Below are 57,671 nucleotides of genomic sequence, written 5' to 3'. Positions count from 1 at the left end.
TTCATGTAGTGTCCTCTACCCCCAATTACGTATTCTGTCAAGCAATTCCTATTCCGATTCAGTGACTTATGTATCCGACATCAAGCTGGGGTAGGGTTTGTCTGTAAAGCAACTATATGTAGTTTCCACAGACGAAGCTCTACGTACTATTCGAGCAGTTCTGTACCAGCTTCGTGCAAAAAAAGCTCAATCCTCTCAAGAGGCTGTGTTATTCCTGCACTGGCGGAGGCTGGGGTTCGCCGCTGACTTCGTTGTCGGGTCGGCCAATGCCGAGTGTGTCCATTCGGTATTTTAGCATCCGGCGGCTAATTCCCAAGAGGTTGGCAGCATGGGTCTGTACATAGTTGGTTCGTTTAAGAGCGTCCAAGATAATCTCGCGCTCGAACTCCATCACGGCTTTTTCGAGGGAAAGTCGCCCCGCAAGCGTGTCGTCGCGGAGAGAAGACGAGCGGGTATCATTTCGGAGAATATTCGGAAGGTGTTCTGGTGTGACGGAGGCAGATCCTTTTGACCAAATAAACGCCTGTTCGATGATGTTCTCCATTTCTCTCACATTGCCTGGCCAGGGATAGCGACTCAAGAGCTCCATGGCCTCCTTGGTAAACTCTTGGTGAGGGCGACCGTCTTCTTCGACGCGTTTAGCGAGAAAGTGCTTGGCCAGGAGGGGAATGTCCTCGCCACGCTCGCGCAAGGGCGGTAGGTAGAGGGAAATGACGTTGATCCGGTAATACAAGTCTTCCCGGAATTGATTTTTCCTGACCAGTTCCTCAATGTTCTTGTTGGTCGCGGCGATGATACGCACGTCAACTTTAATGGCTTGGACGCCGCCAATTCTCGTAAATTCTCGTTCCTGCAACACGCGCAACAACTTTGCCTGCGTCATAGGGCTGAGGTCGCCGATCTCATCAAGAAACAGCGTCCCGTTGTTTGCAAGCTCAAACTGGCCGACGCGGCGGGCCGTTGCGTCCGTAAAGGAGCCCTTCTCGTGGCCGAATAACTCCGACTCGATGAGCGTTTCCGGAAGAGCGGCACAATTCAACGCCACGAATGGACGGTCGCGCCGTGAACTGTTGTAGTGGAGTGCCTTGGCGACTAATTCTTTCCCTGTTCCGCTATCGCCTGTGATGAGAACCGTGGTTCGGCTGTCTGCAACTTGCTCAATCTTGCCATAGATGTCCTGCATGGCAGGACTTTTACCGATCAGGTTGTGGAACGCGTATCGCTGGACGACCTGCGCACGAAGTTGCTTGACCTCCCGTTCCAGTTCTTGGGAATTGAGTGCCTTGTCAACGACAATCCGAAGCTCCTCGACCTCGAATGGCTTGGAGAGATAGTCAGCGGCGCCAAGCTTCATCGCGTCAACGGCAGTCTTCACAGACTTCGTTCCCGTCAGCATGATGACGGGCGTCGAGCGATCCTCGGTCCGCAGTGTTTGCAGGATTGCAAGACCATCCGTTCCCGGTAGGATAACGTCAAGGAGAACCAAATGAGGTGCCTCCTTACGGAACACTTCGAGACCTTCCTGTGCATCGCCTGCCTGGAACACCTCATACGTCGGCTCTAAGACCATTTTGAGTGAAGCCCTGATACGAGGTTCATCGTCGATGAGGAGTACGCGTTTCTTTATGGTGGGGTCGACGTCGTGTTTCATGGTTAGGCCGGCAAGGCGGGAAGGTTGACGAAAAAGGTAGTGCCTACGTCGACCGTACTCTTGACCTGAATTTCGCCCCGGTGTTCCTGAATAATTTGATGAACGATCGTCAAACCCAGTCCTGTGCCCTCGTGCTCACCACTTTCATGTTTTGTGGTAAAAAACGGATCAAAGATATGTTCAAGCGTGCCTTCCGGGATACCGTGGCCCGTGTCCTCTATCTCGATCTGAGCCCAGATCTTTCCTCCTGGTTTCATAAGCTTGTGTGTCCGAACATGCAACCGCCCTCCCCGCTCACCCATAGCATCCATGGCGTTCAGGAGCAGGTTTAACAGAACTTGCTTGACTTGCTGACGGTCCAGCATGACACGAGGTAAGTCAGACGCCAACTCTTTTTCAATCTTTATCCCCAGCCGTTCGGCCTTTACGTCGACGAAGTACAGGCAGGAGGAAACGATCTCATTGATGTCCTCATCCGTCAACTTCGGTTCCATATATCGGGCATAGTCCAGGATTTCTTGGATCAACCGCTCAATCCTGTACACATCGTCAATCACCACTTTGCTGAATTCCCTAATAAAATCAGCATCATCCTTTCGTTCAGGGGCCAGCTGGATAAACGTTTTGATAGAAGTTAAGGGGTTGCGGATTTCGTGGGCGAACCCGCCGGCAATGGTCTCGAGAGACTTCAGGCGGTCTGTTCGTTTCATCAAGGTTTGGGAGCGGTGGAGGTCTTCATAGAGCATGATGTTGTCCAGCGCATTTGCCGCAATCTGGGCGAGGGAGGTGAGCACAAGCTGGGATTCCTTGTCGACCATGTCGGACATATGACTTTTCCCCAGGATCGAATAGGCAATGAGGCGGCCTTTGTTGAAGTGTGGAATGGCGCAGGCGGCTTGAAACGATTCCATCATTGGTCGAATCGTCGAGTTGGAATCGCTGTAACGACGCTTCGTAGGAATATCTTTTTGGATGAAGATTCGGCGAATTTGAGTCAAATGATGGGGCAAGGGATGATCGGCTGGCAGGCTCGTGGGAAATGCCGAATTGGCTACGGGGCCAATCGTGCTCATCCGCCGATACCGGTCCCGTTCACGATCTAAAACGAACAGAGCACCATGCGAGCTGGATCCCGCGGTGCAAAGTGTCTGCAGAATCCGATCGCTCAAGGCACGAAGGTCTGTCATTGCCCCAAGATCGGAGGAAAACCGAGTGAGTAACTCGAGGATATTCAAGGAAACCGGAACCGGAGAACGATCGATGTTGGGTCGTCGTGCTGTCATAGGGCGGATGCGCATCGGGCTACCGACGTGTGGCTCCAGGTCCTGTGCCGTTAGCCGAAAGCCGCTCACTTGAAAGGGGAGTGTGCCAGGGGAGGAGTATACACCTCGAGGATTCTTTCAGCTAGAGGAATTCCCCCTTTTCAACGATCGCGAGCAAAGCCTGACCGTTAAAAACCGACGAAATACGGGGGGCTGCAATCCCTGACTGCTGCAGCAAGTGAGACAGAGTTATACGGTCAAACGTATGTAAGAGGCCGTGGCGAATTGCTTCTCGGAGCCGGCCTAGGTAATGCAGGACGATCTGACCTTCGGTCCCAAATTCGTCCTGGTGCACGCTCCGAAGATGGTGGCGGTAAAAGGTGCTCAAGTCTGTCTCAGGGTGGAACGCTGTGAGCACAAGCCGTCCTTGCGGATGAAGAACTCGATAAAGTTCCCGTAAGAAAGCGAGAGGAGAAGGAACAAATGGAAGTGCGAGATTGCAGACGATGCGTTGGAGCGTACCGTCTTGGAATGGAAGGGCGGAGGTCCACTCGGTCTGAATGGTTGCAGTGGTCAGCGGGGGGTACGCTCGTAGCCCACCATCCCAAGTGCGGTCCAGTTCATGAAAAAGCGCTTGAAAGGTCCGACGAGCGAGCAGGAGGGAGCCACGAGTACGTCCTAGTTCTACTAGTTTCGGCGGCGGTTCCTGAGTCCTTTCACGATACCGGGCTCGATAGGTTTGGTTAACCAACATGACTCGGACCAAGTCGGTGTTGCTGCCGTCGATGTCCACGATAACCGTAGATGGGTCAAGTGGTCCCAGAGATCGATACAGATCATCCATCAGTTTCCAATGTTCATGAAGGTTGGCCAGATGAGGAAGCTGTTGCAGATAAGCTAGCCATAGCGCTTCTCGAGTCACACCTGACACACCATGGCGCAGGCATGTTCGTTCCATCTCGATCCGGCGTTGACGGTTGAGCGACCGCTCAGCTTGTTCCTGAAGCTCGACCGGGTTTTCTGGAAGTGTCATGGCGGAAGCGATCTGGTCCAGGATCTGCCGAAATGCTGCAACAGCTGGGGATCCGAACGACAGGCACGATTCAGTTAGCACCGCGGGCACGCTGGTTACACGGTTTCGTGTTCCAAGCGCGGTTATGAACGTATGTGGAAGGTCGGATGGGGGAAGGGGACTCAGAGGACTGATGGGCGTCGTGACTACTGCAAGAGGGACTCGAGCCAGACGAAGATCGTCCAAAGTCGACGCAAGATCAGTGAAATTGCCTGCGATAGCATCACCAACAAAGTGATCAAGGTTGACGTTCAGACTTATGAGATTCGTGATGCCGCGACGGAACCCAAAGCGGTAATCAGTCAGGAGATCATGCGCGTGAGTGGTCTGGAACATCACTTGAAGGTCGACGGTCGGATTAACCAACACAATGAGTGCGATGGATGAGGACTGTCCCGCGGCTTTGAGTGCAACCCGGGCTGCGATGTCACTGGCGATAATTGCAATGGGTACCCCGGCCCACGTGTGATGGACGAACTCAATCACCTTGGTGAGGTCTGCTTGCATGCTTCGGAGCGACGTATGCTGCAGTTCGCCTTCGCTCAGACCCAGATGATTGGTGTGGTCATACCGTAGGACACGGATGCGATGATGGGCGAGAAAGTGTCCCAGGGCTGCATAGTCTGCAGCGGTCTGGCCATAGCCTGGCGCGATGATGACTACAGGAAGGTTCGACGTGAGCGGATGGCGGAGATGATCGTCTGTAATCGCAATGGTTTGCCCGCGCTGGTTCCGGCATTCTCTGGGGATGCTGATGACCGGTGTACGACGGAGAAGGGTATCGCCTGTTCCTTCGTCGGACGTCAACCGGCGGTACAGCACACGATTGATTTCCCGTTCGGCATACGGAGTCAGAGCGTGAAAGCAGAGGCCAAGGCGAAAGGCTGGTTCGAGCATCGTGGCAGGGACGGTCCGGTGGACAGGTGATATTCCGGTCGTCCAAACGATGCGGGCTGGAATCACTGCATCCGGCGCCGTTGGTCCGTCTGCAGGCGGGATGGTGGAAATGTGCGCCTCGACAAAATGCAAAGTGACTGAGCCAGACAGCGGACCTGGCGGAGCGTGGATTTCGAGACAAACACCGGTTCGACTCATATCGGTGACAAGAGCCGACAGTCGTCTGCTGGATCCAAATTGATCGGTAACATCGAGATGCGCTGGGAGGGAGAATTTCAGACGGACGGCCTCCCGTCGATCGGTTTCACCACCAGCACTCGGTACAATGGTGGTCTCAAGCGGCTGTGAGCGGGGGGTGGCCGAAAGCTGAGCTTCCAGGATAAACGCGAGCGAACGTTCACGTGCGGCCTCGACCAGAGAAGCGAGGACAGAGGCTTCTTGTGGCGGAGGAGCAGAAAATACCAGAACAAGATGGGACGAGGGTACATGGTGCTCTCGGGGGGCGGATGCTGCGGTTCGCCAGTAAGCGTTTCCACCAAGTTCAAGAATGCCGACCTCAGTTTTCAGAGCGACGATGACAGTTTGTATGTCCAACGACGGCATATCTGGCGGAAGGATGAGGCACGCCCCGCCCGTGCTCAGGTTCATCACAGTACCAACCCATGTGGCCGAGCCGAGGGTCACATGAGCGGGGAGGGTCGTCGAAATGCGAACACTGCGTCGACGCTCTAGCGCCGTAGGCTGAACAGCAGGACGCTCTCCCGTTGGGAGGCCCTGAGTGATGATCGGCGCGGCAGCAGGTGGTACTGAGGCTGGTGGTTTGGGTGAAGAAGGTTCCTGTCTTACCCGAGGAGAAACAGGAAGACGAACGACAATACGAAGCGGACCGTGAACCGGTGCAGCAAAATCCAAGGTGCCGCTCAAATCTCGGACGAGTTGATAAGCAGTGAGAAGATCAACGGATTCAATCTGCTCAAGTGTAACGGTGGCTTCTTGTCCGCGATCAGACTCACGGATTTCTACTTCTACCTCGGTCGGTGGCGAGAGGGGGAAGAGCGCCGGAGTTTCCGAGATCAACGATGGAACGCCGACACCATGTGTGATGACGGTCAGTCTAGGAATCCGGCCGACCGTGCGTAGATAGGCCTGGGCATACCGGATCAGGAGGCGAAAGAGCGCCAAAGATGTGTCCCGGTCATTCTCGTAAGGCGGAAGTGGCCGGGAGAATTGAGTCACAATCGCAGCCACCCCGTTCTCTGCAAGACTAATCGTGCCGATTACTTCGTCGAGGAGTTCATTCACGGTGCCTGCGCCAGGGAGGAGGACAGACTCGCGCAGGGTCTCAGTGACTTGTTGAGCGAGTGCCATTGCAGTTGTCGCATGACCGGTCAGGGAGTCGATGCGCTCCTCAAACCGCAAACCACGAAGCGCGTCTAGAAGATGGCGAGAATCATCAAGGACGGCGGTGAGCGGCGCTTGGAGATTGCGTGAGAATTCTGTGATGTGGTGAACGAGTGTGTGTAGTTGGTCAGAGTGCCGCACGCGCTGTTGAAACTGTTGGATCGTGTTTTCGTATTCTTTCCGCGAGGAAAGATCACGAATCAACCCGATCGTTCCCAAAAACCGGCGACGGGTGTCATAAAGCCCTTTGGCCGTGACCTCTGCGAACAGGCGATTAGTCGTCTCTTTCTGGCCCGGCTTGGGCCGGAGCAGCAGTTCGGTCCGTTTGGTTGCGCGTATGCCTGCTCGGCGTTCGTTAAATCGATGGTGAGCAAGCGCGTGCTGGTCCGATGGAAGGAGGATTGTATAGGACTGGCCGATCAGTTCCTCAACGGGATATCCCAATAGGGGCGTGATGCCGGGACCGATCGAGAGAAAGCGGCCTTCCGGGTCCAGTTCGTATAGGATGTCGGTGAGTAGTTCGAGCAGACGCAGACGACGTTCCTGTGTCCGCTCGAGCGTGACACGCATCTCGCGTCGATCAATCGCCTCTCGTATATAGAACATCAACTCGGCAAGGAAACCGGGGGATTTTCGGTACAAGTAAAAGTCGGCTCCCGCCTGGAGAGCCTGAAGGGCTGAGGCCGAATCGGCGTGATCACTTTCGACAAGGATGGTGGCGTACGGAGCGTGCTGTTTCAATGCGTCGATCACAGACGACCGACCGCCGGGTGGTACCCATTCGTCGTCGATCAGGATCACGTCCCAATCCTGCATGGGCGCCCATACCATAGCTTCCTCAGGGGCATAGACGATTTCTATTCGACAGCTCGGAAAGAATCCGCGAAGGCTGATGGTGATGAGTTTGATTTCTTCCGCTCTGGGGCTGGCGACCAAAACCGTGGGGGACTGACTCTGCGGCATTACGACATCCCTGGTGCCTCTGGGACATCAGAGCAAGATAATCCCAGAGCGATGAAAACACGGTCGCTTCGATCGGATGCAGGAACAGAGCAACTGCCTCTATTCCTTGTCCGAACAGTTCAGAATCGGCTGCGAGTATGAGCATGTGAATAACATAGGGGGAAGCGGGAAACCCAGTCTACGAGCGGAAAAACAGGCTCCTACTTTGGTAGGGTGAAAGCGGGTTCGCGGACAAAAATGAACGCGCTGACCCACTGAGACGGAGCGGGAGGAAGCTATAGGACGATGCTCTTGCAGGCAATGTCAACGGCGAGCGATATAGGTATCATGTCATCTTACTTGGCGAGTGCGGTATCGGTACCGGAACAGATTCCCGGAGTCATATAGAGAAGATAATTTCCCATTCCATGCTGCAGTTCTTCTTTTTGCAATGGATGATGGTGGACCATCACCATTTCATAGTCGTCTGCTGTGGTGACTGAAAACCCTCTGGCGTCCTTATACACTTGATGAGGTTGAAATTCGAGAAAGGCTCCATCACTCGCGACGTCTGGTACAGTCCGGAGAAGTGTCTGCTTCCTCGTCTTGTTTTCCAACGCGATCAGCAACAACTCATCGTGTCCATGCGGATAAGCAAATTTGACACAGCCATCCATTAAGAACTTCAGAGGAGCACTATGCACCTGGACCCCGTTCTTAATTTCAATGCCTTCATCGGTTTGATCGGGGCCGCGCTGAGCAAATTTGCTGTAGCACACGACGTTCACTCCGACCTGATAGACGTCCATTTCCTTAATCGGCTTTCCCTCCGGTGCCATGTACATGGTGAAGCTGGCCATGACATCCTTGGTGCGCGGGGCTTTGTGATAAAACGCCACGACGGACATTAAGTTTTGGCCCTTCGCCAGCTTGACGCCATACCCATCGGGAAAGCGCGCTTCGGTCATCTCAAGTCCGGCCCCGCTGAAGAAGAGTGGCTCTCCGGGGCATGAGACACTGGGTTTATCGTTATTCAACATGAGAATGTGGTGCAGGTAGTTTCTCGGCAGCGTTGTGCCGTCTTTGGTAAACACGGCTGATTTGTAGCCCACCATATACATGTCCTTAGGAAGCTGGAATACATGCTTCGGCATGGACGCAGCGAGGTCCCCGTCGTGCGCGGACGGGAGATCGACTGGTCCGAACGTGAGGGTCACGATATTCTCAGCGATGGTGACCTTCGTCGTGGTCTGGCCGTTCAATGTGGGAACCGCGTGATGCTGATGGCCGCCGTCAGCGAAGACGGGGGTCACGACGGACAGAAGAAAGCCTACTATAATTACATAGAAAAGCTGTGCCATTGGACCTCCCACATGTGAGACAGCATTGCACGGATATTCGATGAGCAGCACGGTTGCATTCGATGTGCCAGCGTAGAAGCTACAGCCGTCAGCGAAACGATGATTCGGTCGCTGTCCCCGGTTTCACGATCCTCTTCCACACATAGGTCCCTCCCCATTGGCGAGGAGGGATGTTGTTCTTGTCACCGACACGTGAATACCACCAAACTCCTTTCGCGCTGAGACCGTCCTCAGACAAGAGGATTTCGAATCCGCCTTCTCGATCGTTTCCGCTTTGATGCCACGTTCCTTGCCACAGGCCATCGTCAAATTTGGTGGTGACGAATCGCCCGCCTTGCTGAGTATAGGGACCGTTGCCGGACCTATCCAACGTGGCTTTGTAAGTTTTGTTGTCCTCGACTTCGAGAATATCCCACTCACTGCTTAGATCCGGAGTTGTCTCTTGATGAGTTAATGAGGTCCGCGCGGGAACAGCGGTCGTCCGTGCAGAACCCGCGAGAGGAACTGCGGCTCCCGAGTTTTGAAACGATTCGTGCCAGGATAAGAGCACCCATCGCCCGTCGCGGCGTTCCAACACGCCGGTTTCCCTGAGTGGCAACGTGGCACGCTGTTGTTCGGCGCCTCGGGTGACGGTGCGGATATAGTTCACCTCCATCGTGAACCAGGCGATGTCCCCTTTGGTCCAAACCTTGAGTTCGGTGATCGGAATGTCCAGCTTGGTAGCGGAGTCGAACTCTTCCTGCATGTCCCGTTCGAGGTCCGGCCATCCTATGTATTTCCGTCCGCCAACCGAATAACTGATGATATCGGCGTCATGCGCCATGAGGCGAGAAAGGGCCGGCATGTCCTTTTCTGCGTTCGCACGGACCAGAGCTCGAATTGTGTCCTCGGGAGTCTGGATGTCTGCTGCCTGTACCGTCATGGCGACGGCCCCACTGCCTGTGCAGAGGAGCGCACCCAGGATGAGACGACTCGCGACAAACATGGCACCGCTTTCCTTTAGCCCAAATCCTGAAGGGTGTGGAGAATGGCTGGTTGGAAGCTCAGGCTACATGGCCTATGAGTGGTTGTCAATGACTATGTGGGAGAGAGAACCGACGTGACCGGAGCACAAACGATGACAGTCACATTATCTTCCCCTCCCCGTTCCACTGCCCGTGTGATGAGCTCATATGACGCACGATCAGAGTCGCCGTAGCAGTCCGCTAGAACCACGGCGATGGCGGGATCATCGAGCATCTTATTCAGACCATCCGTGCATAACAACAGGATATCGTCGGGACGCAATGGACAGGACGTCAGCTCAGGTTTCACGCCGATTCCCATCCCGAGGGCTTTAGTCAGAACATGACGCTCCGGGTACGTGCGTGCGGATTCGACGTCAAGGAGCCCACGTTTCACAAGCTGCTCGACGAGCGTGTGGTCGCGCGTCAATTGGGTCAACGATCGATCACGATACAGATAAGCCCGGCTATCGCCGAGATGTGCCACGTGAGCAATAGGCGTAGGAGAGGGCGGAATCGCAAGCGCAGCGATGGTCGTGCCCATGCCCTTAAGGTGAGGCTCATGCCGGACTTTGTCGTGAATGGCTTGATTCGCGCGCGTGATAATGTCGGCCAGCATCGTCGAAGCCTGATCAGGTTGGTCGCGCAGTAGGGCGACGCGCTCTTTCGTTTCGGAGATTGCGACGGCCACGGCAATTTGAGCCGCAATGTCTCCTCCTGCGTGACCGCCCATCCCGTCAGCAACGAACCAGACTCCCTGATCGTTGAGCACGCCATAGGTGTCCTGGTTCGAAGAACGGACGCAGCCGATGTGTGTGCGTCCGATACCAATCCATCGAGTCGAGTGTGTCACGCAGGGGCCTCAGACGAGAAGTTGCGATAGCCCGATATGGCAGCAACAGACAACGGACCGAAGCGAGCGGCCAGTCGTTTGTAGAGGTGTTCAGCGAGAAGTGCGAGGTTGCGAGTGTCAGCGATGTTATAGCGGAGCAGGAGGTCCAGCGCCGCCTGATCGCCTCCTTTCCACTGATGCCAGAGACGAACCGCGTCCCATCCATCGAGTCCGATGACGTCTTGGTCACGGTCAATGCCCAGCTCTTGCTCGATGAGCTTAAGACCGCCGCGGAATCCGAGTCGGCGCGCAGCAAAGCAGAGATCGAAATGAGGCTTTCGGAAGTCCAATCGAGGAAACTTCGCTTGAAGATACGGGATGTCGAACCCGCTTCCAAAAAATGTCACGAGCAGATCAGTCTGCTCGAGTTCATCGTGCAAGCGATCTTCCGTTAATGTTTCGCCATGTACGAGACTGGTCATGCGGTCGTTGCGATAGAGCCCGACCACCGTGACGTGTCCATCACGAGCCGACATGCCGGTTGTTTCAATGTCCAGATAGAGAACGCGACGGCGAAAGGCGTCAAACAAGCGCCAGTGTTCACGCGGCTTGAGGCATGTCGCGAAATACTGCGCATGACCGGCATCCAGGTGGGATTGAGCAGCAACCAATTGCGCATCGTACCACGTTTTTCGGACAGACGAGATGCCGGAGAGTGCCGACGAACCCAGAAATGTCGCCCAGTTGAGGACGCCTGTGTCCCATAAGCGTCGCTCAGTGTGAGGACCAACTCTGTGAAGAAGAACAAAGGTTGAGGTGAGCATCGCGAAGCCGGATTGTAGCCTTGATTTCAGGGGGTAAACAAGTTAGATTCCGAACGAGACTCGAGCCGAAATTCTTCTGGTTGCAGGAGGACGACACCATTCCTTGAATGCGAGGGAAGGTGATGAAACGGGATGTTGGGCAACGCCAGGCGCATACGTGTGACTGTCGGCTCAGTGCAGCTCGTCGTGGAACTGAAGCCCAATAAAACCGCCGATGAAATCTATGCTGCCTTGCCCGTCGAAGCACCACTGAACACATGGGGCGAGGAATTGTATTTCAAACTCCCCGGCGTGAAAGATTATCGCGAGACGGCCACCTCACAGGTGAAGGTCGGTGATGTCGCCTTTTGGGGGGTAGGGCAAGTGGTGGCGATTTTCTTCGGTCGAACTCCGATGAGCATGGGCCCAGACCCGGTCCCCGCTGATCGTGTGAACATCGTCGGTAAGGTTATCGGCGATGCCACAGTTTTGCGACAGGTCATGACCATGCAGACGATCAAAGTGGAGAAGATCTAAAGCTGGGACGGAGTTCGGAGAGACAGGGGACAGATCGTGCGGCTCTCGAAAGAACGTGTTCATCACATGGCGGAAACATTGGCGACTCGTTTGCAGCAGGAAGGCCATGTGGAACTGACCGGTGATCGAAAGGCCTTTGTTCAGGTGCTCGATCAAACCATGACGGAGGAACTTTCCGTCGAGGACCGGCTCAACGCAGAAGTCCGGCAACTCATGAAGGTCTACGAACAAGATATCGAGCGGGGACAGGTCGATTATCAAAAAATGTTTACGATGATCAAAAACAAGTTGGTACGAGATCGTGGCATTATACTGTAACCTTCCGATTTCCCGCCGTGCACAGATTCGATATGTTGAGTGACGACAAGATCAGCCATCTCTCGCATGTCATTCTTAGGGCAGTCAAAAATAGTCCGTTGATTCACATGAAGAGTGAAGAAGGCAAGGTTCTCCGCGAAATCAAACGGGTGCTCGCTGCCGAATTAACACAGGAAGGTGAAATCGACCGGAAAGTGAGGTACAAGTTATCGTCTTATTCACGGACGATCGTGGAAGGTAGCCCGGAATGGGATGTGCTCTACCGGAAAACGTTTGAGGAAGAACTGCGGAAGCACGCGAAGGCATGAGTTGTGGAGATGTACGGAGGAGCTATGAAATACCTGTCTATTCTTGGAGCATTGCTCTTGACGATGGGACTCGTTGCCTGCGCGAAACCAAAAGCCAAGCCGTTGGTTCCGTTGACGTTGGATCCAGGAAACACACCTCAAGCCATCGCATTGACTGAACAGGGGACGCAGGCCTATCAGGCACGACAGTTCGAGGAAGCCAAGACGTATTTTTCGCAAGCGATGGCGCTCGCGCCTCAATCCGGGCAGGCTCATTATAACTATGCCCTTGCACTCAACGCTCTGGGTGATACGGAAACCGCGCGGCAGCAATTCATGGAAGCCGCGAATCTCGCGCCGGGAGATAAAACCATTTGGGATTCTCCCGCCTTGTCCCCGTATGGCAATGTGCAGGCGCCGAAAACGCAGAAGGAACGGCCCTACGCAACTGGAAGGCCGACCATGGGGCCTCGGTGAGGATTGCAAACGGAAGGACTGGGTAATGGCACGCGAACTTGTAATCGGAGACACAGCCCCTGATGTCTCCTTGCCCGATCAATCGGGAAAGACGGTCAGCCTGAAGGATTTCAAGGGCAAGCAGGTCGTCCTCTATTTCTATCCGAAGGATGACACTCCGGGCTGTACCAAAGAAGCCTGTAGTTTTCGTGACGGGGAGGCGACGTTGAAGAAAGCCGGAGCGGTGGTGCTCGGTGTGAGCATGGACGGGAAAGTCTCCCACCAGAAGTTCATCGCCAAGTTCAAGTTGCCGTTCACATTGTTGAGCGATGAAGAAGCCGCAGCCTCTAAAGCCTACGGCGTCTATAAGCTCAAGAATATGTATGGGCGAACCTATTGGGGCCTCGAACGCAGCACGTTTGTGATCGATGCATCGGGGCAGTTGAAGGCGATCTTCCGTAAGGTCAAAGTGGACGGCCACACGAAAGAAGTATTGGATGCGCTCAAAGCCTAGTTACGACAGGCCGTTTGCCAATCCAGTCAGTTGATTTCAATATTATATGAGTGCATGGGTGCGAGGAGCACGACCGACCATCCGAGCCTGGTGGGTGGTCGTGCTATTGTTGCTTGCTCCAGAGGGTGTTGTTGTCTGGTCAGCCGATAAGGTGGCCGGCACGTTGCTCGTCAAAGATGCGTTGACCGGCCTCAACCAACCGGTTGCCATCGAAGCCAAGCTCGCTCGAAAAGGCTTGTTGGGTGATGCAGGGTTGGGAGGAGAACCGCTCGAACTCTTGCAGAACGGGGAGATTGTCGCGAGAGCGATGACAGGAGGTGACGGACGTGCCGTGTTCCAGTTCACCCCCAAAACACGCGGCATGGCAACGATCACCGTGCGTGTTGCCGACAGTCCGAGAATCGGACCTGCGGAAGCAACGGCGAACGTTTCAGTCTGGGAACGTCGGAGGCCGATCCTCGCCGTGGAACTCGCGGCATTAATGGAAGAAGAGCCTGCGTCCTCCCCTGTACCGACCCTTCCGTTCGGGAAGAGAGCGGAAAGGGATCCGATACCGGATGCTGCCGACGAGCTGAGGAAGCTGACACAGTTCTATTATAATGTCATCTACATGGTGACAACGGAGGGCGATCACTCGGGTGGGTTCTCCACAAATGAGTTGGTTCGAGCATGGTTGAAAACGCACAAGTTTCCCCCTGGTCATATTCTTGCTCTGCCAGGCGATTCTGATGCAGTGGGCACCCGATTAGACGAACTCCACACCGCCGGCTGGAAAACGCTCAAAGTCGGTATCGGTCGATCGAAAGCCTTTGCGGAAGCGTTTCTTCAACGTCGCCTCGAGGCGGTGATTGTGCCAGAACCGTCCAAAGGCGAAGTGCCGCGCAAGGCGAAGGTGGCGAAAGATTGGAAGGAAGTACGCAAGAAATTATAGCGAGCGGCGGATTGCCCTTCGTGCTCGCGCAACGCGACACGCAAAGTGGATCGCATTTTTACATTAAGGGTAGTGCTCGTTGGACGCGCGCAGTGAAGGGCAATCCGGTCATCCGATTACCCGGGCCATTTGCGCACGACATGGTGGGGGAAAATGGGATATCCAGATATCCAATGGTGTGAACTTCATTGCGCATCCGTTCCATTGATGCTGATTTGCAAGGTAATTAGGGGGCTGCAGCAGGACTCATCTATTTGTGCCGTCTAATTTCTGAACGCATACAGAAAGACCACAACAAGTGCTAGGATAAAGGCGAGGGGAAAAATGATGCGAGCCGAAGGATCTAACGAACTTGTTTTGTTCAAGACCTTATGAACGGGTTTTCCTCTCATTCTTGCAAGGAGAAATAGTGTCATCAGTCACGTAGAGACTCCTCCAAGAATGATGGACAACCTAAGGACAAAGGCAGTGGCTTCTATAGATTCATTCATGAGGTAGGCCCTTTCCACATCGTTCCGCTTTCCTTTATTATAGAGCGTCATTCCCCTTGTCATCCCAAGGCATTCGGCTAATGAAGGCGAAGACGAGTTTTTCCTGCCAAACCTGCGGGTATCAATCGCCTCGGTGGCTCGGCCGCTGTCCTGATTGTGGCGGCTGGAATACGATGAAGGAGGAACGGCAGGCGGCGACTGGCAAGGGTCGTCCTGCATCCGTCAAGATCGCCCCTGCCATAGCCACGCCCATCGCCGACATTGAAATTGTCGGAGAGCCGAGGCGGCTCACCCAGATCGGCGAGTTCGACCGCGTACTCGGCGGTGGAGTGATCCCCGGCGCAGTCATTTTGATCGGCGGCGATCCCGGCATCGGAAAGACGACACTCCTCTTACAGGCCCTTCCTCGATTGGCGGGCAAGCGCGAGCAAGTTCTCTATGTCTCCGGTGAAGAGTCGCCGCGACAGATCAAGATGCGCGGGCAGCGACTCGGAATCGAGCATCCGAGTCTTCTGATTCTCGCTGAAACGTCGCTCGAACAGATCCTCAAAGCGGTGCAGGAGATTCAACCGGCGGCGCTCGTCGTCGACTCGATTCAAACCGTCTACACCGAACAGATGACGTCTGCCCCCGGCAGCATCAGCCAAGTGCAGGAAGTCGCGGGCCAGCTTATGTGGTTGGCCAAGCGTGCCGGTGTGCCGGTATTCATCATTGGCCATGTCACGAAGGAAGGAGCGATTGCCGGGCCTCGATTGCTCGAACATATCGTCGACACGGTCTTATACTTTGAAGGGGACAGGGGTCATAGCTACCGAATCCTTCGAGCCGTCAAGAACCGCTTCGGGTCGACCAACGAGATTGGCGTGTTCGAGATGAAGGATTCCGGGTTGGAGGAGGTGAGCAATCCCTCCGAGTTGTTCTTGGCTGAACGGTCACATCGCAGCACTGGGTCGGTCGTGGTGTCGAGCCTGGAGGGAACGCGGCCGATATTGGTGGAATTGCAGGCCCTGGTGTCGTCGACCAGCTATGCGATGCCGAAGCGTATGGCCAACGGGGTGGAGCTCAATCGTGTTTCGTTGCTTCTCGCGGTCATGGAAAAGCGGCTCGGACTGCATCTGTCGGGACAGGATGTCTACGTGAATGTCGTGGGCGGGATGCGGATCGATGAGCCGGCGATCGATCTCGGAATTGTCGCTGCCGTCACATCGAGTTTGCGGGAAGTCCCCATCGAGCCGAGTTTGCTGGTGCTGGGCGAAGTCGGACTGGGCGGAGAAGTCCGTGCCATCAGTCAAGCGGAGCTTAGGATCAAGGAGGCGGCGAAGATGGGATTCAAACGGTGTCTCTTGCCCGAGCGGAATCTGGCGAAACTGGATGCCATGGATGGAATCGAGCTGATCGGGATCCATGAAGTGGGTGAAGCACTGGAGGTCGCGCTTGTCTAAACAGTGGCTGACCGCCGTGGTCTTGCTTGCGGTCTCGACCACGTTTCTCTTCTCCGGCTGTGCCGAAGTCCGTCCTCCTGAGGGTGTTCAGCTCAAACAGGCGACGGTTGAGGAGTTGACTGCGTTGCTGCGACAGCGGGAAGCAGCGATCCAGACGATGAAGGGGCTCTTCAGCGCGAAAGTCCGCGGCGGGATTATTCCGATTGCCTCTCGTGTGGAAGGAACGGTGTATTACCAGCGGCCGGATGCGATGCGGCTGCGAGGCTTCACCCCGATCGGCGGCGAACTCTTTGAATTTGTCCAGGCTGATGATCAATATAAGCTGCGATTACCGACGATGGGGCGTGTTCTAACGGGCAGTCGGTCCGACATGAGCGAGATGGGCAAGCTGGCGCGGCCGTTTCAATTGAGTGTGTGGGCGATGGGCGGCGTGGTCGGGACTGGTGCGATTGCTCAAGGTGAGACCGTCACTCTCACAGAAGACGGAGATCGGTACCGACTCGATGTGTTGGTGCCGATCCATAACGGCTCACAGGAAGAACGGGCGGTGCAACGGCGGCTCTGGTTCGATCGACGCACGTTGCTGGTGGTACAGGAGGATCGACTCACTGCCTCAGGCGAGGTGGAGGCGACCATTCAGTATGATGACTTCCGTCCCATCGGTGGTGCGACAGGCACGCCCGCGGCTGATGATACGCGGTTGCTCAGACCCTTCAAGATTTCGTTGGAGGACGGAAAAGGGCGGGGGAGTGTCCAACTGACTTTTCACGAGATTGTCCCGAACCAGCCGCTGAAGGCCGGCGACTTGGGTCAGGTATAGCACAATGAAAATTCTTGCCGTTGACACGGCAACCCCGTGGCAAAGCGTCGCGATTCTGGATGATCAGCGGGTTGTGGCACGACGCGATCAGGATGCCGGCAGGTCCCACTCCAAGCTCTTGCTTCCTGCGATTGACGAACTGTTCGCCGAGTCCGGCCTGTCACTGAAGCAGCTTGAGGGCCTTGTTGTATCGATCGGCCCCGGGTCGTTCACAGGGTTACGGGTGGGATTGGCGACTATGCTGGGATTTCGTACGATCACCGGACTTCCCTTGGCGGTTGTACCAACATTGGAAGGACTGGCGTGGAATCTCCGCGGCGCCTCGACACCACTGTGTCCTGTCCTCAGCAGTCGTCGAGACGAAGTGTATTGGGCCGTGTTTCGATGGGTGACCGATAACCTGATCGAGCGGGTAATTCCGGAACAAGTGGGTCCGCCATCCACACTCGGGGGAATGCTGGCAGGGCCCACCGTGATGATGGGGCAAGGGTGGGAGGTTCAGGAGGCGGCTATCAGGAATAGCCTTGCAAGGTCGGTAAAACTAACGGCGGCACCGGCTCATGCGATGAAACCGTCAGCGGTGAGTGTCGGGTTGGCCGGGATGGCCCGCTTGCGAAGCGGGGATGTGGCGGGATTGGGGATAAGTCCTTTATATATCCAGCAATCCGAGGCTGAGCTGAAGTACGAGCAATCGGGAGGTGTATCCCCCGTTGCGCGCCGTCAGGAACGGGTGGCCAAGAAACTGGGGGCCAGAATGGCCAGAATACGTGTCGGCGAGTCTGAGCGGCGGATCAGGACCAGAGGGAACAAAACGTGAAAGGATCCTTTACGATTGAACCCGCGACCCTCGAAGCCTTATCTGATATCCTACATATCGAAGAGGCTTGCTTCTCAGCCCCCTGGACGCGCAAAATGCTGGAGGCGGAGTTAACCGGCAATCGGTTCGCCCATTTTCTCCTGGCGAAACAGAGCGACATGCCGGGCACCGATTCGACGGCGGTCGTCGGGTACCTGTGTTATTGGATCGTCTTCGAGGAAGTTCGCTTGATGAATCTGGCGGTGCTGAGTTCAGTGCGCCGGCAAGGCTTGGCGAGGACCTTGGTGATCCACGCCTTGCAAACGGGAGTCAATCAAGGTGCGGTCCGTGCCGTGCTTGAAGTTCGAGCTTCCAATATCGCGGCACAGACGCTCTACCAACGCCTCGGGTTTCACCGGATTGCCACTCGTCCTTCATATTACACTAATCCCAGCGAAGATGCGGTTTTGATGGAACTGGAACCCATTGTGGTGCAGCCCCAGTGGCTGCAAACATCCGGGAGTCAGGCAGACAGTCGTGTCAGGCATGCATAACTAACCTACACCAGGAGGTGCGATATGCTGACGGACGATGCGATTGCGGAACGGCTACGCCAGTCCAGCCACGAATTTCGTGCACTGGAAGAGTCCCACCATCGGCTGGACCACGAACTCAACGAGCTGCAAAGGCACCATGTCCTCACGCCCGCTGAAGAGCTGCAGAAGAAGCAGTTGCAGAAAGAAAAGCTGCTGAAAAAAGATAAAATGGCGGAGCTCATTCGAAGCTACCGCGATCACGATTTACACGCGACAGCCCACTAAGCCCTAGTATCATGGAGACGGGCATGGCGGGCTGCCGAGACATATTATATGGCACAGATCGTCAACCCTTTGGCCGCACATATCCAAACCGTCAAGCGGCGGCTGATTATCATCGGGGCCACGATTCTCGTCGCGTTGATGGGGGCCTTCGCGTTTTCCGCCGACATGATCGCCTGGTTGAATCGGCCGTTTCCCAACCAGCTGGTCTTTTACGGGCCGACGGAAGCGCTGTTCGCCTCGATCAAAGTTTCGTTTCTGGCAGCGGTTGTATGCAGTTTGCCCGTCGTTTTCTACCAGTTCTGGAAATTCATTGCTCCAGCGCTGCTTCCTCGTGAGCAGCGCTGGAGCATCCCGCTCTTCGCATTGGCAGGAGGGCTGTTCGCCCTCGGCCTCATCTTTTGCAATCTCGTTATCCTTCCACTAGTAATCGATTTCTTCGTCAGTTTCGGGATGGATCGCGACATCACACCGCAACTTTCGGTGGGAACGTACATCGATTTCAACGTAAAGTTCCTGCTGATTTTCGGTTGCGCTTTCGAGTTGCCGCTGGCGCTCACGTTACTCGCACGGCTCGGCGTAGTGTCCGCCCAGAGTCTCGCCAAGTATCGTCGGCACGCCATCCTTGGTGCGCTGATTCTCTCCGCCATCGTGACCCCAGATGCCACGCTCTTTACGATGCTGCTGATGGCCGTGCCACTGATGCTGCTGTATGAAGTGGGCATTCTCGGAGCCAGGTTGTTCGGCCGATATTCCGGTCAGGCTGTGAGCCTCCCCCTCGATCCAGATCTGCCGATGGGCACGGCTGGGCACCGCGTGCGGTAACCATAGCCATGCGGTTGAACAACCATATAATGGCACGTGTCGCTCTTGCACTCATGGTCTTCTGTTGCCCGAGTGTTCTGGCTGAGGTGAATACACCGTCTGTGCCGGTGGCTCAGACCGATGCGACCGGTTCACCGTTGGACCAACAGGCGGCCAGCATTCAAGCGCTGACGGCATCCGGCAAGAATCACGTTTATGCCGGCTCGTTCGGACACGGTATCTTTCGCAGCGAGGACCGTGGTGCGACCTGGACGAAATCCGGTCAGGGTGTCACCGATCCTTTCATTCTCTGCATGACGACGACACAAGACGGGACCGTCTATGCGGGAACATTTCGTGGCGGCGTCTTTCGTTCTCGTGACCAGGGCAAAACGTGGCAGGCTGTCAACGAGGGGCTCAAGCGGCATGAAATCAAAGCTCTCCTCGCAAGTGGGGATAACCTTTATGCCGGGACAGCGAACGGAGCCTACCGCCTGGATCATGGCGGCGACCATTGGTCGGTGGTGACCAGCGGTCTAGACGACATCCTCGTGCACACGTTGGCAAAATCATCGGATGGTACACTCTTTGCGGGAACGTCCGGGAAGGGTGTCTTGCGTTTCAAGGCTCATTCTGCTGGATGGACCAGGATGGAGCACGGGTTGAAAGATCATGAAGGGATGGTCGAAAACTTCATTCGAGTGCTGATCATTGATCCTGAAGGAGGGATCTACGCCGGAACCTTCGATGGCGGAGTTTTTCGCAGCATAGATGGCGGCGTGACCTGGCGGTCGATCAGCCGCGCACTACCGAACGACTCGATTCGGGGGATCGTGTTCAACAGCCGCGGACTCTTCGTGGCGACCGGCCAGGGAATCTTCAAAACGACCGATACAGGACGTCAGTGGATTCCGCTGAACAAAGGACTAACCAGCATGGCGACGCAGGTGCTGATTGAGTCCGGAAGCGGCGCTCTCTACGTCGGGACCAATGCGGGTGCTTTTCGCAGCGACGACGACGGGCAGACATGGAGCCCTATTAACCAAGGTTTGGAAGGAGGGATGGCTCCGCCGCCCTTCTTGTTCCGGTAACCAAAGAAAGGATACGGAGTATGGCAGAAGTCAGTGACAAACTGCGTGCGACGATTACGGTGACGAGCAAGGGACAGTCTCTCGGCGACATCGTGCTCCGGTTCTATCCTGACGTCGCGCCGGGTCATGTGAAGAACTTCGTGGACCTGGCCAAGAAAGGATTTTATAACGGGACCACGTTTCATCGCGTGATTCCGGGGTTCATGATTCAGGGCGGCGATCCTAACAGCAAAAATCCCGATCGAAGCATGCACGGTATGGGTGGACCGGGTTACAAGGTCAAAGCCGAATTCAACAGCAAGCCGCACAAACGCGGTATTTTATCCATGGCTCGTTCGAACGACCCAGATAGCGCGGGCTCGCAGTTTTTTATCTGTGTCGCCGACGCGAATTCCCTCGACTGGAAGTACACCGTGTTCGGTGAAGTGGTCAATGGGATGGACGTCGCCGACAAGGTCGTGAATCTGAGGCGCGATGGCCGCGACAACCCGTTGGAACGAGTTGAGATGACAGTCACGATTAGTGAGGGGTGAAGAGCCAGGTGTCAGAGGTGAAAAGCATAAAGAATAGGGAAGAGCTGAGCCGAGTCGCCACACTTCTTATTTTTTATTTCCTGCCGGGTTTGCTTGGCTGCGCGATCCCTCACGTGCCCTACCGTTCCGTCTACGAGGATCCCGTCAACTTTGTTCGGCTTGAACTGGATGACCTGGTGTTGCCCGAGTGGCCGCCGACCGCGCATAATCATCCCAAGGTCATCACGGCCGATGAAGTCGCCCGCCTGCTCGACGGCATACGGGTGCAAGAGCATCGGATCTGGCTGCAGAAGTGGATACAGGGTGAGGCTCCGTTCGAGCCGGTGTTTTCTCCTGATGAAATCAGGCTGCTCTCACAGCATATCGCCCAAGCGTTGGCGGAGGCCAGAGACAACGAACGGGTGACGTTCTATCTGAGTCAGCCACAAACCTCCGTCAAGCGTGTGATTACCTCGGGGGGGTTATACTTCCACGGCACCGAACTACATTTCATTCTAGGGAACTGGCAGATTATCTACGGGATCCCAACGTACGGCATGATCTATGACCGTCGCTATCCGATGCGGCCGACGGCTCCGAAGGAGTTTGATCTCTTTTTTCAGCCTTCCGAGGCCGTCGTGCATTATCGGCATAGTCTCTGGGACACACTGCTGGCAAATACCACCGATGAACTTGTCATCGATCTCGCGAAACTCCAACCAGGACCGGTCGCAACTACGTCTTCACGTTAGCGGACCGTTGAGTCCATCTCCATTCGAACCTGTCCGCCAGTGGTGTAGGCCAGCGTTACCTCCGCTATCTTGTAGTCATATTATTAAGCCTCCAGCAATCAGGTCTGTGCAGCCGTGAAAGCGACCTCCGCTTGCGTCACTTCCAACCGGGGTGCGGAGGCCAAGCTTCTAGCGTGGCTCTTCCGGCTGCAGAGCCCCTTGCGCTGTCTTGACCTGTTCCTCCGCCAGCTTGGTATGGAAGACCACTAGGCCACGCTCCTAACTCTCTGGAAAAAGTCCACGATTCTGTGGAACTTCTCCCCAATCCTCTCTCAATTGGCCTTCATCAATCCCTTCAGATTCATTTTATAAGTTATTGTTAGTCGTCCACTATTATATCCTGATGCTCTACCTCTTGGAGTCCGGCACATTCCCTGCTGATATTCCTCTCCGGATTCCTCTGAAGGATTGCATTATGCGGAACCTTGCATCCGTTTTATTAATCGACGACAGCCCCGGCGAGTGTGAGTTGTTCCGCCAGGCGCTGGCCCAAGCCAGACTGGACATCCAGCTCTATACCGAACATGACCCCGAAGCAGCGATGCATTTCCTGGCTAATCGTACCGTGTACGAGTCGCTGCCCTCTCTGATCCTGCTCGATTGGCAGTTAGAAAAAACGCGCGGCGACCAGTTCCTGGTTCGACTTCGAACCCATCATCGCCTTGCTTCGATTCCAGTCGTAGTCTTCACGACTTCGGAGGCGTCGTGCGACATGACGGCCGGTTATGCCTACGGTGCCAATGGCTATGTCGTGAAGCCAGGAACCTTCGATGAACTGGTGCAATGCGTTGCAGTGATGTGTCGATTTTGGACCACTTGGAACGTGATACCTAATCCCGTGGAAACCCGATGCTGACCCACGCCGCACTCAAGAATCCCTTTGCAGCCGCAGCGATTAGCCTCATCGTCGTGATTCTCGGAGTCGTGCCCTACCAGAACATGGTCGTGGACATCTTCCCGGAGATCAATCTGCCGGTTGTCGCCGTGGCGACGTTCTATAAAGGTATGGGGCCATCGGAAGTTGAAGGTGCGATTACCCTCCGCTTGGAGCAGGCCTTTCTCCAAGCCTCATACATCGAGCACATCGAATCACGGTCGCTGTCTGGAGTCAGTCTCATCAAAATCTATTTTCAACCGTCGTACGACGTCAATGCGGCGGTGGCTGAGATCACGAGCCTCACCTATTCGAATCTGCGGTATCTGCCGCAGGGAGTCTTTCCGCCCATCATCATCAAGTTTGGAGCGGCCAGCTTGCCGATCGCGGTCCAGACGACGAGCAGCGAGACGATGGGCGAAAAGGAGGTTCGCGACATCGCCTATTTCAACGTGCGACCGCAGTTCGGCAATGTGCCAGGGATCATGTATCCGACGACATTCGGTGGGACTGTGCGGCAAGTGACGGTCTTTCTTGATCCTGAACGGATGCTCGCCCGCGGTGTCTCAACGCACGATATCGTGAATGCGGTCAACGCCCAAAGTGTTCTGTTGCCGGCCGGTGACGTGAAGATCGGAGATTTCGACTATAACGTCTATACGAACAGCATGATCAAGATCGTGGATCAGATGAACGAGATCCCGCTCAAGCTGGTCAACGGAGTGCCGGTCTTCCTCCGAGATGTGGGCAAAGCGGTCGATTCCACGATGATCCAGACCAACATCGTTCGGATCAATGGGCACAGGGCAGTCTATCTCCCGATCATGAAACAGGCCGGCGCCAACACCCTGCGGGTCGTCGACGGGATCAAAGAGGCTTTGCCGAAACTCGTCGGCATCCCCAAAGACATCGTGGTCAAGCTGTTGTTCGATCAATCCATCTATATCCGCCAATCCATTCAAACGCTCGAGCATGAAGGCCTCCTCGGCGGCGGGCTCGCCTGTCTGATGGTCTTGTTGTTCTTGGGCAGCCTCCGTTACACGCTCATCATCGCCTTGGCCATTCCCCTGTCGGTGACGGCCGCCTTCATCGGTTTGTTTTTCACCGGACATACGATCAACATCATGACGCTGGGTGGCCTGGCTCTGGCCGTTGGTCGTCTCGTGGATGATGCGATCGTGGTTGTGGAGAATACCCACCGACATATGGACATGGGCAAGTCGGCCAAGGATGCGGCAGGTGACGCGGTGACTGAGGTGGCAATGCCAATGCTGGTGATTACGATCACAGTCTTCCTGGTCTTTCTCCCAATTGCCTTCTTCACGGGCATCATTAAATTCTTGTTCGTCCCGCTGGCGCTCACGGTCGCTTACGCGATGATGGCCTCATATTTCGTTGCGCTGACGGTCGCGCCGGTTACGATCGCATGGCTCTTCAGGCAAGGGCACGGCAGCCACGGGCACGCTCCGCCCCCTCAAAGCGGCTTTGTCGCGTGGTGGAACCGGCTCAGTCTGTTCGACCCATTCGTTGATTGGTATGTCCTGGTTCTCCGTTGGTGCCTGGCCCACAAGGCTGTGGTCGTCATCGTTGTCACGCTCACCTTCGTCGGCTCCGTCTTCATGGCCCCTAACATGGCAACCGAGTTTTTCCCCAAGGTGGACGCAGGATCCTTCATTCTGAACGTGTCGGCGCCCGAGGGAACCCGAATCGAAAAAACCGAGGCCATCATCGCGAAGATCGAGGATCTGATCAGACAAGAGATTCCCAAATCGGACGTAGACCAGATCGTCTCGAACATCGGACTTCCGCAGGGATGGATGGTTCTGTACTCGCCGGTAAATGGCCCGCACCAGGCGTTCATCCTAGTCACCCTTGTCCGCGACCATAAGGCGCGGACACCGGATATCGTCGCGCGATTGCGAGAGACTCTTTACCGTGAGATGCCAGGTCTGAAGTTCTCCTTTCAGACCGGTGGGATCGTCAGTGATGTGATCAACTTCGGCCTGCCGGCTCCTATCGACATCAAAGTGAGTGGTATCGATATAAATGAAATCGCCCAAGTCGCCGGGCAGATCAAAGAAGCGGCTGCCCGAGTGCCGGGAACCGCGGATGTGCAGGTCCGCCAAGGGATAGACTACCCGGAAATTCACCTGGACATCAATCGGGCGAAGGCCTCCTACGTTGGCCTCAACGAACAGCAGATCGTCACTGATCTCATTACCGGCCTCGCGTCAAACCTGACCCTCAATCCCGGCTATTGGATCGATCCCAAAACGAATAATGCCTATTTCGTGGTCACGCAGTTCCCGGAACAGATCCTCGTGGAGTTTGAAGATTTTCTGAACATGCCGTTGATTGGTATCCATGTTGAGCAGCCAGCAGCGGCCAGCATCGGGGGAGCGGGACTGAGAGGCAGCTCATTGGTACTTGGGCAGACCCCTTTTCCCGAACAGCCTCGACTGCCAGGAGCCGGCACTGACGGAGCAAAGCCTCCTGTTCTTCTACGGGACCTCGTGGATGTCGTTCGAAAAACCGGCCCTGAAACCGTGGACCACTATAGTCTGCTCAGGACGATGGACGTGTTGGTGAGTGTGAAGGACAATGATCTGGGCCACATTGCTGCAAAGATCCAAGGCGAGCTCGCGAAGGTAAGTGTGCCAGAGGATGTGCGGGTAGCCTTCATGGGTGAGTTCGAGAGCATGCGTACCGCGCTTATTGGTTTCTCCAGTACCCTTCCTCTCGCGATGGTGTTCATCTATCTCGTGATGGTCGGACTGTTTCGATCCTGGCTCGATCCCTTCGTCATCATGTTCGCGGTACCGCTGGGCTTCATCGGGGTGATCTGGATGCTTCTCCTGACCGATACGTCCGTGAACGTCGAATCTCTGATCGGGACGCTCATGATGATCGGGATCGTCGTGTCGAACAGCGTGCTGCTCGTCGATTTTGCCAACAATCGGTTGCGTGAAGGAATGCCGCTCGAAGAAGCCGTCGTCGAAGCGGGGAGGCTCCGCATTCGTCCGATCCTCATGACCTCGCTGGCCACCGTTCTTGGGTTGGCGCCGATGGCGTTAGGGATTGGAGAAGGAAGCGAAGCCAACGTGCCCTTGGCCCGGGCAGTGATCGGGGGACTAACCGTGTCGACTTTCATGACGTTACTCTTCATCCCGGTTCTACACGTAATCGTCCGTCGCCGCTCGGCAGCCAAGCTGGCCGAAGCGGAAGGAAAGGTCTACTGATTTGGAGGAGCAATGGAATTGGACTATACTCTCGAACGGAGTGACTCCTTGGCACATATGACACCGACGGCTCGAATCAAAATCACCCTAACGGTTGCTGGAGTGCTCTTCCTTCTCGCGGTGGCCTTCATCATCATCCAGGGCCAGCAACCAACAGTCTCCTCGCCGGATACAGGTCGAGAGTCGGCTCAAACGTCTGCCGGTGCGCCGCAGGTCCAAGTCTTGAAAGTCGAACGAAGCGATATTAGCCAGACCCTGACGTTGCCGGCGAACATTTCTCCTTGGTATCAGGCAACTCTGTATGGAAAAGTGTCCGGTTACTTGAAATGGATTGGGTTCGACAAAGGGGACGTGGTTAAAAAGGGGCAATTGCTGGGGATAATTGATGCGCCGGAAGTTGAAGATCAATACCGTCAGGCTGAGGCGGATTACAAGATCAGGAAGATTACTGCTGACCGTCTATATGGGGTGTGGAAAGAGAATCCGGATGTGATCGCCAGACAGGACGTGGATGTCGCTCAAGCCGCCGCCGAGGCTGCCAAGCATCTCCGTGACAACCGTCGCACCTTGCTCGAATATACGAAAGTATATGCGCCGTTCGATGGCGTCATCACAGCCCGTTTCGCGGACCCTGGTGCGCTGATTCAGGCGGCGACCGGCTCGGCCACGCAGGCCGTGCCGTTGTTCACCCTCATGGATATCGAGACGCTCCGCATCTACGTGAACGTGCCTCAGGAATCGGCGTTACTGGCCAAGCCAGGCGTGTCCGCGACGCTGATCTCCCGCGAGTTGCCCGGACAAGAATTCAACGCTGTCATTACCAGGACCACCGAAGCGCTTGACCCTGCGACCCGCACTCTCCTGGTTGAGATCGACCTGCCGAACAAGGACCACAAACTCCAGCCTGGCATGTTCGTGAACGTCGCGCTGCACCTCCAGCAGCATCCGAATGCGCTCGTGATTCCACCAGCCGCTGTGGTGACGACACAGAACGGAAGCGCGAAGTCGGTCTTTGTTCTTGATCAAGGTCAGGTCCGTCTCGTTCCCATCAAGACCGGCATCGATGACGGTTTGTGGCTGGAGGTGGTTGATGGCCTCACTGGAGAGGAAGAAATCGTCGTGGTGGGAAAGGGCGGGCTCACAGACGGGCAGGCGGTGAAAGCCTCGGCATACAACCTTCCGGTCGGGAAGCCGGCTCGCCAGAAGCTTTAAATCACTCTTAAGCCATTACACGGGCCTCGCATTCGGATGCGAGGCGCAAAGGATTGATGCGTCAAATCGTCCCCATGATCTTCGCATTGGCGCTGGTCACCTTCCCGTTCGGCTTGTCTTCGGCGCAGCCGAGCGATTCGAACGATCGAGGCGACGCAGCTCCGCTTCGTCCCCATACGAGGCCTCCCGGCTCCTTGTTGACACGTCAAGAAGCCATCCGCATCGGATTGGCGCAGCATCCTCTGATCGAGCGATCACGTTCTGCGTCCATGGTCGCAAAGGCTCTGTCCCAGCAGACTCAAGGCGAACTGTATCCCTGGTTAGAAGCTTCGATCGCGGAGAGCAGCGGTTCGCTCCGCATCGTGACGGCTGACGGCAAGATCGTCCATGATCGCGGCGGGCATGGATTCGACCCTGGCGGCGCCCTCGCTAAGCACAACCAGAATATGCTGACCGGGGGGCTGCTGCTGAACCAATTGATCACGGATTTCGGCTATACGGCTCATCGTCTCCTTGCCAACAAAGCCAATGAAGCCGCGAGTGAGAAAGATATTCTCACGAACAAGGCCTTCGTGATCTTGAGCGTGCAGAAGGCCTACTTGAATTGTCTGCTGCAACAAAGCCTCATCACTATCGCCTCGGAAACGGTCAAGCGGCGGATGGTGATTCGAGATCTGGTCCAAGCTCTCTACAAGAACCAGCTGAAGTCGAAGGTGGATCTGGATTTGGTGTTGGTCGAAGTGTCCAATGCCGAACTCGCGTTGATCAGAGCGCAGAACGACTTGAAGCAAGCCTTTGCCGGCTTGAACAACGCGATGGGCGTCGAAGGGCCGGGTCACTACGAATTAGAAAAATTGTCCGTGGCCGTCTCCGAGGAGCCGGATCCGAAGTCTCTGCTGGAAGCGGGCCTCAAGGATCGACCGGAGTTGCTTGGTAATCGAGATCGCGTGGTGGCGAGCGAAGAGTTACTTAAAGCCGCGAAGGCCTTGAACTTCGGGTCAGTCACCGCGGTCGGAACCATCGGAGCGACGAAGTACTGGGATGTGCATGATAACGGCCTCCATGACAACGAGGTGGCGCCGCTTTGGGGTGGCGGCGCCACGGCCAAGTTCCCCATCTTCACGGGTTTTCGGATTCAGAACCAGGTGAAGGAAGCTGGTCATCGGAGAGGGGAAACGGAGCAAGAGTTTGAGAATCTCGCGAACGAAGTTGTCTTGCAGATCGTTCGTGCCTATCTCGCTTTGGTCACGAACGCGGGACAAATTGCACTCGAGCTGGATCGAGTGGCCTTCGCGAAAGAAGCACTGACCCTGGCTGAAGAACGGTACCGGTTGGGATTGAATCCCATCATAGAAGTGATCCGCGCCACAGCGGTGCTATTTGAAGCCGAGTCGCGTCTCACCGAAGCTCGGTACATTTACAAAACCAGCGAGGCAGTGGTGGCCTATGCCACAGGACAAGACTACCAGCGCTATTAAATGGATGTTGGCCATCGCCATGGTGGGTTCTGCCATCATGGCTGAACGGCTCCAGGCAGCCGATCGGGTCGAGTTGCCCGCCGCATCATCCAAGAGGTCGCCGTTGTCATGGGACGGAGCCATCCATCTCGCGCTGGAGAAGCAACCTCGCATCAAGATCGCTCAGCACGAAGTCCTCGAGTCCCAAGCGGTCGTGAAGCAGATCGAATCGGTCAATTATCCGCAAGTCACGGGAATCTATGCCAGTACCGGCGGCAATACGAGAGTCCTCGCCAATCTAGGCATCTCCGGCTCTCTCCCAAAGCCGACCAATTACCTCACGACGCCGGGCATACGCGTCGACCTATTGATCACAGATTTCGGCCGCACGGCGCATCAGATTCTTGCGCAAAAGGCCTTTACCTCCTCGGCTGAAAAGGCCGTCCTCACCAGCAAGGCGCTGACCATCCTCAACGTCGAACAGTCGTATCTGAATTGCCTGAAACAACGGCGGTTAGTGGATATCGCGCGCGAGGTATTTAAAGAGCGTACGCTGATCCGCGACCAAGCGGCCACTTTCTACCAGCACCAGCTCCGTTCCAAGCTCGATCTTGACTTTGCGTCGGTCGAGGCCGATCGAGCAGAACTTGCGCTGATCAAGGCTGAGAATGATTTGAAAGCGGCCTTCGCAGCCCTGAACAACGCAATGGGGCTCCAGCCCGGGGCCGAATATGACTTGGAAATCGGCACCCTGTCGATCACGCCCGCCCCTGCGATCGATTCACTGTTGCCTGAAGCCCTGTCAAAGAGACCGGAACTCTTAGGAAGCAAAGATCGCATTCAAGCGGCTGAGGAAGCGTTGAAGGCTGCCAAGGCGTTGAACTTCGGAAACATCACAGCCATCGGCACGGCTGGTTACACATGGTGGAGTCGAGAGGAGGAGTCGAGCGGCCAAGCAGTCAGCAATCCTGGAGCCAAACTCGGCTGGTGGGGAGCAGGCGGCACGAGCGCGTTTCCCCTGTACACAGGCGGACGAATTGAGGGGCAGATCAATGAAGCTGAGGCTCGCAAGGCAGGGGTCGAAGCGGACACACGCGTGATCGCCAACGATATTGTTCTTCAAGTCGCTCAGGCCTTCCTGAGTCGTCTCACCGCGCAGGAGCAAATTACAGTGGCCGAAGAAAAAGTCGCTCATGCGCGCGAGGCGCTCACCCTGGCACGAGAGAGATACAAGGCTGGCTTAGGCTCCATTTTGGATGTCGTCACTGCCACAGCTGATCTCTTGAACGCTGAAGTCGGGCTGGCCACCGCTCAATATGATTTTCGCGCAAGCGATGCCGCGCTCGCCTATGCCACGGGAGTGGAGTATGGTCGGTACTGAGCGGAGCCAGTCCAGCAGCGCGAGACTTCACGCTGACCGCTACCAACTGATCGTGCTCGCGTTCCTATGGCTGGGATCGTCTACCATTGTGGTGAGTGCCGACAGAACCTGGTCTGCGGAAGGGTCATCGCCTCTTGCCGGCGAGCCGGTGACCGACTCTTCACGTACTGTTCCGCCGAGTAAGGGCGCCTTTCTTGGGTACAAGACGGCGGTTCAAATCGGACTCGAGCAGCACCCTACGCTCAAGAAGGCAAAGGAAACTGCTATGGCGGCTGAGGCAGTCACGGAGCAGGCGAAGGCGCAGTATTACCCCGAACTCAATGCCTACGCCATTCAAACGGGCGGGACGATTCGGCCCCTTAGCGCCTTCAATATTGCCGGTGCGCAAAACAAGCCGACATCCTATGTCGAGAGCGCCGGCTTTCGCGGGGATCAACTGCTCTATGACTTCGGCCAGACCTCTCACAGGATCGAGGCGGAGCGAGCCGGACAGGAGGCAACTGAAAAAGACATCGTCTCGAACAAAGCCCTCGTGATTCTCAGGGTGCAGCACGCTTACATCCGTTGCATACGAGAGAAGCGTTTGGTTGAGATCGCGGAAGAGACCGTGCGCGAGCGCGGGATTATCCGGGATCAAATCGCACTTCTGTACAAGCGTCAGCTAAAATCCAAGCTGGATCTCGATCTCATCTCAGTGGAACTTCGGAACGCCGAGGTTCAGCTCCTGCAAGCGAAGAACGAGCTGCGCGCAGCCTTTGCGACCCTCAATAACACGATGGGGGTGCGCGGGCCGGAAGAGTACACGTTGGAAGAGGTGCCGGCCAGCGCTATGCCGTCGGCCACGCTCGAAATGCTGATCCAGCGAGCCATGGAAGATCGTCCCGAGCTTCAAGGGACAACGGATCGGATCCGTCAGGCCGACGAAAAACTCAGCGGAGCCGAGGCGCTCAACTTCCCTACCATCTCGGCCTTAGGCATGTACGGCGTGATCCATTTCAGCGACGCACCGATTAACCAATATGCGGGTTCCCATCCGGGACAGACGAACCTCTGGTGGGGTGCTGGGGCGACGGTGTCCGTTCCGCTGTTTACGGGGTTTCTCATCAAGAATCAGACTGCTCAGGCACGCGAACAAAAGTATAAGTCGGAACAAAAGAAAGTCGATCTGTCGAACCAGGTGGCCCTCGAGGTAACCGACACCTATCTGAGCCTCCAGACCGCACAGCAGCAGGTGAAAGTCGAGGAACGGGAAGTTGAGTCGGCACGCAGTGCTCTGACGCTGGCGAAGGAACGATACCGGCTTGGGCTGGCATCGATAGTGGACGTCACGACCGCGACGACGGCGCTCTTGTCGGCGGAAGTCCGTCTTTCGGAGGCGCGGTACGGAGTACAGGCCAGTGCAGCTGCGCTCCTGTATGCAACGGGGAAAGGCTGGCAAGAATTCTAGACGGCGGAACGACGGGACGAACACTCAGCTCGTGGTTAACGTGTGGCTGATGGGAAACGCCGTGCAAACGGTCCTGGGTTGTCAACGGGTACGAGGTCAGCTCGTTTCTTGTGCTAGAAGAGGATCCAAGCGATCACGGGGGAGCATTTAAAGAAGGTAAGTATGACTGGCCAAGGTAATCCAAGCTCAACACGCCGCGGCAGGGTCGTTCTGGGCATGGTTCTGGCTTTCTTAGGGAGCCTGGTTTGGCATATTGACAGGGCGAAGTCGACTCAAATAGTTGAATCAGTGCAAGAAAATCCCACTCCCCAGAGTATGAACATGGATCATCATGACCATGCCGAGGGTACTGTCGAAGCGATGATACCTCATCAGCGACATGCCGGGCCCCACATGAGATGGACAACGCTGCGGCCAGCGAATCCAGGCGATGCCCAACGTGCCGATCAAATCGTCCAGTCTCTACGGCAGGCACTCGCAAAGTACAAGGATTACCGGGTGGCCATGAACGACGGGTATATTCCGCTTCATCCTGAGCGAACGCCGAAGCATTACCATTTCGCGAATAAGCAACGCCGATTTCTAGCCAGGGTTCGCTTTGATCCGGCTGAGCCGACTGCCCTGTTGTATAAGAAAAGCGGGGAAGGTTATGAACTCGAGGGGGCGATGTACACGGGGCCGAGAGGTATGAGTGAAGATCAGTTAAACGATCGCATCCCTTTGAGCGTTGCGCAGTGGCATGCCCACGTGAATCTGTGTCTCCAGCCGGACGGCAGTGGACGTCGCATAACCCGGAAACAGTTTGGGTTCAAGGGAACCATCGCCACGGAGTCAGAGTGCCAGCAAGCCGGCGGGCGATTCGTTCCCCAAGCCGGTGGGTGGATGATTCATGTCTATCCCTTCGAAGCGACTCCAGCACAGATCTGGACCCACTAAGTAGGTCAATGCCAAGATGGCGTTCCCCTCATGGATAATCGATGTGATGGTTCAGTGGTTGCGAATAAAAATTGAGGGGGGCTAGTCTAAGAACGCGAATGGGCGGTCCCTGCAAACCGCCCATTCAAAAGACCGCAAGGCGTTACTGAATCGAGTTGGCAAAGCCGCCTTGGGTTACCTCGGCCCGAATCTTATCTCCGACTTTCTTTTCCCCGTGGAGTTTTTTGGTCTCCTTGCTGACATAGATCTTCACTTCATTGACGTTCTTCGTGCTGCCAAGGTTCTGATAGCCTGTGGATTCGCTTTGAACCGTGTACACCGGCCCGTCAATCTTGCTGATCTTCCCATCCACGGTGGTAAAGGCTGGGCCTGGGGCAGTATCCATCTGCATGGACTGCGCGTTGGATGATGCTGCCTCGTCAGAGTCCGCCAGCGCCAGCCCGGTGCCGAAACCCCCGATGATCCCTGCCATCAGGGCCAAAGCCAAGAGTCGCTTCACATCGATGTTCATTGGTTCCCCTCCTTGGAAATCAGTTGGAGTTAACCTGAAGAGATTCCTCCATCTCTCAGGTTCCCTATACTCAATCCCTCCGCCTCAGCAAGCCTTATGCCGCGATTAAAATCTATGGGGTTTTGACGTGAAATTGTGGGCTTAAACGATCCGGAAGGGCTATGATCGGCTCGGGCAGTCTGCTCATTGATAAAAAATGTCGGCATGTTGTGCAATTCTGCTCCAGTTGCTGCCGTCTAACCCCAAGCCGCACCTATCTGTCACCACTCGGCGTGGCTGCCTGCCAGCCTTGTCCCAGGGTGGGAGAGGGACCCGCACCAGCCACGAGTGGCTAACCTCCAGGCTCATTCTTGACCTCACCTTAATGTCGGAGTACCGTTTTGCCATGGCCTATCTTCGATTTTCCTCTGACTGCGACTGGTACGTATTTTCGGATCAACGTGATGGAGAGTCTGAAGAACGTCTTGCTGTGTGGCATAAAGATCATAAAGATGGAAGGCCTTCCTACTCTGAAACCGTCATTCGAAAGATGCTGGAATCGGGAGACTACTCATCCATTCCCGGATATGAACCCCGGTATAAGCAACTGCTTCGTCACGCGTTTGAAACCTGGCTGAGTGAACAATCAAGCTCAGAGACATGAATGGAATGGCTCAGACAGAAGAATCCTCCTTTGTCTGAACGGCCATTCCACCTGTCCCGCGTTCTTCTGACAATGCTGCTGCTGTTGACGGGATGCTTCATGACCCTGGAACAGCGCTGGGAAGCGTTTGATGCAGAGAGGCGGCAAGAGATCGGGGTGAAGACGAAGGATTATTACCTGACCGAGTGGGGCAAGCCGGCGAAGCGCGTAACATCCCAAGAGGGAGAGGATATATGGACATGGGAGTTTTCTGGGTATGGCGGTGCGCAAGGCTGGCGGAAGACTCTGGTCTTCGCGCAAGATGGACGATTAAAGGATTTTCATAGAGACTATTGGCCGAAAGAATAATGATAACTCAAATCGGACGGCACTGTTTCTTCGGGTCCGGTATCTGCGACATACTTGTTCTGCTTCATTTTCTCTCACTTGAGTCGAGTTCGCATGAGTGCCATAATTCAGCTGGGTCTCGTCGCCCGGCATCCAGGCTAAGCGCGTCACCTCTCGTGATGTCTGTCAAAAAGGAGACAGAGTCATGAACATGCATGTGTTGAAGCGGCGTTTGAGGGTGATTGTAATAGGCAGCACGATGAGTCTGGTCTGTTTGGCCCCCATGGGGCTCGCAGGAACCGGTGATTGGCTCATTCTCCCTGAAGAAGCTGCGATGGCTCCTGCACCAGAGCCCAAGCGAGGAACCTTAGAGGTCGGACGGGAAGATATAAGTTTGGGTCCCGTCATTGATGTTGTGGAACCTCTCAACGGTGGCCGCGGGTCGATGCCGATCCAGGTTCTGGTCCGCTTCACCCCTCGATCTGAGCCTATTGATCTGGCGACGTTGAAGGTAACATTGGTCAAGTTCATCCCGATCGACATCACGGATCGCATACGGCCCTATGTGACGCCTGACGGCATTCAAGTGAAGGAAGCAAAGATTCCGCCGGGAAAGCATCGTGTGCGAATCGTGGTGGCCGACAAGACTGGGGATTTCAGTATGAAAGAGGTATCCTTCGAGGTCCTCTGAAATTGTCGGCCAGACCTTGTGAAAGCTGACACGCCTTCCCCGTAAATTTTCCCCCGGAATCTTCCCGTTGTTTCCTTGTCATTGACGCAGTCATCGCGCGCGGACGTCCCATGTTCCTGCGCCTATCGGGAAGGGCCGAGCTGCTCTATGAGAACATGTACAGGGTTGGGGTGATGAGCATTCTGACGGTCAATGTACTCTTCAGCATCCTGATATGCTGGATAGCCGCCAAGATCTATCTTCTCTCGCGGCTCTGTCGTTCTTAGGAGCTCTGCTGCGGTGGCCGGGGCGATGGAATGATGCGGAACCTGACGTCGTCAACTTGCGTATCGGCGGATGTCCGTTCTCCTGCGAATAATCCACAACGATACAGATCGGGTGTCCATCCGGTTTTAGGAGGGGATAATCTAAAGTAGGCAGACTGGTCGTTCATGGACATCATGACCCGATCCTGAGTTAAGGGATTTTGGTTTTCGGTCATCTCCGAGGTCTCTAAAAAACATTGTGCCGTAAGGGGTACCGCGTCATAGGAAGCCGATACCAGCCCAAACACCAAGTAGATGTCTTGCTGTGTTGTCGGAAAGCTGTCTCCCGGATTAAGCGGAATAAATTGATGGTCACCGGTGGGAAAATCATCGCGCATCACTTTGCTCGCGGGGATGACATAGCGAAACCAACTGAAATCGGCGTCTCTGCCAATCAGTGACGACCCAGTGTCCAGAGGCTTCTGAGGTTTTACCCGTTCGAGAACTTTCGCATATTCTTCTTCCGTCAGGACTGTGGGACGAGAACCGTCTTTGTGTGAGCCGCTGCCTCCGGTACCATGAGTTGACAATTGCGCGGCTTCAGGAACATGCGGGCGTACCTTCTCGAGCCACCGGGCCAGTTTCTGTTTATCCAACACACGCGTTCCTGGTGGAAGCTGAACATTCTTCGTGTGCTCTTCAATTTCAACGGCTTCGTCATAGAGTATTTGGAAATGGACGAACGCTTCTTCCCATTGTTCCAGATCCACGAGGCATTGACCCATCCGAAACACGGTATCCGCATACAGTTCGTCGGTTGGATCCAGATCGGACACCTTTCCGAACATACTTAGCGCTTCCTTACATTTACCAACCTGCATCAAGGTCAGCCCGAATTGGTGGGTGGCGTTGGGGTCCCTGGGGTTGAGCGCCAGAAGTTTTCTGTATATGGGCTCGGCTTCCTGGTATCGCCCTGCAACGAACAGTCTCCATGCGTCCGCACGGATAAAGGCCCATTCTTTCAATTGGGCCGGTGTGATTCCTTCTTGAGAAAAAACTGGTTGAAACCGGCGGCCGCGATCTTGGGACAATCCATGAATGACGGTGCGGAGACTTTCAGCAGGAAGCTCCAGCGGAGAGCCGGGTGGTATCTTCTGCAACACGTAGGCAACGTCGCTATCCGCGCCTTCATAATCTAGGACATCAAAACGCGCTCGGGCCATCGCTAATCGCCAGCCCAGTAACTCAGGCATGAGGTTTACGGCCTTCTTGTAAGAATCGAGTGATTCCTCGAGGCGATTATGCTTCCGGAATTCCTGCGCCAGCCGCAGATGGATTAAAGGGTTTTTGTCATCGATCTCTGCAATACGTCGCAATTCATCGATGGATTCTTCTCCCTGTCCCCAGCGAACCAGCACGCTCCACTTGGCCCATCGGACATCCAGCGACGTGGGGTGTGTGGCGAGGACCGTATTATAAGCCTCAACTGCCTCTCGAGGACCTCGAGAGGTGGAGAGAATATCCCCACGTAGTTTATATAACGAGAGTGCCTGAGGATTCTCTTCAATTCCTTGGTCAAGGATATCCAGCGCAGGGTTGATCGCACCGCTCTCCCATGCGCCCTTGGCACGTTCGGTTATGTCATGTTCGGAAAGGAATTGCAGGTCTTCGGCGAACGCGAATGTTCCCATCGCCAATGCCAGCCCAAATGCTACGCCAACTAGGATTGGGACTGTTCGATGTTTCGGTTGAGCGACTGAGTGTTTCATACGAGAAACTACCCTCGACGACATATTGGCATACGTTGTGTTGGCTTGTCCAAAGAACGATTTAATACCACGACTCAATTGCCACCTGCGCCGCTTACCATTATATAATGCGCGTGTTCTCTCAGCGCGGTGTGGCTCCCCTCTTTGTCTGAGGCAGAACAAGAAAAATGGATTCACGGCATGCGTTGCAGAGGCTGACAGCTCTTCTATGAGAAGTCTTACTATGCAAGGAACGTGTTCCATCTGATTGGTCTTGCTGTTGTGCCTCGGATTTCCTGCCCATGCGCAAAGTTCCTGTAGCGAGTGCCTTAAGGTGACCGATGAGGACGAACAGAGGGAAGCCACAAGGGGTTGCGAAACCAGTGAATGCGAGATTGAACGAGAAAAAGTGAATGGTCGTAACGCAAGCTCCCCGGAGGGGACATAGATGGTGAAGCGTCGTTCCTGTCCCGCCGGAGTTCTGTCTTAATCGAGAGGTAGGCCGGTCTTCCATACTGCTATTCCACTCCATGTTCGACGTCATCCTTTTTCAGCCCGAAATCCCCTCGAACACCGGCAACATCATCCGACTCTGTGCCAACACCGGCTCCTCTTTGCATCTGGTCAAACCGCTCGGGTTTACACTCGAGGACCGGCTCCTGCGGCGGGCCGGCCTGGACTACCGTGAATATGCGGCGATTACTGTCCATGAAACCTGGACCGCCTGCGCCGATCGATTTACAGATCACCGCCTGTTTGCCGTCTCGACAAAAGGTACCCACCGGTATGACCAAATTGACTACGCCGAGGGCGATGTGTTTTTGTTCGGTCCGGAGAGCTGTGGATTGCCGGCTGACATTTTGAGAAGTGTCTCCGAGCAGCGGCGTATCCGCCTGCCCATGATTCCGGAAAGCCGGAGTCTCAATTTGTCGAATTCGGTGTCGGTGGTGATCTACGAAGCGTGGCGACAGGTCGAATTTAGGAAAGGTGTCTAACGATCATCATACCCCGCAGCAGGAGGTGTCCTCGACGCTTCGCATCTGCAGTTCCTGACGTGTCCACATTCGGTCTTCCTATGCGCAGAGTGACGTGAAAGGGAAGGAATGGCTTCTGAGTTTTCGCACGCCATCGTCGCGCTAGCGATGGGTCAGGCCTTTCAGCGTCACGTGGTGAATCGGCGTGTGCTGTTATTAGGTGTGGTCTGTTCCATTATCCCGGATGTAGATGTGATCGGGTTTCATTATGGCATTCAGTATGGCGATGTGTGGGGGCATCGCGGCCTGACGCACTCCATACTTTTTGCCGCCCTATTGAGTGGGGTCATGGTGGCCTGGTGGCATCGGCTGAAGTCGCCAATGGCAACGGCTGGGGTGGTTCTGTATTTCTTCCTCTGTACTGTATCCCATGGAGTTCTGGATGCCTTGACCAACGGGGGTTTGGGCGTAGCGTTTTTCTCACCGTTTGATACCGCCAGATATTTTTTCGGTTATCGGCCCATCGTCGTGTCTCCGATCGGCATCGGCGAGTTTTTTAGCGAAGACGCGGCACGCGTCCTAGCCAGCGAGGCGGTATGGATCTGGCTTCCGTCGTGGACTGTGTTCGTGGTTCTGCGTGTGCTTCAAAAAGGATGGGCAGGTACACGTGCGGGTGACCCGTCGCAACCAGAGTGAGAGGGAGAGTCGGAATTCTTGTATACTGCCTCATCCTCCACCGACGCTCATTCCTCTTCGGCGACCGAACCCATTATCGAATCGGACGCTATCGGCTGACCCGCACCGCTTTTACAATCTTCGTGTGCTTGATCTGATCCAGAAAGCGATCTATCGGCTCCGCTGGCGTGACAATTTCCACCGCTTGCCACCCTTCGCTGAAAGCTCCCTTTCGTCCCCGCATGTCCCTGACCCACTGGTCGATACTTTCCTGGCTGGTTCCGTCGCTGAAGCTCACCCAAAATAAAAATGGCTGTTGCTGAGTATTGGGGCGGGCCTCAGCCACTTGTGGCAACTGGCTCGGTTCGGCTTGCTGCGAGACCATCGGCTTGTCGCGATCCGATACGGTCGCTTTCGATACGTCCAGCCCCGCCGATTTCAACCGTTTCTTCAGGTCCTGATTATTCTTTTCCAGATCGGCCATTTCTTTGGAAAGGCGGTCGTTTGCTACTGGGAGACTATGGATCTCGGCTTCGAGTTGCTCCTGTTCTGTGTGCGCTTGGCTCATCAACATCCGGGTCATGCGCTCGATGTCCCGCTGCGATGCCTTGCGCCGTTGCTCCATATCCTGCTTGACGGTGAGCACGCTGGAGGCGACCGTTTCCTGAGTTGAAGAGAGCTTGGCCATCGTCCGTTGCAGCTGTGCCATACCCTGCTGTTGGGCCTGCATAGTCTCCACCGCTTTCGACTGCATCTCCGCGAAATCGGCCAGTTGCTGCTTAAGCTTCGCGACCTCCGCGAGCGGGGCCGCCCAAGGGGCTTCTGCGGGTGTCACAGGGGGGGCGTGCGCTCCGGGGTTATCCAACCGGTCATCCGATCGACGGCAAGCCCCACGACGGCGATGGCCAACAGCGCTTGTGTGAAGGCGACCGCTCTTATCCCGGGAACTGCCGCGGTCGACGGACGGAGGTTCTCGTTGGCGCAGGCACGGGCCAACGTTCGCCACGTGCGACGCCAGAGACTTGCCACGGGGATGATGACAGCGTTGACCGATCCGCCCTGTGCGTTGTTGTGAACCCGGATCTCGAGTTCGTGGCCTTCGAGAGAGATGCGACTGGTCCTGAATTCGTACTCGGGGGCGGACAACCCACCGAGCAACACGCCGTCTTCCGATCGAAGATGGACAGTGTGAATGGGGGAGTTGTGATGCATGGACAGGGACGCATCGGTCCCTCCGCTATCCAGTAATCCGACCCGATGATCGTTCACGTACACGTGGATCGGACCTGTTGCTGTGCAAGATGAGCGGCGCCCGCCGGCCTGTAACGCATTGAGGAGACGCTCTCGATAGTCAGCGAGGTCTCGTTCTGGTTCCATAATTCCTCCTTACGATGTCGTCAGGGACAATCTTTCGTTCCGCGCCTATGATGGCCACACATGCAGTTCTATGTGGGGTTTTTCATCGACCCGAGTTCCATTGCCGTTCAGATCCCAAGTCGTCTGAATACAGTCCAGACACAACGCAAGATGCCAAATCCGATAGTCACAACCATAGCCCTGGGCGAACATCTCTTCCCACTGGGATCGGGACATACAGACATAATGGTCCGGCTCGCTTTTCCGGTAGTGGGCCTGCGCAAAACGAATGAGCCGCTCGGCCTCGCTGTTAAACCGTTGACGGTGGCGCTGCTGTTGGCTGCTGAGTTCCGTCAGATCAACCTCAGTAAGGCCGGCCTCCTCTATCGTTCGTTGCCAACCGGAATCCCGCCAGCGTCGGAAGTTCTTGTGGATGCGCTGACTTTCCGAGCCCTCTAAGCCCGTGATCGCAATGACGTCGCCCAGCCCCAATCCATAACAATGATAGTACAAAGCGATAAGTGCATCGCGGCTGATGACGGCTCTTGCCACGAGCCCGTCGAGAAACCGGCCGAGCGGGGTGAGCAAGTCCGGATGATAACAAAACGGCTCGGGATGACTGTGCTGTTTCGCCACAAGCGAGTCCAGTAGAAACAACGGCCGGCACGGCACTTCGCTCCGCCCACACACGAGAAACTGTTCCACATATTCTGCGGCCCAGCGCAGCACGAACTTCTCGTGCGCTACGTCGTCGATCCACTGGCCCGTTTCGCGCAAAAACCGCTTTGTGGAAGCGGTGGTACGGTCGAGCAAGATCGGCAGGGCCTGTGAGAAGACCCGGTCGAATTCATCAGCCGTTGTCACCACCTCGTCGAGTCGGCCAAGAGTCGCTGGTCGCTCGGGCATCACCGCGTCTTTCGTGATCGTGTGTTGTAGCCCGGTCATGATCATTGTGCCTCCTATGGGTCATTCTCGCATTGGACAAATGCAGTCGTCCGTGCGGCGATTTTGTCCGTTGTGTTCACGGCTCTACGTTGATAAACGCTATATAAAGGTCATGCATAGGGCATGGCCATGGGTCGTACTTGCATCACTACATCTCTCACTAGAGGAGGTTCCATGAAGCGGTTAAGCGGTTTGATGGCGTTGGTCGCGCTCCTGACTTTTGGCGCGACGTCCACCCTCTCGTTTGCCGGCGATCCTGCTCCGGCTGAACAGAAGGACAAGAAGGACACTGCTGGACCGAAGCTCTCGGGCGATGAAAAGAAGGACGAGAAGAATGACAAGGGCGGCCACGTCATCTTCGGCGACGAGAAGAAGGACGAGAAGAAGGATATGGGCGGAAAGTAGGCCGGTCCTCGGGGGTGCGGCTCAAGACCGCGCCCCGCTCTCATCCCCAGCGGGTCATGCGTCATGCTATTCAGTTCAGCCGCCACTCGATGCAGATGTTCCATCGAATCCATCATACTCACTCGGCGTTTCTCATGGCTGGTGTTTGCCACGATGTTCGTACTACTACCGGTTCCCGTACCTTCTCAGAGCGTTCCGGCGTCGCTATCAGAAAAGGTAAGCGGGGAGTTGATCATGTTGACGACGGATTTGATCATCGTGAAATCGTCGGACGGCATAAGCACCTTGATCTCCCTCAATAAAGACACAGGACGCGATTCCACGCTCAAGGTCGGTGATCAGGTCGAAGTCATCCTCGCGTCGGGCAATCAAGCCGCTTCAGTCAAGAAACTTCCCTAACATCTCGATTCCATAAACAGGATGAAATGCCGTCGCTGTTCGTGAGCGAGGTATCTTCCGCGTCCTGCCGCTTCACCGTCATCAGAGTTGCTTGCGGTGGCGGGATGTGAGACGCAATCGCGAGGAATTCATAGCATGTACTGATCCAGGACCAGTCCTTTCCAAGAAGATCCCGCGTGGGATCGCATCCGGGTGTGAGCAAATTCCGAGCACGGATTGTGCCATGAAGATCAAAGGGAGGACGGCAGTTCACCGGTAGAAAAATAATGGTTTATGTTGTAAACAGCGAGGCGATGGCTGGGTACACGGTTCCGGAGTCATGGAGAATCGCCATAGAGTCATGGAAATCCTCCAGATCGATCTCTTTACTCTTACATGTGTTCTTCTTGCCCTAAGGATCGTGGAGGGGATAAAGCCTAGTTGTCCTCTCAGTATGGCTTGCCTCGAACCATTGACAGCGAGATGTCGACCAGTTATGAATTCCATGCTTGGTGTGATCATGACGCCGCTCTGCGATTTCGCATGTTGAACCCGACCAACTCTCTCTGCCGGCCAAACTGGTCGGTCCGCCAAATTATCGTCTTTTGGTGGGTTGCATTCCTCCTGCTCCAACAGACGTTACGGTTCATCCAAATGGCAGAGACGCCGGCTCGCGAGTCCGCTTCCGTTTCGCTGTTAGTGCACACCCTGTGGTTCGGGTTTAGGGGAGACCTGACCATCGCCACGTTCACGGTGTTGCTGGCGATTGGACTCGCCTTCGCGGTGACGTCTGTTGTGAAGTTATTTCGGAAGGGACGGCAATGGGTCGGTCGTCAGTTTCTCCACGTCCGCGTACTGGCAATTGTCATGGTTGTGATGGGGAGCATGCTTCTCACGCTGCTGACGATCGACATGGGCTACTATCACTATAACCAGCATCATTTGGATTTTGTCTTCTTCGAATACGTAATGGATCTTGTGACCCAGACCAAGGAAATCGGCATCGACGATGGGCAGGCTGCGAGGCAGACTCAAGCAGAACTGAGTGCAAAGGGATCATGGGCGCCTGTGCTAGCGATTTTCTATGCAGCCCAAGGGCTGATTCTCGTCGCATGGTGGTGGCTCTTTTCCCGAGTCGTGAGGCCGATGATTGCCCGTTGGAGGCCGCAGTCTGGTCTCATCACCAATGGTGTGCTGACGGGTGGGCTGGTGCTTGGGGCGATGGGGCTGCACCATCAAGGATTCTACGCCTTGCGTCTCGCGAACATCAGCAGTCTTGAGTATTATATGCTGTCGCAAAATCCGATTCTGTATGCCAGCGAAGGATTTAGGGAAACGTTCTCCGCGCAGCTCAAAGGAGATCGCCTGTCTGATTTTCCGGGGATGCCTGTGGAAAAAGCCATTCCCATGATGCAAGGACTGCTTGATCCGAAGGCGGACTTTGCCTACCCGCGCTTCCCCCTCGTGCGCGCGATGCATCCTCCAGAGGTACGGTCCGTCGGCTCCGCTCCCAATATGCTGATGATCTTGGTGGAAGGTCTGGACCGTCGTTTCTTGAATCAAGAGATGAGAGGAATTCCCGTTACACCGTTTCTGGATACGTTACAGCGCCACAGTTTTTATTTTGAGAATTTTTACTCCAACGGCACACAAACCGCGAGAGGTTTGTTTGCGTCCTTTTGCTCCTACTACCCACGGCAGGGACAGGCGGCCATGAAGACTCGCTACGCCTACGATTATCCCTGTCTCCCGGCTCTCTTGAAAAACCATGGCTACCGCAGCGAAATGGTCACCGGTGAGGATCGGGATCTCAATCGGCTTCAGCTGTTCGCGACCAGAAATGGATTTCACCAGTTGTTCGATATGCATGATTTTCCGGAAGGAACTAAGCGGATCGGTTCGGGTCCAAGTTTGGGAATTTCCGATGGAGACTTGTTGGATTTAATTCGCGAGCGACTCGCGTTCCTGCAAAATCGCGGCACCCCGTTTTTTTTGACCACGCTCACGTTAGGTATGCATCACCCATTCTCTGTTCCGGAAACCACCGATGCTGTCCGATCGCTGAGGCAAGAACCTGATGGATATATCGCGTCTCTCCGTTACTTGGATCAGGAATTGGAGCGGTTCTTTACGGAAAGCCGCCGAGCCGGACTGCTCAAGAACACCATCGTTATGATTTTAGGCGACCATGGACGTCACGAAGTAGTCGGGCGGACGAAAGATGAGAAACAGATCGGGCACTTTCTGGCGCCGCTGTATCTGTGGTTTGACCCGTCCCTCCGGTTTTCTCGCGACCTGCGTCCTCGGCGAATTGCGACCGTGGCCAGCCAGGTGGATTTGGTTCCTACGCTGCTGGGTCTTGCGGGCTTAACCCCGCGCCTCGCTCCCTTTCTTGGGCGTGACCTCAGCTGTCTGCTCGTGAGGGACTGTGCGGAAGACAACTTTGCGTATCTGAGCAGTGTCTATGACGATCTGATCGCGCTCGTTGATCGCCATGGCGTGCTCGTGTATTCCCTCCGCACGGAAAGTTGGCGGGATCTCGACTATCAGCTCGAACCCTCCACCGTAGTTGCGTCTCTGAGCGACGCCGAGCAAGCTACTCGGCGCCAAAACCTCTTTGCCCTCTTTGTCGGAGCCAACACGTTGTTGGAGCAGAACAGAATCTGGTCGTGGAAGGAGTTCGACACAGCCGCAGCAGAGATTGCTCGGCAATGAGAGTTCACGGTGCCTTGTGAGTAAGTGCCACGCAGTTTCAACCGTGCGAGAAAAGCCCGTTTAAGCGGATTCCTCCCCTAGACATCTCTATTGATGCCCTGCCCGCACTTCTAGATACTAGCGGCTCTTTGCGCCTACATAGTCTCCTGAGGTGCAGTGGCATCGAGCGAAAGGAGTGGCCAATGGTGAACTTCGCTCTGCGAAGCATCACTAAGTTGGTACTTGTAGCGACGGCACTAGCCTCATAGGGGGTCCCGCCCAGGCCCTGATTCTTGTGCCCGATGCAAATTGTGGTGGGAGGGTTGGTTGTGCCTCCATAGGGATCCGCGGATGACCGCGTTGGCTCGAAGCTTTGAAAGAGGAGAAATACGACTTGCACTTCAACGTGGAGGGATCGCCAAGCACCATGCGTTTAGAGCAATGTCGGGTGTCTTATTCATCGCCATCATGTGCGTTGCGAGTGGCGGTGTGGCCGCCGACGATGTACTCGACAAGCTGAATTCGTCGACCGACGAGCTGCAGCAACTGCAGGAGCAATTGTCCAAGCCGGCACCGTCCGAGCAGTCGGCTGCCGCTGAAAGTTCCGGTACAGCCCAGGCCACGGCAAAACTGGCTGCATCCGCACCGCACTACGATGTCGTAGGCTTCAAGCTGGGGATGTCGGGCAAAGAGGCAGCAGCGGCGCTCAAGGCCCATGGCAAACTGCAGATCAAACCGGAGACGGTCAAGTACGACGTGTTGCCTTGGCCGCTCATGTATGGAGTCTTTGCGGCGAGCCAGGAATTATTGCGCGGCGGCCCTCCGATCATTCCCAATACGGAAAAAATCTACCTCATGCTCACCATGCAGCCCAACCCGCAGGTGGTCTCCCGCATCAGCCGCTACGTCACCTTCTCCAAGGAGACGACTCCGACGCAAGAAGTACTAGCCGCTGAGTTGATCAAGAAATATAGTGCCGTGTCTTTTGATCAAGGTCCGGACTGGTTTCGATCGGCCGGTCATCGGGCGATGGTGTGGGTGGACGATGCGCAAGGAAACCGGGTGAAGGGGATGAAAAGTATCCAGGAAATAGTGCATACGAAGAACGGCGACAGCACCATTCAGAATTGTATGTATACAGCCTCGACCTTCGGCCAGCCAGGCGCCGTGCAGCCCAATGCCATATCAGCCAATGATATCCAAGCCGATTTGTACGCGATGAAAAGCAGGCTCGAGAAGGGTTACGACCTCGGTGAGCAAGGCAGCAAAACCTGTCCCGACTACACCATCATTCACGCCCGGCTCTTCCGAGCGGCCGAGCTCGGTGTCTCCTCGAACGAGGTAGTGGGGGTGTTGTTAGTGAACATCGGCAGCCAGCCGCTCGATCGCAGCGCGACGGATGCCACGCATGATCTCCTGGTGCGAGCCGACAAGGCGCGGAAGGCGAAAGAAAAGGGGGCTGCCCAGAAGAATAAGCCGGCGCTGTAAGGACAGTGACGGAGCTTGTACGAGCCAGGAAAGGGGGAGCGTCTCATGCGGATATGGACAGTTGTATTGGTTGTGCTGATTGGGGCGATGCTCATAGCGCACAGCAGCAGCTTCGCTGCCGACGACTGCTGCACGCCGGAGGCCACGGCCAAGATTGCCGCCTCGGCGGGATACATCGATGTCGTCGGCATCAAACTCGGCATGCCGGCGAAGCAGGCGATGGAACTGATGAAGGCCGCCAATCCAGCCTTGAAGATCGATCTGCAGAAGATCGAATTCAACTGGGAATGCGCGACGACACGCGTCTGTAATACAACCGGTCAGAAGAAGCAATGGGTGTCTGTGGTCAAGGGCGAAGTTCCTTACGCTGAAGCAAAAGGCAGTGAGACGATTGAGGCTCACCTGACGCTGCCCCGAACCAACAAGTCGTCTATTACCTGTCGCGCAATTTGACTTTTCCAAAACAGGCAACGCCCACGGTCGAGAATGTCGTCGCCGGATTGAAGAAAAAGTATGGAACTCCCACGTCTATTCAGCCCATAGGTAGCCCGGAGCTCAGGTGACTCTTCGACTCCCAGGGACAGTTGCTCGATGAAAGCCGGGCGATGAAGCTCATGGTTGGGTCTTGCGAGCCGGGGACAGCCACGCCGCACATCGACGCTCCTGCCTCTGGGTACAGAGGGAGAACCCCTGTCAGTATGGGGCAGTGCGAAAAAGCGGGCGTGACTGTTGTAAAGGCATCGGTCAACCCTACGACAACGGGTGGCAACATGGCAGGCGTCGTGATGGTCAATATGGTCAATGTCCCGCTGTTGCGCAGCGCTGTCGACGCGACGAACGCCGCGCTCGATCACGTGCTCAAGGAGTACGACGAGAAGAAGACGAAAGAAGCCGAAAAGCTCGGCGGGCCGAAGTTCTGACGAACTGCTCATTGATGCGTTGAAAGGAGACTGTCTGATGAACACGCCATGGAAATCGGTGATCGGCTGCATCGTAATGGTTGTCGCGTTAGCAGGGCATGCGGCCGCTGAAGGATTGCGGACATTCTCGGCATCCAATTGAACATGCCAGTGCAGGATGCCTATGCGAAGCTCGAGGCGCAGCTCCCCAAGAACAAAATTCAAGTTAGGTCGGACACTCTGCCGACACTCGACAAGCCCGTCATCAGGTCGTTTTCGTCGAGGCCGGCGCAGGACGTTGGGGGCGGGGTGGAAAGCGATCAGGTGCAAGTGGACGCGACCTATCCGCCGAGCAAGCAAGTGGTGTGGAGAGTCATTCGCGAACACTTCTTCGCCAACAGAGGCATCCCCAAGGCCACGCTCCTGGCCTCGTTGCGCGAGAAGTATGGGAAAGAAACGATCACGAATCCCAACCTGAGAGAGCGGGCTGCCAACGACAGTCAGATTCAGAGTCTGGTATGGCTCTTCGACGACCAGGGTCGTCTGGCTCCTCTGCCGAAAACCAATAGTGCCGCCACGGTAACGGAGTGCCTCAACACGGCGGTGGAGCTAGCGATGAATCTGTCCAAGAATGCGATTAACAACCCTCAGCGGGGTTGGTGTTTCGACTCCTACAACGCCGTGTACACATCGGTGCGGGAGTCGGAGCTCCCGGAGTTGTACCTCACCATGCGTGTGGAAGCCGTGAGCTTGCCTCTCGCGCTGCGCGCGTCGGAAGCCACAGCGAAATGGCAAAAGGATATTGCTGAGGGGCAGCACAAACAGGACGTCGAGAAGGCCAAGCAGCAGGAGAAACCGAAACTGTAATGCCCAGAAGAATGAATCGGGAATTGTTGCCTTAGTCGGCTTGATACGGAAGTGCCCCATGAGACGACGAAGGGTACCACTGAGCCTGTTCTTCGTTCTGATATTGTTCCTGCTCCATTCCCTCCCCGCGAACGCCCAAATCACCAAAGCCTGGCCGAAGCACGATCCTGAACTCCTCACAAAACTCTACAAGGGCGATTTTGCTCATATCAGTGACGACAATTTCGGCCGGATGGACGTGGAAGCTGTGATGACGGCATTCCGAACGGACGCGAAAGCTGGGCCGGATAAGTGTCCGCTGTTTGGAGACACCGTGTCGGACACGGAGTCACTGGCCATGATGGCAAAATACCTTCGCTACCTGAATACGGACCGGCAGACTGGTACGTTTCCGAGCGCGCAGTTCATGGCCCTCAGCGTCTTGGGTGGCGCCTCGAAGGATGCCGCCGGCGTGTTTATGCTGGATCCGAACTTCTTGACCATGGCAATGGAGATACACAACCAGGGTTGCAAAAGCGAGCGGGTGCAGAAGATCCGAAACAATCTCATCAAGCTGCTGGAACAGCGGGTAGCCTGGTACGCGGTCAGGGATCACAGCAAAGAGATTGGTCTGCAGAAGCCCACGATTGTAGCGGTCACTCAACAAGCCTGGCAGCCTGCGGTCTCGAATGACGTCTCGCTTGCTGTGCAAGAACAGGCGCTCAGCCAGATCCGCGATCTTGAAGCAAAGGGCGCGCAGCTGTATGACTGCGAATATGGCCCTACCAATCCGGACAGTACGGGATCGGAAACCATCACATTCTGGTACAAGGACGTACCCCTCCCCATGGCAGAATTTCTGAAAGTGTCGCGCAAGCATCCGCTGGCCAAGTTCGGTGACGAAGCCATCACGACCTGTCCTGCGACGCTGGCCGATGCGCGCGTGACGTTCACCAGGGTGCGGCAGATCGGTCTGAACAAGGTTGATCAAGCCGGCTTGCCGCAGGCTGAGATTCCGCTGAACCGGATCATGGGCAATCTCTATCCCGTCTATCAGAACGTCAAAAAAAGTTGGACCGCCTATCAATCGACGCATGATCCTCGCGACCAGCAACAGGCGATCGCGGGAAAAGATCAGTTGCTCGGCGGTCCAGCTGGATACCAGACCGCGTGCGAGAAGATGAAACTGGCCGGTCAGCCCGCCAACAACATCCATTGCCAGATTGCTCAGCAGTTGACAGATGAATTTCGCGACATCCCCGATACACCCGGCGCGCATGACCCGAAGCGGCGCCCCGGCGGCGACTGTACGGATGACTTCAAGAAGCTCTTCGACCCCTATTGCAAGATACAGCGGTAGTGTCCCTGCGCGATGTTACCTAGGAGAATAGGTGGGACAGGGAATGGAAGCTGTGATGAGTGACAAGAAGATATCCTGCGTCTGGGGCGCGGTCCTCTTCGGCGTACTCACACTCCTCTCGGCCCAGTCGGCCTCGGCTGCTGCGGACGTCACACAAGCCCGGTACATGAGGCCAAGTCAGTTCCTGCACTCCATCAAACAGGTGTCGCTGACGCTCGGTGTCGATGTCCTCGCCGCCGACTCGGAAGAAAAACTGGCGAACGCGAGTCTAGGCGAAGTCCTGGACCGTGCACAAAAGAACCGGAGGTCCGCCTGTGCCCTGAGTGGCTTTGCCAATAACATGGGAATGTCACCGGGCGCGTGCTGAAGCGGGTGCAACGATGTTGTCTCACACTGTTCGCCGGTTGGACCCGGTCAGGTGCCGCGCTTCATGGTCGAAACCTATCTCCAATCCTTCGAGGGATTTACGCCGGCCGTTGCTGATGTGTCCAAGGCGGCTGCGAGCAAGTAAGTTCTGCATTTAGAGAAGAGAGGGACGGTCTGGTCTGTCCCTCAATGAATTGGAGGGACATCCGATGCGACTAGGTATGATGCTGGCGACGTTGTTCACGGTGGTCTTTGGCGTGTCAGCATGGGCAGGGATGGAGGAAGGAGAGGCGGCCTATAAGCGCGGTGACTATGCGACCGCACTACGGGAGTGCCAACCGCTGGCGGAACAGGGAAATCATGTCGCGCAGATGATGCTCGGTCGAATGTACTTGGAAGGGCGGGGAGTGCCCCAGGATGTCGAACAGGCCGAATTCTGGTTCATCCTGGCCGCTGCATCGGGCGATCCGACGGCCGAGACGCTCCGCAATTATATCGCCAGAGACTATATGACCGACGATCAAGTTGGTCGGGCGGCGCGGGAGGCGTGGTACTGGAAGCCCAAGAAATAGCGGTGCCCGCAACCATTTCGCCTCGTCCGCACGGATAAAGAAGTTAACGGAACGGCGGAAGGAAGAAGCCGCCAAGCACACCAGCCGAAGAGAAGTTTTAATGAGCCGTGAATACTCAATTGTTGCAAGCTTTGAAGAGGGTTCAGGGGGCGGGATGACGGATATCCAACAAAAGTTCTCGAAGGTGGGATTCAGCGACTGATTGCAGCGAGAGAAACTTGAGCCCGTAGGTGTTGTCCTGGGTCCACCGCACCGTGGCTGCCTCGACGATGACGGGGCTGCTTTCCTTGGAGACTTGCAGAATCAGGTTGTACTGCTCGCCGATTTCAAGCGGAATGTCGCTCAGCAAGCGACAGCCTCCGAGGGAGAGATCGATGAGAGTCCCTTCTCCTTCGGTATTCCCTTCGAACTGAACCGGAACCACGAGACGTTTAAACGAAAAAAGAGCGCCCGACGGTGTGTAAATTCGGGGGTGCTTTCGGAGGTCGATGAGCCGTCGGGCCTGTGAAGAGGGTTGACTCATTGATGAGGCTAATCTGTTCTTGGTGCATCATAGTGAATGGAGTTGGGGTTGCCAAGGAAATAGGTGTTTTTATGATGGGCTTTTCACGGAAGTGTTAAGAACACTTGGACCCGATGAATTCCGACAGATCAATACGTCTGACGTAGACCGAGGTCAGGTGCCGAGCCCGTATTTCTTGAGTTTGCTGAGCAGGGTTTTGTAATCGATCGCCAATGTCTTGGCAGCATGGGTCTTGTTGCCCCCGCATGCGCCGAGGACGCGCGCGATATGGAGGCGTTCGATCTCGTCCAGCGAAAGCTGCGTGAGATCCTCGGCCCGTATGGATCCCTGTCCCTGGGGGAGGACCTGAGTAACTTCCTCCAAACTGATCGGTGCGGAGCCGGTCTTCATCAACATTATTCGTTCAATTACGTTGCGTAGTTCGCGTATGTTACCGGGCCAGCGGTAGGCTAAGAGTTGCCGCATGGCCTCGGGGGACACGGTTCGTGTTGTGGCTCCGGGGATGCGCAGGGTTTTGAGAATATGGTCAATCAGCAGAGGCAAGTCGTCTCTTCGCTCACGGAGCGGAGGCACCAGCAGGGTAACGGTGTTAATGCGATAGAGTAGATCGTCGCGGAAGCGGCCTTGCAGGATCAGTTCTTGAAGGTCCTGATTCGTTGCACCGACGATGCGCACATTAGCATGTAGCGCGCGCGTGCTCCCGACGGGTCGATACTCGCCGCGATCGAGAAACCGTAGCAGACTCACTTGCATCGGACCCGGCATCTCCCCAATCTCGTCCAGGAGGAGTGTGCCGCCCTCCGCTGCAGCGATGAGGCCGAGCTTGGCCGAGGTCGCTCCGGTGAACGACCCCTTCTCATGTCCGAAGAGCTCGCTCTCCAGCAGTTCCCGGCTCACCGCACCGCAATTGATGGCGATGAACGGTCCATCTGCTCGACGGCTTAGATCATGCAGTAGCCGAGCAACGACTTCTTTCCCAGATCCCGTTTCTCCTTGAATGAGGATGGGTGCATTGGCCGGCGCAACCTGTACGATCTGGGCTTTCAACTTCTGCCAGGCCGGACTGGAGCCTTCCACGATGACGTCGCGCGTGAATCCTCCATGTCGTGCCGCGAGATTTTCCTGCTTGAGTGAGCGCATGGTCATCAATTTGGTCAACGCGGCCTTGACAACAGTGGGATCAAACGGGGTGTCTTTGACGAGAAAGTCCGACGCCCCGTGCTTGATGGCATCAACCGCGTCTTTGATGTCGCCATGACCGGTGAGCATCAGCACATCGATGGAAGGCTGGTGTTCCTTTACCCACTTCAGCACGGCACGCCCATCGAGGCCCGACATACGGAGATCCGTGATCACGCAATCAAGCGGTATGGTTTGAAGCACATCGATACCCGCCTGGCCGTTCTTCGCCACTGTTACCTCGCAGCCCTCTTCGCGGAGAGCCTGCTCCAGCACTAATCTGACGTATTCTTCGTCGTCGATAATGAGTGTGTGCATGATCTAAGCGTTCAGCTGTCAGTCCTCAGCCTTCAGCCGGCAGTTGTGGCGGATTGCTGAAATCTGATGGCTTCTTGGCTGTGAGGAAATGCCAGATAAAACGTGCTGCCTTGGCCGGGTGATGATTCTGCCCACACGCGACCACTATGCTTATCCATAACCATTTTGACGATCGCCAGTCCGACGCCGGTCCCTTCGTATTCGTTGACAGGATGCAGACGCTCGAAGAGACCGAAGATCTTGTCCGCCTGAGCAGGATCAAAGCCGATGCCGTTGTCGGAGATTGAGACCAACCACTCGGCTGCCGTCTGCTGCCCGCTGACGCGGATGTCCGGAGTAGGAGAGTGACGGGAGAACTTGATCGCGTTGTCGAGCAGATTGGTGATCGCTTGGCGGATGCTGATCGGCTCGCCATAAAAATGGGTGAATGGCAAGTCAACGGTGATCGTCGGGATTATGCCGACCGCCTGCGTCTGTCGTTCGCGCACGAGTTGGTTGACCATCTCTGACAGGTTGAACCGAGTTCGAGGCAAGTCTTGTTGTTCCAGTCGTGAATATTTCAGGAGCGCATCGATCATGTGCGTAAGACGGAGCGCAGATTTTCTGATGACATCGACGTGGTGTTTGATCTGTGGGTCTCCGGCCTCTGCGAAGTGTTTTTCCAGCAGCGAGGAAAACCCTTCGATTTCTCGCAACGGGCCTTTCAAATCATGAGCGATCGAATAGGTAAACGCTTCGAGCTCTTTGGTCTTGCGCACCAGCGCAGCACCACGCTCACGCAAACTGGAGAGCATCGACGTGAGGGAAGTGGCAAGGATGCCGACCTCATCGCGGCTAGGCCAGGGTTCAAACGTGGCCGACAAATCCTGATGGGCGACGCGGTCGGCGGTCGCGGCCAACGTCATGAGCGGATGCGCGATATGCCTGGTGGCTAGAACATACGTGGCGCCGATTACTAACGCCAAAATGAGCGCGAGGGACAACGCGATCAGGCGGGCGTGGCCGAGCAGGCGGTCACCCTCATGCTTCATTTCAATGTCAATCTGTGTATGAGCCTCTACAAGTTGATTGAGACCATCGATGATGCGTGTCACGAGTCGATCGGTCTCGTCTATCATGGGTTGAGCAAGCGCGGGTGACACCAACAATTGCTTTCCATTCATGGTCAATTTTTCCAACGAAGCGCTAATTTCCGCAAGAGCTCGGTCTTCCTGCTCCGCCAGATCCAGTCGATGGTGTTCAGTCAACATCCCGTACAGAACGGGATGGGTGCGCGCTGCGTGTGTGCCGTTGTAAAGGTCAAGAGCCGTCTGAATCGCCGCGCGATGGCGGTCGAGCTGGGTCACAGTCTCCTGGATTGAATCAGGAGAGTTTCCCTCAAGGTGGAGGTGGAATGCCAGCTTCAGGTCGTACGCCTCCCGTTGCATGTTTGCTGCGGTCACGATCGCTGGAATCGTAATGCGTTTGTGTCGGTCAACATAGCTGTTAATGCGGGTGAGATAAAACAAGAGCGCCGTCAAGCTCAGTGCCAGGAGGGTCAGGATCAGTCCGAAGGAAACGAGCAACTTCTGGCCGATGGAGAGATGACGAAACCGATCCGTCGTAGAGCGGTTCATGAGGCTACCGTATCATAGGGGGAAGTTGTGTGCCAGTTGAACCAGGGAGAGGTGCGGTCGTTATCAGAGGCACGTGAGGATCAATCCCGCAAGGGCGCAGGAAGGCGCGACAGGGGTGGTGGGTCCCCTGCCCCTAGTCAAACAGGGGTGTAAAGAAGGACGGGCTGATCTCCAGCGCCAATGGGTGACGATTACGGAACGAGGGGTTTGGTCAGATCATTATGGACCGAGTTATCCGGCGCGGTGACATCGATTCCTCCCGCGGGTGTTGGTTTGTCGAGGTTGGTATATTGGAACGTACCAAATGGTTGGATCTGCTCGTCGGTTGGCAGTTGTTGACGGTTCCAGCCTCCGCCGAGCGCACGGATCAGCGCCACTGAAGAAGTTAGCAATTCGGCCTTGATCTGCACTGAATCGATGCGCGCAACGAGCGTGTTGACCTGCGCATAAATAAGGTCAAGGCTGGAAATCAGACCGCCCGTATAGAGATCCATGGACAGGTTCTGGGTGGTGAGCGTGGCCGCAACGGCGGCGTCCTGCCGGTTGGCCGCCGTCGTCAGCAAGTTTGTGAGACTCAAATTGTTTTCCACTTCGCGAAAGGCGTTGAGCACCGTGGAACGGTATCGGTCTTCTGTCTCACGATAAACCGACCAGGACTGCTGCAATTGGGCGCGGCGATACCCAGCCTGGAAGAGGGGCAGTGACACGGTGGAGCCATACGAAAAAAAACTATTGGCGAGCGTGACCAGATTAAAGCCGGTAGATTCGTATCCGCCGCCGGCCCGGAACGACACATTGGGATAAAAAGCGGCGCGGGCGATGCCGATGGCGCGGTTCGCTTGCGCCATCTTGCGCTCCATCCCGGCGATGTCGGGCCGGCGCTCAAGCAACGTGGACGGGATTGTCTGCGGAATCTTGAATTTCGGCACTCGAATTTCATCGACCGGCTCGATCGTGAAACCGGCCGGTGCCATATTGACGAGAGTAGCGATCGCCTGTTCCGTCACTTGGCGCTTAGCTTGAATCTGGGCTTTTTTCGTCTGAGTACTGAACAACAGAGATTGGACACGGGCGACGTCGAGTGCCGATGCGATCGCGCCGATGAACTGGGCCTCGACAATCTCGAGCGACTGTTTGTAGTAGTCGATCGATTGAGTATAGATCGTCATCTGGGCGTCATAGCCGCGCAGCGTGAAATAATCCGCTGCAATTTCCGCCTGAAGACTCAGGCGCGCGAGCCCAAAGTCGGCGGCGCGCTCTTCGGCTCGGTAGAGTTCCACGCGCGTGGCGTTACGGAGTGCCGACCAGAAATCAGGCTCCCAGGAGGCGATCCCTCCGGCGGCCACGCTGTTGGCGAATTGTGAAATTTCTGGAGGGCGAAACAGAGCATTGACCGATTCTCTATTGCCCGACGCACCGAACCCCACACCTGCATGAGGAAGGTACTGCGATCGGGCCATCATCATCACGTCGCGGGCTTGGACGAATCGCTCAGCAGCGGCTTGCAGATCAGGATTGGCCGCCATGGCCTGCTCTTCAAGCCTGTTCAAGACCGGATCGTCAAATAGCGTCCACCAATCTGAACGCAATTCATCATCCGACGGCTTCGCTTCGACAAAGGGACTCGACCCACGCCATGAGGCAGGGACGACATATTCAGGCGGTTGATAGGTGGGCGAGAGATCGACAGCCGGGAACCAATTACAGGATGACAAATTGAACGCCAGCAACAAAAAACCGCTATGCTTCACCCATGCTCGAACGGTGCGTGACAGTCGAGGTTTCGTTCTCACGTGTTGCCCCGTTCTTAGTAATGGGTATGTCATTTTGACGATGGTTCCTTCGACGCAGGCCCTTCCGTCGTGATGAGATCATACCCCGGCGCCGGCGTCACAACGCGAACCTTGTCACCCTCGAGCAACGCGGCACTGGGGTTGTTCACCACGCGATCGCCCTCGGAAAGCCCCTCCGACACTTCGATGACGTTGTCGAGGAGTTTGCTCACAGTGATCGGTTTGAGGTGCACTCGGTCGTCCTCCGTCACCACGGCCACTTGTGTGCCGTGCTCCTGGAACACCAGCGCGGTGGACGGAATCGTGAATACCTTTCTATCAACCGGCGCCGTCAGCACGACCTTGCCATACGAGCCAGGCCAGAGGGCCCGGTCCTCGTTGTCGATGGTGAAGACGGTGACCGCCGTGCGTGTGCTCACATCAAATCCGCGGGCGACGGTCAGAAATTTGGCGGTGAAATGACGATCGGGCAATTGCGGGACGGTCACGTCGGCCGTCAGGCCCAACTGGAGAAAGGGGCCGAAAGACTCCGGTACCGAGACGAAGAGTCGCATCATGCTGACGTCGGCGACAGTGAAGAGATTGCTGATTACGCCGGGAGTACTGATCGTGCCTTCCTTATTGACGTAATCGCCGACGTTGATGTTGCGCACGGTGACCACGCCGTCATAGGGCGCGACGATGGTTTTAAACCGAATCAAGGCCTCAAAATTCTTGACGTTCTGCTCCGCCGCCTTGACCTTTGCCGCTTCGGCCTTCGCATTGGCCACCTGTACCGAGATCGACTGTTCTGAGACCGCATGGTTTGCGCGCAGCGCCAACCATCGCTTTGCGGTAATGTCCGCGAGCGCATATTTGGCGCGCTCCGAGTCCAAATCCGCCCTGGCCTGTGCATATTGGGCGTCGAGGGCCGGTGCATTGATTTCGGCGAGGATGTCGCCCTTCTTCACCAGCGCGCCGTAATCCTTGTACCACATCTTCACGTAGCCAGAGACCTGTGCATAGATCGGGGCCTCAAACCAGGCTGTAATATTCCCAGGGAGTGTGATCGTCTCGCTCGTATCCGCCGGCATTGGATTGACGATGGCAACAGTGGGAACGGCGTCTTCGACCGTCTTCTGCTGCAACGCTACGGCATCGCTTTTGCCCTCATAGATGCGAAAACCAAGGTAGAGGAGGAACAGAAGGATCGCGGACAGTACCACGACTTTTCCGCGGAGACGTTGCATCATGATGCACGCTCCTTCTGGCGAACCGTTCGCCTGTTATAGATCATAGCGTACACACAGGGGACGAAAAACAGCGTGAAGACCGTGGCCACGAGCAACCCGCCGATGACGGCGCGACCCAGCGGCGCATTCGTGGAATAGCCCGTTGCCATGGGAACCATCCCGATGATCATGGCCGAGGCGGTCATGAGCACCGGGCGGAGGCGGGTCTTCCCCGCTTCGATCGCGGCCCGCAACGCGTCACCGTGTTCTTGGAGCCGTTCGCGCGCATAGGAGACAACCAGGATTGCATTGGCGGTCCCCGTGCCCATGGTCATGATGGCACCCGTGAGCGCCGGCTCCGATAGGCGCGTATGGGTCAGGAACAACGACCACGCGATGCCTGCCAACGCGCCGGGTAAGGCCGTAATGATAATAAACGGATCGAGCCAGGATTGGAAGTTAACGACGATCAACAGATAGACCAGCACGATTGAGGCGAGCAGCCCGAAGATCAGCTCGAAATAGGCGTCGTGCATCAGGGAGGCCTGACCATGGATTTCGACCTCAGCGCTGCGGGGCTTCTCGTGCTCCATACTCTTGGCGATCTTCTCCACATCCGTTAGCACCCCGCCCAGGTCACGCCCTTCGGTCGAGACATAGATGTCGAACAGCGGCATGATGTTCCCGTGCGTGATCACGCCTGGCGTACCCTCCGCGGACAGGTCAGCCAAATTGCCGAGCAACTGCACATCGTGATCGTTTGCCGGATTGGTTGAGGAATTGATCGGGACGGTCTTGAGACTATTGAGGCTGTTGATCTGCGGCTGCGGCGTATAGACATTAATCAGGTACGACATGCCGGTCCTGGGATCGAGCCAATAGATCTGGTCGACCTGTTGGCTGCCGGCGGTTGTCATGAGCAGATTGTCGGCTATGTCTTTCAGGGTCCTGTTCACACCGAGGCCGAAGGTGCGGTTGCCTTCGACCATGAGGGTCGGGGTGCGCATCGTTTGTTGGATCACCACGTCCACGGCACCGGGGATCTCGCGGAACTTGCCCACCAATTTGCGGGCGAACTCGTAGTTGGAGGACATGTCCGGGCCGTTGATTTGCACGTCGATCGGCGCCGGGGCGCCGAAGTTGAGAATTTTGGCCGTCAGGTCGGAGGGCTGGAACGTGAATTCGGTGCCCGGGTAGCGCTCCGTCAAGCCTTTGCGGAGAATGCGCCGAAACTCCCACACCGGCGACTTTTCATTCTCCAAGAGGATCGTCAGATCGCAATCCTGGGAACCGATCGTCGGCGTCGGAATGAAGGCGAGGTTGTGCGGACCGACAGGCAGGCCGCAATTACTGACGATATTTTCGACCTGACCGGGCAGCAGTTCCTCGATGCTGTAGGAGACCAGCGTGGCGATACGTCCGGATGCCTCGATACGAGTTCCGAGCGGCGCCCGCATATGCATCTGAATCACGCCCGACCGGATCTCGGGGAAATAATCACGGCCGAGGAAGAAAAAGAGGGACAGGGA

54 protein-coding genes and 1 pseudogene (1 of these 55 running past the window's edge) are annotated in these 57,671 nt (G+C 55.9%); 36 read left to right on the top strand and 19 right to left on the bottom strand.

The genetic code is table 11. The annotated features are described in order from the left end of the window. From VEI50_01475 to VEI50_01440, 8 genes are all read right to left on the bottom strand, one after another. Nucleotides 1–5, bottom strand: partial view of an HD domain-containing phosphohydrolase gene (locus VEI50_01475; protein ID HXX73782.1) — the 5' portion only. It extends 1,147 nt beyond the left edge of the window; the window shows 5 of its 1,152 coding nt (coding positions 1–5); its start codon is at nucleotides 3–5; its stop codon lies beyond the left edge, outside the window. 203 nt (nucleotides 6–208) lie between these two features. Then, nucleotides 209–1,651: a sigma-54 dependent transcriptional regulator gene (locus VEI50_01470; protein HXX73781.1), complete on the bottom strand. Its 1,443-nt coding sequence runs from the start codon at nucleotides 1,649–1,651 to the stop codon at nucleotides 209–211. A 2-nt stretch (nucleotides 1,652–1,653) separates the two neighbouring features. After that, on the bottom strand, nucleotides 1,654–2,934 hold the full coding sequence (locus VEI50_01465; GenBank protein ID HXX73780.1) for an ATP-binding protein: 1,281 nt from the start codon (nucleotides 2,932–2,934) through the stop codon (nucleotides 1,654–1,656). A 121-nt stretch (nucleotides 2,935–3,055) separates the two neighbouring features. Further along, entirely contained in the window at nucleotides 3,056–7,246 is a 4,191-nt protein-coding gene (locus VEI50_01460; GenBank protein ID HXX73779.1) for a PilZ domain-containing protein, read from the bottom strand. Between the two features lie 335 nt (nucleotides 7,247–7,581). Further along, entirely contained in the window at nucleotides 7,582–8,586 is a 1,005-nt protein-coding gene (locus tag VEI50_01455; protein HXX73778.1) for a hypothetical protein, read from the bottom strand. 88 nt (nucleotides 8,587–8,674) lie between these two features. Next, nucleotides 8,675–9,571: a nuclear transport factor 2 family protein gene (locus VEI50_01450; protein ID HXX73777.1), complete on the bottom strand. Its 897-nt coding sequence runs from the start codon at nucleotides 9,569–9,571 to the stop codon at nucleotides 8,675–8,677. Nucleotides 9,572–9,663: 92 nt separating this feature from the next. Further along, the gene (locus VEI50_01445) at nucleotides 9,664–10,443 is read right to left on the bottom strand and encodes a protein phosphatase 2C domain-containing protein (protein HXX73776.1); all 780 of its coding nucleotides are present in this window, start codon (nucleotides 10,441–10,443) and stop codon (nucleotides 9,664–9,666) included. Then, nucleotides 10,440–11,246: a ribonuclease H-like domain-containing protein gene (locus VEI50_01440; GenBank protein ID HXX73775.1), complete on the bottom strand. Its 807-nt coding sequence runs from the start codon at nucleotides 11,244–11,246 to the stop codon at nucleotides 10,440–10,442. Before VEI50_01440 ends, VEI50_01445 begins: the two co-directional genes overlap by 4 nt. Nucleotides 11,247–11,405: 159 nt before the next feature. Here VEI50_01440 and VEI50_01435 point away from each other — a divergent pair, with 159 nt between their 5' ends. The 22 genes and pseudogenes from VEI50_01435 (at nucleotide 11,406) to VEI50_01330 (ending at nucleotide 32,379) form a co-directional block, all read left to right on the top strand. Next, nucleotides 11,406–11,762 carry a cyclophilin-like fold protein gene (locus VEI50_01435; protein HXX73774.1) on the top strand — a complete coding sequence of 119 codons (357 nt, stop codon included), beginning with the start codon at nucleotides 11,406–11,408 and terminating at the stop codon, nucleotides 11,760–11,762. 36 nt (nucleotides 11,763–11,798) lie between these two features. Continuing rightward, on the top strand, nucleotides 11,799–12,080 hold the full coding sequence (locus tag VEI50_01430; protein ID HXX73773.1) for a DUF507 family protein: 282 nt from the start codon (nucleotides 11,799–11,801) through the stop codon (nucleotides 12,078–12,080). 11 nt (nucleotides 12,081–12,091) lie between these two features. Further along, a pseudogene (locus tag VEI50_01425) lies at nucleotides 12,092–12,388 on the top strand (DUF507 family protein). Between the two features lie 24 nt (nucleotides 12,389–12,412). Then, nucleotides 12,413–12,844: a tetratricopeptide repeat protein gene (locus VEI50_01420; protein HXX73772.1), complete on the top strand. Its 432-nt coding sequence runs from the start codon at nucleotides 12,413–12,415 to the stop codon at nucleotides 12,842–12,844. A gap of 25 nt (nucleotides 12,845–12,869) precedes the next feature. After that, nucleotides 12,870–13,337 (top strand): thioredoxin-dependent thiol peroxidase, encoded by a 468-nt coding sequence (gene bcp, locus VEI50_01415; GenBank protein ID HXX73771.1) that lies wholly within the window; start codon nucleotides 12,870–12,872, stop codon nucleotides 13,335–13,337. Nucleotides 13,338–13,383: 46 nt separating this feature from the next. Then, complete coding sequence (locus tag VEI50_01410; GenBank protein HXX73770.1) at nucleotides 13,384–14,268, top strand: hypothetical protein; 885 nt, start codon at nucleotides 13,384–13,386, stop codon at nucleotides 14,266–14,268. A 571-nt stretch (nucleotides 14,269–14,839) separates the two neighbouring features. Then, the gene (gene radA, locus VEI50_01405; GenBank protein HXX73769.1) at nucleotides 14,840–16,201 is read left to right on the top strand and encodes a DNA repair protein RadA; all 1,362 of its coding nucleotides are present in this window, start codon (nucleotides 14,840–14,842) and stop codon (nucleotides 16,199–16,201) included. Further along, nucleotides 16,194–17,021: a hypothetical protein gene (locus tag VEI50_01400; GenBank protein HXX73768.1), complete on the top strand. Its 828-nt coding sequence runs from the start codon at nucleotides 16,194–16,196 to the stop codon at nucleotides 17,019–17,021. Before radA ends, VEI50_01400 begins: the two co-directional genes overlap by 8 nt. A 4-nt stretch (nucleotides 17,022–17,025) precedes the next feature. Continuing rightward, complete coding sequence (gene tsaB / locus VEI50_01395) at nucleotides 17,026–17,838, top strand: tRNA (adenosine(37)-N6)-threonylcarbamoyltransferase complex dimerization subunit type 1 TsaB (GenBank protein ID HXX73767.1); 813 nt, start codon at nucleotides 17,026–17,028, stop codon at nucleotides 17,836–17,838. Then, nucleotides 17,835–18,371 carry a ribosomal protein S18-alanine N-acetyltransferase gene (gene rimI / locus VEI50_01390; GenBank protein ID HXX73766.1) on the top strand — a complete coding sequence of 179 codons (537 nt, stop codon included), beginning with the start codon at nucleotides 17,835–17,837 and terminating at the stop codon, nucleotides 18,369–18,371. Before tsaB ends, rimI begins: the two co-directional genes overlap by 4 nt. 24 nt (nucleotides 18,372–18,395) lie before the next feature. Beyond that, nucleotides 18,396–18,638, top strand: a complete 243-nt coding sequence (locus VEI50_01385) for a YdcH family protein (protein ID HXX73765.1) — start codon at nucleotides 18,396–18,398, stop codon at nucleotides 18,636–18,638. 48 nt (nucleotides 18,639–18,686) lie between these two features. Next, nucleotides 18,687–19,460, top strand: a complete 774-nt coding sequence (tatC, locus tag VEI50_01380) for a twin-arginine translocase subunit TatC (protein HXX73764.1) — start codon at nucleotides 18,687–18,689, stop codon at nucleotides 19,458–19,460. 29 nt (nucleotides 19,461–19,489) lie between these two features. After that, nucleotides 19,490–20,530 (top strand): hypothetical protein, encoded by a 1,041-nt coding sequence (locus VEI50_01375; GenBank protein ID HXX73763.1) that lies wholly within the window; start codon nucleotides 19,490–19,492, stop codon nucleotides 20,528–20,530. Nucleotides 20,531–20,550: 20 nt separating this feature from the next. Further along, a complete protein-coding gene (locus tag VEI50_01370) occupies nucleotides 20,551–21,063 on the top strand; it encodes a peptidylprolyl isomerase (protein HXX73762.1) in 513 nt (170 codons plus the stop codon). 17 nt (nucleotides 21,064–21,080) lie between these two features. Next, nucleotides 21,081–21,794 carry a hypothetical protein gene (locus VEI50_01365; GenBank protein ID HXX73761.1) on the top strand — a complete coding sequence of 238 codons (714 nt, stop codon included), beginning with the start codon at nucleotides 21,081–21,083 and terminating at the stop codon, nucleotides 21,792–21,794. A gap of 454 nt (nucleotides 21,795–22,248) precedes the next feature. Then, a complete protein-coding gene (locus VEI50_01360) occupies nucleotides 22,249–22,689 on the top strand; it encodes a response regulator (protein ID HXX73760.1) in 441 nt (146 codons plus the stop codon). Beyond that, nucleotides 22,683–25,946, top strand: a complete 3,264-nt coding sequence (locus tag VEI50_01355; protein ID HXX73759.1) for an efflux RND transporter permease subunit — start codon at nucleotides 22,683–22,685, stop codon at nucleotides 25,944–25,946. The genes VEI50_01360 and VEI50_01355 overlap by 7 nt, the downstream gene beginning before the upstream one ends. A gap of 12 nt (nucleotides 25,947–25,958) precedes the next feature. Then, nucleotides 25,959–27,158, top strand: coding sequence for an efflux RND transporter periplasmic adaptor subunit (locus VEI50_01350; protein ID HXX73758.1), 1,200 nt, complete (start codon nucleotides 25,959–25,961; stop codon nucleotides 27,156–27,158). Nucleotides 27,159–27,214: 56 nt separating this feature from the next. Beyond that, nucleotides 27,215–28,636 (top strand): TolC family protein, encoded by a 1,422-nt coding sequence (locus VEI50_01345; protein HXX73757.1) that lies wholly within the window; start codon nucleotides 27,215–27,217, stop codon nucleotides 28,634–28,636. Continuing rightward, nucleotides 28,605–29,996 carry a TolC family protein gene (locus VEI50_01340; GenBank protein ID HXX73756.1) on the top strand — a complete coding sequence of 464 codons (1,392 nt, stop codon included), beginning with the start codon at nucleotides 28,605–28,607 and terminating at the stop codon, nucleotides 29,994–29,996. The genes VEI50_01345 and VEI50_01340 overlap by 32 nt, the downstream gene beginning before the upstream one ends. Then, nucleotides 29,983–31,443 carry a TolC family protein gene (locus VEI50_01335; protein HXX73755.1) on the top strand — a complete coding sequence of 487 codons (1,461 nt, stop codon included), beginning with the start codon at nucleotides 29,983–29,985 and terminating at the stop codon, nucleotides 31,441–31,443. Before VEI50_01340 ends, VEI50_01335 begins: the two co-directional genes overlap by 14 nt. A gap of 393 nt (nucleotides 31,444–31,836) precedes the next feature. Further along, a complete protein-coding gene (locus VEI50_01330; protein HXX73754.1) occupies nucleotides 31,837–32,379 on the top strand; it encodes a hypothetical protein in 543 nt (180 codons plus the stop codon). 142 nt (nucleotides 32,380–32,521) lie between these two features. Here VEI50_01330 and VEI50_01325 read toward each other — a convergent pair whose 3' ends face one another. Next, nucleotides 32,522–32,890, bottom strand: a complete 369-nt coding sequence (locus VEI50_01325) for a hypothetical protein (protein HXX73753.1) — start codon at nucleotides 32,888–32,890, stop codon at nucleotides 32,522–32,524. Between the two features lie 673 nt (nucleotides 32,891–33,563). Between VEI50_01325 and VEI50_01320 the strand changes: the two genes are divergently transcribed. Continuing rightward, complete coding sequence (locus VEI50_01320; protein HXX73752.1) at nucleotides 33,564–33,881, top strand: hypothetical protein; 318 nt, start codon at nucleotides 33,564–33,566, stop codon at nucleotides 33,879–33,881. Between the two features lie 184 nt (nucleotides 33,882–34,065). Continuing rightward, a complete protein-coding gene (locus tag VEI50_01315) occupies nucleotides 34,066–34,551 on the top strand; it encodes a hypothetical protein (GenBank protein HXX73751.1) in 486 nt (161 codons plus the stop codon). 262 nt (nucleotides 34,552–34,813) lie between these two features. Here the strand turns inward: VEI50_01315 and VEI50_01310 are convergent, their stop codons facing one another. Next, nucleotides 34,814–36,565: a tetratricopeptide repeat protein gene (locus VEI50_01310; protein ID HXX73750.1), complete on the bottom strand. Its 1,752-nt coding sequence runs from the start codon at nucleotides 36,563–36,565 to the stop codon at nucleotides 34,814–34,816. Between the two features lie 509 nt (nucleotides 36,566–37,074). Between VEI50_01310 and VEI50_01305 the strand changes: the two genes are divergently transcribed. Beyond that, entirely contained in the window at nucleotides 37,075–37,539 is a 465-nt protein-coding gene (locus VEI50_01305) for a tRNA (cytidine(34)-2'-O)-methyltransferase (protein ID HXX73749.1), read from the top strand. Nucleotides 37,540–37,647: 108 nt separating this feature from the next. Next, the gene (locus tag VEI50_01300) at nucleotides 37,648–38,214 is read left to right on the top strand and encodes a metal-dependent hydrolase (protein HXX73748.1); all 567 of its coding nucleotides are present in this window, start codon (nucleotides 37,648–37,650) and stop codon (nucleotides 38,212–38,214) included. Between the two features lie 88 nt (nucleotides 38,215–38,302). Here the strand turns inward: VEI50_01300 and VEI50_01295 are convergent, their stop codons facing one another. The 3 genes from VEI50_01295 to VEI50_01285 are packed head-to-tail and all read right to left on the bottom strand — an operon-like array spanning nucleotide 38,303 to nucleotide 40,494. Further along, nucleotides 38,303–39,028 carry a hypothetical protein gene (locus VEI50_01295; GenBank protein HXX73747.1) on the bottom strand — a complete coding sequence of 242 codons (726 nt, stop codon included), beginning with the start codon at nucleotides 39,026–39,028 and terminating at the stop codon, nucleotides 38,303–38,305. Continuing rightward, complete coding sequence (locus VEI50_01290; protein ID HXX73746.1) at nucleotides 39,025–39,570, bottom strand: hypothetical protein; 546 nt, start codon at nucleotides 39,568–39,570, stop codon at nucleotides 39,025–39,027. Before VEI50_01290 ends, VEI50_01295 begins: the two co-directional genes overlap by 4 nt. Before the next feature lie 45 nt (nucleotides 39,571–39,615). After that, nucleotides 39,616–40,494 carry a hypothetical protein gene (locus VEI50_01285; protein ID HXX73745.1) on the bottom strand — a complete coding sequence of 293 codons (879 nt, stop codon included), beginning with the start codon at nucleotides 40,492–40,494 and terminating at the stop codon, nucleotides 39,616–39,618. Nucleotides 40,495–40,668: 174 nt separating this feature from the next. On the opposite strand from VEI50_01285, the gene VEI50_01280 reads away from it, so the two are divergent. From VEI50_01280 to VEI50_01235, 10 genes are all read left to right on the top strand, one after another. Then, nucleotides 40,669–40,899, top strand: coding sequence for a hypothetical protein (locus VEI50_01280; GenBank protein HXX73744.1), 231 nt, complete (start codon nucleotides 40,669–40,671; stop codon nucleotides 40,897–40,899). Nucleotides 40,900–41,133: 234 nt separating this feature from the next. After that, entirely contained in the window at nucleotides 41,134–41,298 is a 165-nt protein-coding gene (locus VEI50_01275) for a hypothetical protein (GenBank protein ID HXX73743.1), read from the top strand. Between the two features lie 462 nt (nucleotides 41,299–41,760). Then, on the top strand, nucleotides 41,761–43,992 hold the full coding sequence (locus tag VEI50_01270; protein HXX73742.1) for a sulfatase-like hydrolase/transferase: 2,232 nt from the start codon (nucleotides 41,761–41,763) through the stop codon (nucleotides 43,990–43,992). Nucleotides 43,993–44,412: 420 nt separating this feature from the next. Next, nucleotides 44,413–45,459, top strand: a complete 1,047-nt coding sequence (locus tag VEI50_01265) for a hypothetical protein (protein HXX73741.1) — start codon at nucleotides 44,413–44,415, stop codon at nucleotides 45,457–45,459. A gap of 45 nt (nucleotides 45,460–45,504) precedes the next feature. After that, the gene (locus tag VEI50_01260; GenBank protein ID HXX73740.1) at nucleotides 45,505–45,912 is read left to right on the top strand and encodes a hypothetical protein; all 408 of its coding nucleotides are present in this window, start codon (nucleotides 45,505–45,507) and stop codon (nucleotides 45,910–45,912) included. A gap of 245 nt (nucleotides 45,913–46,157) precedes the next feature. Beyond that, a complete protein-coding gene (locus VEI50_01255; GenBank protein ID HXX73739.1) occupies nucleotides 46,158–46,379 on the top strand; it encodes a hypothetical protein in 222 nt (73 codons plus the stop codon). Between the two features lie 144 nt (nucleotides 46,380–46,523). Beyond that, the gene (locus tag VEI50_01250; GenBank protein ID HXX73738.1) at nucleotides 46,524–47,225 is read left to right on the top strand and encodes a hypothetical protein; all 702 of its coding nucleotides are present in this window, start codon (nucleotides 46,524–46,526) and stop codon (nucleotides 47,223–47,225) included. 58 nt (nucleotides 47,226–47,283) lie between these two features. After that, nucleotides 47,284–48,564: a hypothetical protein gene (locus VEI50_01245; GenBank protein HXX73737.1), complete on the top strand. Its 1,281-nt coding sequence runs from the start codon at nucleotides 47,284–47,286 to the stop codon at nucleotides 48,562–48,564. Nucleotides 48,565–48,595: 31 nt separating this feature from the next. Then, a complete protein-coding gene (locus tag VEI50_01240; protein HXX73736.1) occupies nucleotides 48,596–48,931 on the top strand; it encodes a hypothetical protein in 336 nt (111 codons plus the stop codon). Between the two features lie 208 nt (nucleotides 48,932–49,139). Next, nucleotides 49,140–49,502, top strand: coding sequence for a hypothetical protein (locus tag VEI50_01235; protein HXX73735.1), 363 nt, complete (start codon nucleotides 49,140–49,142; stop codon nucleotides 49,500–49,502). A 142-nt stretch (nucleotides 49,503–49,644) separates the two neighbouring features. Here VEI50_01235 and VEI50_01230 read toward each other — a convergent pair whose 3' ends face one another. The 6 genes from VEI50_01230 to VEI50_01205 form a co-directional block, all read right to left on the bottom strand. After that, nucleotides 49,645–50,025 carry a PilZ domain-containing protein gene (locus VEI50_01230; GenBank protein HXX73734.1) on the bottom strand — a complete coding sequence of 127 codons (381 nt, stop codon included), beginning with the start codon at nucleotides 50,023–50,025 and terminating at the stop codon, nucleotides 49,645–49,647. Nucleotides 50,026–50,178: 153 nt separating this feature from the next. Next, on the bottom strand, nucleotides 50,179–51,522 hold the full coding sequence (locus VEI50_01225) for a sigma-54 dependent transcriptional regulator (protein ID HXX73733.1): 1,344 nt from the start codon (nucleotides 51,520–51,522) through the stop codon (nucleotides 50,179–50,181). Nucleotides 51,523–51,554: 32 nt separating this feature from the next. Further along, nucleotides 51,555–53,138, bottom strand: a complete 1,584-nt coding sequence (locus VEI50_01220) for an ATP-binding protein (GenBank protein ID HXX73732.1) — start codon at nucleotides 53,136–53,138, stop codon at nucleotides 51,555–51,557. Nucleotides 53,139–53,329: 191 nt separating this feature from the next. After that, nucleotides 53,330–54,931, bottom strand: a complete 1,602-nt coding sequence (locus VEI50_01215; GenBank protein ID HXX73731.1) for an efflux transporter outer membrane subunit — start codon at nucleotides 54,929–54,931, stop codon at nucleotides 53,330–53,332. 29 nt (nucleotides 54,932–54,960) lie between these two features. Beyond that, complete coding sequence (locus VEI50_01210) at nucleotides 54,961–56,163, bottom strand: efflux RND transporter periplasmic adaptor subunit (GenBank protein ID HXX73730.1); 1,203 nt, start codon at nucleotides 56,161–56,163, stop codon at nucleotides 54,961–54,963. Beyond that, nucleotides 56,160–57,671, bottom strand: a 1,512-nt coding sequence (locus VEI50_01205; protein ID HXX73729.1) for an efflux RND transporter permease subunit, incomplete at its 5' end; no start/stop codon positions are given. The genes VEI50_01205 and VEI50_01210, both read right to left, overlap by 4 nt.

The sequence above is a fragment of the Nitrospiraceae bacterium genome (genome assembly GCA_035623075.1).
In the GTDB taxonomy this organism is placed as follows: domain Bacteria; phylum Nitrospirota; class Nitrospiria; order Nitrospirales; family Nitrospiraceae; genus DASPUC01.
Note: the sequence above shows the minus strand (reverse complement) of the source record. Positions and strands in the feature narration are given on the sequence as shown.

What these genes read in the sequence shown, in the direction of transcription:
- VEI50_01340 (HXX73756.1), top strand. Translation starts at nt 28,605, where the DNA reads ATGCCACAGGACAAGACTACCAGCGCTATTAAATGGATGTTGGCCATC.
- VEI50_01260 (HXX73740.1), top strand. Translation starts at nt 45,505, where the DNA reads ATGCGGATATGGACAGTTGTATTGGTTGTGCTGATTGGGGCGATGCTC.
- VEI50_01370 (HXX73762.1), top strand. Translation starts at nt 20,551, where the DNA reads ATGGCAGAAGTCAGTGACAAACTGCGTGCGACGATTACGGTGACGAGC.
- VEI50_01385 (HXX73765.1), top strand. Translation starts at nt 18,396, where the DNA reads ATGCTGACGGACGATGCGATTGCGGAACGGCTACGCCAGTCCAGCCAC.
- VEI50_01255 (HXX73739.1), top strand. Translation starts at nt 46,158, where the DNA reads ATGGGGCAGTGCGAAAAAGCGGGCGTGACTGTTGTAAAGGCATCGGTC.
- VEI50_01280 (HXX73744.1), top strand. Translation starts at nt 40,669, where the DNA reads ATGAAGCGGTTAAGCGGTTTGATGGCGTTGGTCGCGCTCCTGACTTTT.
- VEI50_01315 (HXX73751.1), top strand. Translation starts at nt 34,066, where the DNA reads ATGAACATGCATGTGTTGAAGCGGCGTTTGAGGGTGATTGTAATAGGC.
- VEI50_01330 (HXX73754.1), top strand. Translation starts at nt 31,837, where the DNA reads ATGAGATGGACAACGCTGCGGCCAGCGAATCCAGGCGATGCCCAACGT.
- VEI50_01290 (HXX73746.1), bottom strand. Translation starts at nt 39,570, where the DNA reads ATGGAACCAGAACGAGACCTCGCTGACTATCGAGAGCGTCTCCTCAAT.
- VEI50_01305 (HXX73749.1), top strand. Translation starts at nt 37,075, where the DNA reads ATGTTCGACGTCATCCTTTTTCAGCCCGAAATCCCCTCGAACACCGGC.
- VEI50_01350 (HXX73758.1), top strand. Translation starts at nt 25,959, where the DNA reads ATGGAATTGGACTATACTCTCGAACGGAGTGACTCCTTGGCACATATG.
- VEI50_01245 (HXX73737.1), top strand. Translation starts at nt 47,284, where the DNA reads ATGAGACGACGAAGGGTACCACTGAGCCTGTTCTTCGTTCTGATATTG.
- tsaB (HXX73767.1), top strand. Translation starts at nt 17,026, where the DNA reads ATGAAAATTCTTGCCGTTGACACGGCAACCCCGTGGCAAAGCGTCGCG.
- VEI50_01250 (HXX73738.1), top strand. Translation starts at nt 46,524, where the DNA reads ATGCCAGTGCAGGATGCCTATGCGAAGCTCGAGGCGCAGCTCCCCAAG.
- VEI50_01300 (HXX73748.1), top strand. Translation starts at nt 37,648, where the DNA reads ATGGCTTCTGAGTTTTCGCACGCCATCGTCGCGCTAGCGATGGGTCAG.
- bcp (HXX73771.1), top strand. Translation starts at nt 12,870, where the DNA reads ATGGCACGCGAACTTGTAATCGGAGACACAGCCCCTGATGTCTCCTTG.
- VEI50_01455 (HXX73778.1), bottom strand. Translation starts at nt 8,586, where the DNA reads ATGGCACAGCTTTTCTATGTAATTATAGTAGGCTTTCTTCTGTCCGTC.
- VEI50_01360 (HXX73760.1), top strand. Translation starts at nt 22,249, where the DNA reads ATGCGGAACCTTGCATCCGTTTTATTAATCGACGACAGCCCCGGCGAG.
- VEI50_01410 (HXX73770.1), top strand. Translation starts at nt 13,384, where the DNA reads ATGAGTGCATGGGTGCGAGGAGCACGACCGACCATCCGAGCCTGGTGG.
- VEI50_01275 (HXX73743.1), top strand. Translation starts at nt 41,134, where the DNA reads ATGTTGACGACGGATTTGATCATCGTGAAATCGTCGGACGGCATAAGC.
- VEI50_01460 (HXX73779.1), bottom strand. Translation starts at nt 7,246, where the DNA reads ATGCCGCAGAGTCAGTCCCCCACGGTTTTGGTCGCCAGCCCCAGAGCG.
- radA (HXX73769.1), top strand. Translation starts at nt 14,840, where the DNA reads ATGAAGGCGAAGACGAGTTTTTCCTGCCAAACCTGCGGGTATCAATCG.
- VEI50_01450 (HXX73777.1), bottom strand. Translation starts at nt 9,571, where the DNA reads ATGTTTGTCGCGAGTCGTCTCATCCTGGGTGCGCTCCTCTGCACAGGC.
- VEI50_01270 (HXX73742.1), top strand. Translation starts at nt 41,761, where the DNA reads ATGTCGACCAGTTATGAATTCCATGCTTGGTGTGATCATGACGCCGCT.
- VEI50_01285 (HXX73745.1), bottom strand. Translation starts at nt 40,494, where the DNA reads ATGACCGGGCTACAACACACGATCACGAAAGACGCGGTGATGCCCGAG.
- VEI50_01420 (HXX73772.1), top strand. Translation starts at nt 12,413, where the DNA reads ATGAAATACCTGTCTATTCTTGGAGCATTGCTCTTGACGATGGGACTC.
- VEI50_01220 (HXX73732.1), bottom strand. Translation starts at nt 53,138, where the DNA reads ATGAACCGCTCTACGACGGATCGGTTTCGTCATCTCTCCATCGGCCAG.
- VEI50_01375 (HXX73763.1), top strand. Translation starts at nt 19,490, where the DNA reads ATGGCACGTGTCGCTCTTGCACTCATGGTCTTCTGTTGCCCGAGTGTT.
- VEI50_01230 (HXX73734.1), bottom strand. Translation starts at nt 50,025, where the DNA reads ATGAGTCAACCCTCTTCACAGGCCCGACGGCTCATCGACCTCCGAAAG.
- VEI50_01310 (HXX73750.1), bottom strand. Translation starts at nt 36,565, where the DNA reads ATGAAACACTCAGTCGCTCAACCGAAACATCGAACAGTCCCAATCCTA.
- VEI50_01235 (HXX73735.1), top strand. Translation starts at nt 49,140, where the DNA reads ATGCGACTAGGTATGATGCTGGCGACGTTGTTCACGGTGGTCTTTGGC.
- VEI50_01465 (HXX73780.1), bottom strand. Translation starts at nt 2,934, where the DNA reads ATGACAGCACGACGACCCAACATCGATCGTTCTCCGGTTCCGGTTTCC.
- VEI50_01355 (HXX73759.1), top strand. Translation starts at nt 22,683, where the DNA reads ATGCTGACCCACGCCGCACTCAAGAATCCCTTTGCAGCCGCAGCGATT.
- VEI50_01210 (HXX73730.1), bottom strand. Translation starts at nt 56,163, where the DNA reads ATGATGCAACGTCTCCGCGGAAAAGTCGTGGTACTGTCCGCGATCCTT.
- VEI50_01470 (HXX73781.1), bottom strand. Translation starts at nt 1,651, where the DNA reads ATGAAACACGACGTCGACCCCACCATAAAGAAACGCGTACTCCTCATC.
- VEI50_01225 (HXX73733.1), bottom strand. Translation starts at nt 51,522, where the DNA reads ATGCACACACTCATTATCGACGACGAAGAATACGTCAGATTAGTGCTG.
- VEI50_01440 (HXX73775.1), bottom strand. Translation starts at nt 11,246, where the DNA reads ATGCTCACCTCAACCTTTGTTCTTCTTCACAGAGTTGGTCCTCACACT.
- VEI50_01345 (HXX73757.1), top strand. Translation starts at nt 27,215, where the DNA reads ATGCGTCAAATCGTCCCCATGATCTTCGCATTGGCGCTGGTCACCTTC.
- tatC (HXX73764.1), top strand. Translation starts at nt 18,687, where the DNA reads ATGGCACAGATCGTCAACCCTTTGGCCGCACATATCCAAACCGTCAAG.
- VEI50_01325 (HXX73753.1), bottom strand. Translation starts at nt 32,890, where the DNA reads ATGAACATCGATGTGAAGCGACTCTTGGCTTTGGCCCTGATGGCAGGG.
- VEI50_01335 (HXX73755.1), top strand. Translation starts at nt 29,983, where the DNA reads ATGGTCGGTACTGAGCGGAGCCAGTCCAGCAGCGCGAGACTTCACGCT.
- VEI50_01265 (HXX73741.1), top strand. Translation starts at nt 44,413, where the DNA reads ATGTCGGGTGTCTTATTCATCGCCATCATGTGCGTTGCGAGTGGCGGT.